44 protein-coding genes and 1 pseudogene (2 of these 45 running past the window's edge) are annotated in these 57,671 nt (G+C 39.7%); 17 read left to right on the top strand and 28 right to left on the bottom strand.

Annotated features, from left to right (window positions below):
* From dcd to ES754_RS00930, 4 genes are all read right to left on the bottom strand, one after another.
* Window positions 1-48, bottom strand: partial view of a dCTP deaminase gene (dcd, locus tag ES754_RS00945; protein ID WP_147221226.1) — the start only. Its footprint begins 528 nt before the window's first position; 48 of the gene's 576 nt are visible here — the first part of the coding sequence; its start codon is at window positions 46-48; its stop codon lies beyond the left edge, outside the window.
* 113 nt (window positions 49-161) lie between these two features.
* Window positions 162-1,379 (bottom strand): iron-sulfur cluster carrier protein ApbC, encoded by a 1,218-nt coding sequence (gene apbC, locus ES754_RS00940; protein ID WP_147221224.1) that lies wholly within the window; start codon window positions 1,377-1,379, stop codon window positions 162-164.
* Window positions 1,380-1,562: 183 nt separating this feature from the next.
* Window positions 1,563-2,900, bottom strand: a complete 1,338-nt coding sequence (gene mgtE / locus ES754_RS00935; protein WP_147221222.1) for a magnesium transporter — start codon at window positions 2,898-2,900, stop codon at window positions 1,563-1,565.
* A gap of 431 nt (window positions 2,901-3,331) precedes the next feature.
* Window positions 3,332-4,132 (bottom strand): 3-hydroxybutyrate dehydrogenase, encoded by an 801-nt coding sequence (locus ES754_RS00930; protein WP_147221220.1) that lies wholly within the window; start codon window positions 4,130-4,132, stop codon window positions 3,332-3,334.
* Between the two features lie 868 nt (window positions 4,133-5,000).
* Here ES754_RS00930 and metG point away from each other — a divergent pair.
* The 5 genes from metG to ES754_RS00905 all read left to right on the top strand — a co-directional run bounded on the left by metG (window position 5,001) and on the right by ES754_RS00905 (window position 11,786).
* The gene (metG, locus tag ES754_RS00925; protein WP_147221218.1) at window positions 5,001-7,112 is read left to right on the top strand and encodes a methionine--tRNA ligase; all 2,112 of its coding nucleotides are present in this window, start codon (window positions 5,001-5,003) and stop codon (window positions 7,110-7,112) included.
* 307 nt (window positions 7,113-7,419) lie between these two features.
* Complete coding sequence (locus ES754_RS00920; RefSeq protein WP_147221216.1) at window positions 7,420-8,469, top strand: ABC transporter substrate-binding protein; 1,050 nt, start codon at window positions 7,420-7,422, stop codon at window positions 8,467-8,469.
* 101 nt (window positions 8,470-8,570) lie between these two features.
* Window positions 8,571-9,605 carry an ABC transporter substrate-binding protein gene (locus tag ES754_RS00915; RefSeq protein WP_147221214.1) on the top strand — a complete coding sequence of 345 codons (1,035 nt, stop codon included), beginning with the start codon at window positions 8,571-8,573 and terminating at the stop codon, window positions 9,603-9,605.
* Between the two features lie 360 nt (window positions 9,606-9,965).
* Complete coding sequence (locus ES754_RS00910) at window positions 9,966-10,865, top strand: ABC transporter permease (protein WP_147221212.1); 900 nt, start codon at window positions 9,966-9,968, stop codon at window positions 10,863-10,865.
* A gap of 126 nt (window positions 10,866-10,991) precedes the next feature.
* Window positions 10,992-11,786 (top strand): ABC transporter ATP-binding protein, encoded by a 795-nt coding sequence (locus ES754_RS00905; RefSeq protein ID WP_147221210.1) that lies wholly within the window; start codon window positions 10,992-10,994, stop codon window positions 11,784-11,786.
* Between the two features lie 139 nt (window positions 11,787-11,925).
* On the opposite strand, the gene ES754_RS00900 is transcribed toward ES754_RS00905, so the two are convergent.
* Both ES754_RS00900 and ES754_RS00895 read right to left on the bottom strand, forming a co-directional pair.
* Window positions 11,926-12,594, bottom strand: a complete 669-nt coding sequence (locus ES754_RS00900; RefSeq protein WP_147221208.1) for a response regulator transcription factor — start codon at window positions 12,592-12,594, stop codon at window positions 11,926-11,928.
* 59 nt (window positions 12,595-12,653) lie between these two features.
* Window positions 12,654-14,852, bottom strand: a complete 2,199-nt coding sequence (locus ES754_RS00895) for a sensor histidine kinase (protein ID WP_147221205.1) — start codon at window positions 14,850-14,852, stop codon at window positions 12,654-12,656.
* Window positions 14,853-15,026: 174 nt separating this feature from the next.
* Here ES754_RS00895 and ES754_RS00890 point away from each other — a divergent pair, with 174 nt between their 5' ends.
* The 4 genes from ES754_RS00890 (at window position 15,027) to fdhD (ending at window position 21,065) form a co-directional block, all read left to right on the top strand.
* Entirely contained in the window at window positions 15,027-16,403 is a 1,377-nt protein-coding gene (locus tag ES754_RS00890) for a cytochrome c (protein WP_147221203.1), read from the top strand.
* Complete coding sequence (locus ES754_RS00885) at window positions 16,403-17,359, top strand: c-type cytochrome (protein WP_147221202.1); 957 nt, start codon at window positions 16,403-16,405, stop codon at window positions 17,357-17,359. Before ES754_RS00890 ends, ES754_RS00885 begins: the two co-directional genes overlap by 1 nt.
* Before the next feature lie 221 nt (window positions 17,360-17,580).
* On the top strand, window positions 17,581-19,968 hold the full coding sequence (locus tag ES754_RS00880) for an FdhF/YdeP family oxidoreductase (RefSeq protein ID WP_147221200.1): 2,388 nt from the start codon (window positions 17,581-17,583) through the stop codon (window positions 19,966-19,968).
* Window positions 19,969-20,054: 86 nt separating this feature from the next.
* Complete coding sequence (gene fdhD, locus ES754_RS00875) at window positions 20,055-21,065, top strand: formate dehydrogenase accessory sulfurtransferase FdhD (RefSeq protein WP_147221198.1); 1,011 nt, start codon at window positions 20,055-20,057, stop codon at window positions 21,063-21,065.
* A 704-nt stretch (window positions 21,066-21,769) separates the two neighbouring features.
* Here the strand turns inward: fdhD and ES754_RS00870 are convergent.
* A complete protein-coding gene (locus tag ES754_RS00870) occupies window positions 21,770-22,264 on the bottom strand; it encodes a hemerythrin domain-containing protein (RefSeq protein WP_147221196.1) in 495 nt (164 codons plus the stop codon).
* Window positions 22,265-23,475: 1,211 nt separating this feature from the next.
* Window positions 23,476-24,837: a serpin family protein gene (locus tag ES754_RS00865; protein ID WP_147221194.1), complete on the bottom strand. Its 1,362-nt coding sequence runs from the start codon at window positions 24,835-24,837 to the stop codon at window positions 23,476-23,478.
* Between the two features lie 245 nt (window positions 24,838-25,082).
* Here ES754_RS00865 and ES754_RS00860 point away from each other — a divergent pair, with 245 nt between their 5' ends.
* A complete protein-coding gene (locus ES754_RS00860) occupies window positions 25,083-25,532 on the top strand; it encodes a hypothetical protein (RefSeq protein ID WP_147221192.1) in 450 nt (149 codons plus the stop codon).
* A gap of 100 nt (window positions 25,533-25,632) precedes the next feature.
* Window positions 25,633-26,709 (top strand): WD40/YVTN/BNR-like repeat-containing protein, encoded by a 1,077-nt coding sequence (locus tag ES754_RS00855; RefSeq protein WP_147221190.1) that lies wholly within the window; start codon window positions 25,633-25,635, stop codon window positions 26,707-26,709.
* A gap of 193 nt (window positions 26,710-26,902) precedes the next feature.
* Here ES754_RS00855 and ES754_RS00850 read toward each other — a convergent pair whose 3' ends face one another.
* The 8 genes from ES754_RS00850 to ES754_RS00815 form a co-directional block, all read right to left on the bottom strand.
* Window positions 26,903-27,460 carry a hypothetical protein gene (locus ES754_RS00850; protein ID WP_147221189.1) on the bottom strand — a complete coding sequence of 186 codons (558 nt, stop codon included), beginning with the start codon at window positions 27,458-27,460 and terminating at the stop codon, window positions 26,903-26,905.
* 250 nt (window positions 27,461-27,710) lie between these two features.
* Window positions 27,711-28,178 carry a hypothetical protein gene (locus ES754_RS00845; protein ID WP_147221187.1) on the bottom strand — a complete coding sequence of 156 codons (468 nt, stop codon included), beginning with the start codon at window positions 28,176-28,178 and terminating at the stop codon, window positions 27,711-27,713.
* Window positions 28,179-28,285: 107 nt separating this feature from the next.
* Window positions 28,286-29,677, bottom strand: a complete 1,392-nt coding sequence (locus ES754_RS00840; protein WP_147221185.1) for a serpin family protein — start codon at window positions 29,675-29,677, stop codon at window positions 28,286-28,288.
* Window positions 29,678-29,795: 118 nt separating this feature from the next.
* The gene (locus tag ES754_RS00835) at window positions 29,796-30,269 is read right to left on the bottom strand and encodes a hypothetical protein (RefSeq protein ID WP_147221183.1); all 474 of its coding nucleotides are present in this window, start codon (window positions 30,267-30,269) and stop codon (window positions 29,796-29,798) included.
* A gap of 73 nt (window positions 30,270-30,342) precedes the next feature.
* Window positions 30,343-30,879, bottom strand: a complete 537-nt coding sequence (locus ES754_RS00830) for a hypothetical protein (RefSeq protein ID WP_147221181.1) — start codon at window positions 30,877-30,879, stop codon at window positions 30,343-30,345.
* Window positions 30,880-30,956: 77 nt separating this feature from the next.
* On the bottom strand, window positions 30,957-31,499 hold the full coding sequence (locus tag ES754_RS00825; protein WP_147221179.1) for a hypothetical protein: 543 nt from the start codon (window positions 31,497-31,499) through the stop codon (window positions 30,957-30,959).
* Window positions 31,500-31,634: 135 nt separating this feature from the next.
* Window positions 31,635-32,156 (bottom strand): hypothetical protein, encoded by a 522-nt coding sequence (locus ES754_RS00820; RefSeq protein WP_147221177.1) that lies wholly within the window; start codon window positions 32,154-32,156, stop codon window positions 31,635-31,637.
* A 16-nt stretch (window positions 32,157-32,172) separates the two neighbouring features.
* Window positions 32,173-33,528, bottom strand: coding sequence for a serpin family protein (locus ES754_RS00815; protein WP_147221175.1), 1,356 nt, complete (start codon window positions 33,526-33,528; stop codon window positions 32,173-32,175).
* A 281-nt stretch (window positions 33,529-33,809) separates the two neighbouring features.
* Between ES754_RS00815 and ES754_RS00810 the strand changes: the two genes are divergently transcribed.
* Both ES754_RS00810 and ES754_RS00805 read left to right on the top strand, forming a co-directional pair.
* The gene (locus ES754_RS00810) at window positions 33,810-34,358 is read left to right on the top strand and encodes a manganese efflux pump MntP (RefSeq protein ID WP_147221173.1); all 549 of its coding nucleotides are present in this window, start codon (window positions 33,810-33,812) and stop codon (window positions 34,356-34,358) included.
* 287 nt (window positions 34,359-34,645) lie between these two features.
* Window positions 34,646-35,617, top strand: a complete 972-nt coding sequence (locus ES754_RS00805; protein ID WP_147221171.1) for a tetratricopeptide repeat protein — start codon at window positions 34,646-34,648, stop codon at window positions 35,615-35,617.
* A 212-nt stretch (window positions 35,618-35,829) separates the two neighbouring features.
* Here the strand turns inward: ES754_RS00805 and ES754_RS12140 are convergent.
* The 6 genes and pseudogenes from ES754_RS12140 to ES754_RS00780 form a co-directional block, all read right to left on the bottom strand.
* Window positions 35,830-36,099: pseudogene (locus tag ES754_RS12140) on the bottom strand (IS3-like element ISPar1 family transposase); the annotation flags it as partial.
* A 174-nt stretch (window positions 36,100-36,273) separates the two neighbouring features.
* Window positions 36,274-36,900 (bottom strand): hypothetical protein, encoded by a 627-nt coding sequence (locus ES754_RS00800; protein ID WP_147221169.1) that lies wholly within the window; start codon window positions 36,898-36,900, stop codon window positions 36,274-36,276.
* On the bottom strand, window positions 36,897-39,986 hold the full coding sequence (locus ES754_RS00795) for a tyrosine-type recombinase/integrase (RefSeq protein ID WP_147221167.1): 3,090 nt from the start codon (window positions 39,984-39,986) through the stop codon (window positions 36,897-36,899). Before ES754_RS00795 ends, ES754_RS00800 begins: the two co-directional genes overlap by 4 nt.
* Before the next feature lie 2 nt (window positions 39,987-39,988).
* Complete coding sequence (locus ES754_RS00790) at window positions 39,989-42,538, bottom strand: hypothetical protein (protein ID WP_147221165.1); 2,550 nt, start codon at window positions 42,536-42,538, stop codon at window positions 39,989-39,991.
* A gap of 118 nt (window positions 42,539-42,656) precedes the next feature.
* Window positions 42,657-43,832: an Arm DNA-binding domain-containing protein gene (locus ES754_RS00785; protein WP_147221163.1), complete on the bottom strand. Its 1,176-nt coding sequence runs from the start codon at window positions 43,830-43,832 to the stop codon at window positions 42,657-42,659.
* A 2-nt stretch (window positions 43,833-43,834) separates the two neighbouring features.
* Window positions 43,835-44,050, bottom strand: coding sequence for a hypothetical protein (locus ES754_RS00780; RefSeq protein WP_147221161.1), 216 nt, complete (start codon window positions 44,048-44,050; stop codon window positions 43,835-43,837).
* Window positions 44,051-44,186: 136 nt separating this feature from the next.
* Here ES754_RS00780 and ES754_RS00775 point away from each other — a divergent pair, with 136 nt between their 5' ends.
* From ES754_RS00775 to ES754_RS00765, 3 genes are all read left to right on the top strand, one after another.
* Entirely contained in the window at window positions 44,187-44,396 is a 210-nt protein-coding gene (locus ES754_RS00775; RefSeq protein WP_045445187.1) for a helix-turn-helix domain-containing protein, read from the top strand.
* 227 nt (window positions 44,397-44,623) lie between these two features.
* The gene (locus tag ES754_RS00770) at window positions 44,624-44,902 is read left to right on the top strand and encodes a hypothetical protein (protein ID WP_147221159.1); all 279 of its coding nucleotides are present in this window, start codon (window positions 44,624-44,626) and stop codon (window positions 44,900-44,902) included.
* A 31-nt stretch (window positions 44,903-44,933) separates the two neighbouring features.
* Window positions 44,934-45,254, top strand: coding sequence for a hypothetical protein (locus ES754_RS00765; RefSeq protein ID WP_147221158.1), 321 nt, complete (start codon window positions 44,934-44,936; stop codon window positions 45,252-45,254).
* A gap of 132 nt (window positions 45,255-45,386) precedes the next feature.
* Here the strand turns inward: ES754_RS00765 and ES754_RS00760 are convergent, their stop codons facing one another.
* From ES754_RS00760 to ES754_RS00735, 6 genes are all read right to left on the bottom strand, one after another.
* A complete protein-coding gene (locus ES754_RS00760; RefSeq protein WP_147221156.1) occupies window positions 45,387-45,935 on the bottom strand; it encodes a condensin complex protein MksE in 549 nt (182 codons plus the stop codon).
* A complete protein-coding gene (locus ES754_RS00755; RefSeq protein WP_147221154.1) occupies window positions 45,928-47,331 on the bottom strand; it encodes a hypothetical protein in 1,404 nt (467 codons plus the stop codon). The genes ES754_RS00760 and ES754_RS00755 overlap by 8 nt, the downstream gene beginning before the upstream one ends.
* Window positions 47,328-50,252 carry a coiled-coil domain-containing protein gene (locus tag ES754_RS00750; RefSeq protein ID WP_147221152.1) on the bottom strand — a complete coding sequence of 975 codons (2,925 nt, stop codon included), beginning with the start codon at window positions 50,250-50,252 and terminating at the stop codon, window positions 47,328-47,330. Before ES754_RS00750 ends, ES754_RS00755 begins: the two co-directional genes overlap by 4 nt.
* On the bottom strand, window positions 50,245-51,129 hold the full coding sequence (locus ES754_RS00745) for a Wadjet anti-phage system protein JetD domain-containing protein (RefSeq protein WP_147221150.1): 885 nt from the start codon (window positions 51,127-51,129) through the stop codon (window positions 50,245-50,247). The genes ES754_RS00750 and ES754_RS00745 overlap by 8 nt, the downstream gene beginning before the upstream one ends.
* Before the next feature lie 119 nt (window positions 51,130-51,248).
* Window positions 51,249-53,930, bottom strand: a complete 2,682-nt coding sequence (locus ES754_RS00740; protein ID WP_147221148.1) for a DEAD/DEAH box helicase — start codon at window positions 53,928-53,930, stop codon at window positions 51,249-51,251.
* A gap of 3 nt (window positions 53,931-53,933) precedes the next feature.
* On the bottom strand, window positions 53,934-55,475 hold the full coding sequence (locus ES754_RS00735; RefSeq protein ID WP_147221146.1) for a site-specific DNA-methyltransferase: 1,542 nt from the start codon (window positions 55,473-55,475) through the stop codon (window positions 53,934-53,936).
* Between the two features lie 343 nt (window positions 55,476-55,818).
* On the opposite strand from ES754_RS00735, the gene ES754_RS00730 reads away from it, so the two are divergent.
* Window positions 55,819-57,671, top strand: partial view of a DEAD/DEAH box helicase gene (locus ES754_RS00730; protein ID WP_147221144.1) — the 5' portion only. Its footprint extends 1,393 nt past the window's final position; only the first 1,853 of its 3,246 coding nucleotides appear in the window; the start codon lies at window positions 55,819-55,821; its stop codon lies off the right edge, out of view.

Raw genomic sequence — 57,671 nt, 5'->3', positions numbered from 1 at the left:
GTGCTCTTCAGCCATTTTTCGAATCCAGCGGTCAGACTTGATAGACATTGTTATTCCTTAAAAACATTCAATAGCGGGGATTATACGTAACTGTAGACTCAATTTATAGCACCTTAGCGTTTAAAATCCCCTCGCCAACATAGTAAACTTGCTTAATTTCTCTAAAAAATACGCTTATCATCAACAGGCTTTGCAAATTTATCGATATTGGCTTCGATATTTTTGGCAATACTTATATAGTACGGCGCAAATTCATCATCAGCCAAGACGCTCGGTACGCCTTTATCCACTTGCGCACGGATGCCAACGGCTAACGGCAGCCGACCTAATAGCGGAACCTGATACTGTTCTGCGATACGGTCACCGCCGCCAACCCCAAAAATGGCTTCGGTATGACCGCAATTGCTACAAGTATGTAGCGCCATATTCTCGACCACACCCAGCACAGGAATATTAGTTTTATTAAACATCTCAATGCCTTTTTGGGCATCAAGTAGGGCAATATGCTGCGGGGTGGTGACAATAACCGCGCCAGTTACTGGAATGCGCTGCGCCAAGGTTAACTGAATGTCACCGGTACCAGGGGGCATATCAATGACTAAATAATCAAGCTGTGGCCAATTGGTTTGGTTATATAATTGCATTAATGCGCCTGTCGCTTTTGGCCCGCGCCAAGCAACAGGCGTATTGTCATCATCAAGCAAGCTGCCAATAGACAACATTGCCATACCATGAGCATTAATAGGTATAAATTGTTCGTTCTCTAACTCAGGCTTTATATTAGCTACCCCTAGCATGGTTGGCATACTAGGCCCATAAATATCCGCATCGAGTACACCAACGCGGTTACCAAGCTTTTGTAATGCCAAGGCAATATTAACGGTAGTGGTTGATTTACCGACACCGCCTTTACCAGAGGCTACAACAATAATATGGCGAATATGAGGATGAGGAGACAGTGATGCTTGGGTTGGCGCCGCCTTGGTAATAGGTGGTTCTGCATTCGGGCTTGGCTTCGAGGTTGCTTTGCTATTATTACCCATGGCATCGGTGGTTTTAGGCATTTGCTTGGGCAAGGTTTTAGCCTCCCCTTTAGCTGGTGCTGGCAGACGTACATTCATATGAATCGCTTTAATACCGTGCGGATGCAACAAGTTTCCAAGCTCTTGTTGAATCATTTCAGGGTCGCAATCTTGCGGCAAGCGCAACTCTAAAGTGAGCTGGTCACCATCACGATCTAGACCAGTTACCATTTGTGAAATACTTACATTACCTACGTTATAATCCAGTAGCACCTTGTCAACGGCGCTATCACGTACTGCTTGTTGCTGCGGGGTCTCAGATTTTGACGCGGTTATTTTTTTTATAAAGTTAAACATAGCTACCTTCTCTGTCGTTATGAATATATGAATGTCATTATTATTCTAACCATTAATAATAAATTGACTTAGCAGGTATGAATAACCAGTAAGTCCATTAAACCTTTTAATCACAACAGTGTAGCTGAATTAGGTACATAAAAAAACCATAACACTAATAGCTCATAGCTTCAGCCGAGGTATTTATACCGTTAAAAACTTTGAGGCAATAAATAGATAAATAAGCACACCCGAGGCGTCACATACCGACGTTATCAATGGCGCACTGGCAGTAGCAGGGTCAAAGCCAAGTTTATTAAGTACGAAAGGCAAACTCATACCAATCACACAGCCAATCATTACGACGCACATCATGCTAAGCGCTAACACTAAAGACACCACTGCATCACCACGGATATAACCGATGATAGAAATAGCGACTGCCATGGTAGCGCCCAGTAATAACGCCACCATTGCTTCTCGGCCTAATAGTGAGAACCAGTCGCGCATCACCACATCACCAGTCGCGAGAGCTCGTACCATTAAGGTGGCAGACTGAGAACCGGCGTTACCGCCACTATCGACTAACAAGGGTAAGAAAAATACCAATACTAAGTTAGCGGCAATTACATCTTCAAAGTGTGAAATACCCAACCCAGAAAACAGATTACCAAATACTAAAAATACCAGCCAAAATACGCGCTTGCGATACAAAATACTAATGCTGACATCTTTTAATCGGCCAACCATGGTAGAAACACCACCTGACTTATGAAAGTCATCGGTAGCCTCATCGCTCGCGACATCCATCGCATCATCATGAGTTACGATACCTACTAACGCACCACTATCATCAATGATTGGTAAAGCAATCAAGTCATAACGGGCAACGGTTTTAGCAACGTCTTCTTGATCTTCGTTAACATTGGAAGACACAACAGAGCTAACCATGATATCGCCAATTAACTGCTCCGGAGACGCTAAAATTAAGGTGCGTAGCGATACGACCCCTAATAATTTACGCTGTTCGTCAATCACGTAGGCGTGATAAATAGTTTCTGCATCAGGGGCTTCTAGTCGCAAAGCAGCCAGTGCCTCAGAAACATTCATCTCTGCTCCTAAAGTGGCGTAATCAGAGCTCATTAAAGCCCCAGCCGTACCTTCTTCATAGGCTGCTAGCCTGCGAATATCTTCGCGCATCGCTTGTGCCAGTGCCGGTAATAGAGCATCACGTTGGTCTTGATCCAGATAGTTATATAAATCAGCACGTTCATCAGAAGGCATTTCACCGACCAATCTTGCCATACTGTCCCGAGGAAACTCTTGTGCTAAAGCCACCTGAACATTATCTTCTAGGTAAGAAAAAATCGTGGAGCGATTCGGCAGACGCTCTAATAGCTGCCAACCAAGCGATGGTTTAACTAGCGCTAATATATCAGCTGTATCAATGGGACGTAAAGCTTGAACCTGATTAATCGCTTCATCAAAACGTTGTTGTTCGATCGCATTGCTTAACGTCAACGCAAGGGTTTCATAGTTCATTATTTTTTTACTCCGTACGACCCTAAAACGGTGCAACAAGCGCCCTTCAATAGAATCAATAAAAAGAGCCAATATCATTGGCTCAAGTTAATAGAAAACGAGATGCTAAGATGTTTATTATTAATATCATAATTTTTAAATTAATTAGACGCACATCATACCGCTTTACTGAACATAACACCAAATACAGCTCACTGAGCCTAGTAAATACTGAGCCTAATAAAAAAGGTACTGACCTTCAACAGTTTTCAACTGTTCAGTTTATTATAGGTTTGAGATTCAAGATATCAGCACGCAAGATTCCTAAGGTAATTGTGAGCACACAATACCTATAAAAAAACCACAACGCCAGTAAAACTCGCGTTGTGGTAATTCAAAACTTATTTTTTTATCTTATAGTTCTTTAATTTATAAAAAATGAACTTAAAAAATTATCTCATGCACCAACCATGACTGGCGTTGATAGACTGACCGGTAAAGACATTGGTTGGGAATGCGGCTAAGAATAGTGCCGTTTGTGATACATCCTCAATGGTGGTAAATTCTTTATTAAGCGTATTGACCAACATTATGTCATTGACCACTTCGTCTTCTGTGATGCCTTTTTGAGCAGCTTGTAACGGAATTTGGTCATTAACCATGGCCGTTCTCACAAAGCCTGGAGATATCATATGCGAGCGCACATTGTGCGGTGCGCCTTCTTTGGCAACGGCACGGCATAGGCCCAGTAAGCCGTGCTTAGCAGTAATATAAGGCGCTTTAAATAGGGACGCATCATGAGCATGAATGGAGCCGATATAGATGATTGTGCCACCTTTATTATCTTTATACATATATTCTACGGCAGCTTTAGTAGTCAAAAACCCACCATCTAAATGCGTGGCTAGCAAATTTTTCCAATTCTCAAAACTCATTTTATTAATAGGATCAATGAGCTGAATCCCTGCGTTAGAAACCAAAATATCAATGCCACCAAAAGTATCGACCAGCTGTTTGACGCCATTGTTGACAGCATCTTCGGATCTGACGTCCATATTGATTGCCAGCGCTTTGCCGCCCGCTTTAGTAATAATATCAACGGTTTCTTGCGCGCCTTCAGTATCGATATCAGCGATGCCGACGACAGCACCCGCTTTGGCATAAGTCTCTGCGATGTCACGTCCGATACCAGCTGCTGCACCGGTGATTAAGGCTACCTTGCCTGTCAAGTCTTGTTGTATTTGAGTCGCCATATATTGTCCTTATTATGGGTAAGTGTGGTTGTAGCAGCAATATGCAAGCGTTATGGCAGGCAGTTGACTTGTGCCACTATTATTGCGTATTAAAGCCATACCAAGGGTTAACACGCAATAGATATCCTTCTTATTGCGCAGTTTTGAATAAGTAACAGCCCGTCAAATGCTGCTACTTAGAGAATGTTCAATGCATGTTTAGATGTGCCAAAGGCATATTTTGATTAACAGACTTTAGATAAAATAATGCTTATAGATAATAATAGGATAGCGAACAAACCATTTTATTTTAATAGACACGAGGAGTTGAGCAGTAATATAAATAGGTTGATTTTTATGGATTTAGATTGAATCGTATTGGACGGGCAATATCTTTATGGACATTATAGGTAGCATCTAATTTAAGAATAGGGCTAAAAACAATGTGTAGCGCACGCTGATATCCATCCGTTGGATTTAGTGCTCACTTAATATAAACTATTTATCGAACTATTGCAGGTTAATTTATGATTATTATTGAATGAACAAAGTTAGGGTTAACCAAATAAAAAGTTATATCAAACTTAAATAATTTCAAAAGCAAAAAGCTGAGTAATTTATATCCATTTGACTGTATCAATACTAACTAACCAATAATAAAAATCACATATAGACAGTATAGAATTAACTGCTTATTTTAATAATAAACTAAGGTCACAAATTTACTCAAATTACGGTATCATAAACACAATTTTTCGTTTTTATAACGTCAGGTCTTCAGCTCACTATTTATAATTAGCGTATCTCGCTATTTTCGACCATAATTTGATCACAGCTAAAGGCTGACGTCTACTAATTAACCCCTTTATACTGAAACATAGGTGATTTTGTGCGTGAAATTCTAGTAACCAGTGCCTTGCCCTACGCCAACGGTGATATTCATTTAGGCCATCTTGTCGAATATATTCAAACTGACATTTGGGCACGGGCGATGAAAGCGCAAGGTCATCAAGTTACCTACGTCTGCGCCGATGATGCACACGGTACGGCGATTATGCTCAAAGCCGAAGATAATGGCGTGACCCCAGAAGAGCAAATTGCTAACGTTAAAGCCTCTCATGAAGCTGATTTTGCCAAATTTTTGATTAATTTTGATAATTATTACACGACCCATTCAGAAGAAAACAAGCATTTCTCTGAGCTCATTTACCGTAGACTTAATAGCGCTGGACACATATCTACTAAAGATGTCGAGCAGCTATTTGATCCTGAGAAACAGCTGTTTTTAGCGGATCGTTTTGTTAAAGGCACTTGTCCTGAATGCGCAGCTGCCGATCAATACGGCGATAACTGCGAAGTATGCGGCACGACTTATGACGCTACAGAATTAAAAGATCCACGCTCAACGTTATCAGATGCCACACCCGTACTTAAAACATCAAAGCACTATTTCTTTGACTTGCCAGAGTTTAGTCAGTTTTTGCAAGATTGGACACGCACTGACAATCGTTTGCAACCTTCTATTATCAATAAGCTACAAGAGTGGTTTGACGCTGGTCTCACCAGCTGGGATATTTCCCGCGATGCGCCGTATTTTGGTTTTCAAATTCCAGATACCCCAAGCGATGAGCCGGACAAATATTTCTATGTGTGGTTGGATGCCCCAGTTGGTTATATGGCAAGCTTTAAGAACCTGTGCGAGAAACGTGTTGGGTCGGATAATGCCCTCGACTTTGATCGCTATTGGCTGCCAGAAAACGAGAACAAAACTGAGGTTTATCATTTCATTGGCAAAGACATCGTTTATTTCCATGCACTGTTTTGGCCAGCGATGCTGGCTGGCAGTGAATTCCGTACGCCAACTGGGGTCTTTGCACACGGCTTTTTGATGGTCAATGGCGAGAAGATGAGTAAATCGCGCGGTACTTTCATCAAAGCTGAAACTTACGCTGAGCATTTGCACCCTGAATATTTGCGTTATTACTTTGCCAGTAAGCTGTCTGATAAGGTTGAGGATATCAATCTTGATTTAGAAGACTTTATGCAAAAAGTCAATTCTGACATGGTCGGTAAAGTGGTCAACATTGCCAGTCGTAGTGCAGGATTCTTGGTTAAGAAATATGATGGCATGCTAACAGAGATTTGTGCAGAACCACGTCTATTAGAAGACATTACTAAAACTGGTGATGAGATTGCCGCAGCTTATGAAAACCGCGAATTCTCACGAGCTATGCGCTTGATTATGCAGTGCGCGGATAAAGCGAATGAATATATCGATGAGAAAAAACCGTGGGCGCTCGCCAAGGTTGAAGGCTCAGAGCAAGAAGTCCAAGACGTCTGCTCGGTTGCGATTAACATCTTTCGTCAATTGATGGTTTATCTTGCGCCAGTTCTACCAGAGCTTACTAACAACGCCAAAGAGTTCCTCAATATCGATAACTTGAGCTTTGCTAGCCGCAATGAGTGGCTACTTGGACATCAAATTAATAAGTTCAAACCACTCATGCAGCGTATTGAAGAGAAAGATGTGGCAGCGATGGTTGAAGCGTCGAAAGCGTCATTGGGTGCAACTGCTACGTCAGACACAAGATCAGCTACTACAAGCATGCCTGCTGCCAAAAACACTCAATCAACTAAAGCTAAGTCAACTGCAGACAGTGCGAAACTAACTGATTATATCGGTATTGACGATTTCAGTAAGGTTGAGATGAAAGTTGCCCATGTCTTAGAATGTAATTATGTGGAAGGCGCCGATAAGTTGCTGCAGTTTACTCTAGATGTTGGTGAAGATAAGCCACGCAATGTGTTTAGTGGTATCCGTAAATTTTATGAGCCTGAGCAATTGGTCAATAAAAAGGTAATTTGTGTGACTAATCTTGCGCCGCGTACAATGAAATTTGGCATATCAGAAGGTATGGTATTGTCCGCTGGTGACCCAAAAACAGCCCTAGTGGTTATTACTTTACCAGACGAGGCAATCGTTGGTGATGTGCTGGCTTAACGTCACAGAAGCACTGGTTTAAACCTTTATGTTAATATGGAAAAGATGTCATTATGGCATCTTTTTTTATGATAAAAACGCCAAAATTATAGAATAAAATCGTTGTTTTTTATTCTATTTACTGCCATGACGAACCCGCTTTAAGTTTTTATTGCGATAAGTGTTATTGCTGTCATAATATAGCTATTCTGGTCGATAGATTAAAGAATTAAATCATTGATAAACTAACGAATCGATTACTTTAGTGTTCGCCTCTTCGCATTGACTTGCCTAACCTGCATTTTCCAACCTATGAGTTAAAATAATAATGACCATTGCTTCTACTCTACGCTTAAGCCTGTGCGGAGCTGCTATTAGTGCCATTAGTATGCTTGGCCTAATGGGCTGCTCAAACTCTTCTACTGAAACTGCGCCAACGGCGGATAATGCTGCGACTGCAAATAAACCAGCTAAAACACTGGCTATCACGCAGATTGTCGAGCATCCGTCATTAGATGATATGCGCCGCGGTATCATCGATGAGCTAGCAGACAATGGTTATATTGAAGGTCAAAACCTGACAGTTAACTTCCAAAGCGCCCAAGGCAATACTGCCACTGCTGGCCAGATTGCCAAACAGTTTGTGGGTGACAATCCCGATGCAATTGTAGCAATCTCTACGCCCTCTGCGCAGTCTATCGTTTCGGCAACTTCCAGCATTCCTATTGTCTATACTGCGGTATCCGACCCAATGGGCGCTAAATTACTTACTGCAGATGGCAAGCCGTTTCAGGACAATCTAACGGGTCTATCCAGCCAACTACCATTAAACCCGCAGCTAGACTTATTACAGCAAATCAAGCCTGATTTAAAAACCATCGGTTATGTCTATAGCCCAGGTGAGGCCAACTCAGTATCGCTGCGTAATGAGCTGAAAAAAGTACTACCGGCACGCAATTTATTCTTGTTAGACATTCCAGCCAATAGGCCTACAGATATTGGCATGGCAACCCGCAGTTTGCAGGGCCGTGCGGATATTATTTACACCTCATTTGACAATAACGTAGCATCTGCTTTTGAAGCGATGACTTTAGCCGCTAATGAGATACGAATTCCAATTATTGCCTCTGACGAATTTAGTGTACAGCGCGGCGCAACCGCAGCGCTTGGGGTCAATGATTATGACTTTGGCCGCGTGACTGGCAAGATGGTTTACCGCATATTAAATGGTGAAGCGGTCAATACCATTAAACCTGAAGTGATGAATGAGCTGACCTTATATGTCAGTCCCAAGCATGCCAAAGCGCAGGGCGTTAGCTTGCCAGCGGTTATGCTCAAAAATGCCATTAATGTAGACACTAAATTTACTGAGAAATAGATAGTAGCAATAAATACCGACAAGTAGCCCTTATTGAAATATCAGCTTATCTCTTTTTTATATATTGTACGGTCACATAGTCACCTTTAGGAGTATGACCCATGTTGTATCAAAAACGTTTTAGTGGTTTTAGCAAGGCCTTACTATGGGGCGGTGTCTGTACCGCTATTCTGACCGGATGCAACCAATCAGCACAAAACACCACTACTGCTGATGGCACTAATAACGGTGATGCTGCAACCGCAATGAAGCATGTTGCCATCACTGCTATCGTTGAGCATCCAGCGCTTGATGAAGTGCGTAAAGGCGTTATTGATGAGCTCAATGAGGCCGGCTTCAAAGATGGTGAGAATTTAACTGTCAACTTCCAAAGTGCCCAAGGCAATACTGCCACTGCCGGTCAGATTGCTAAACAATTTGTTGCTGATAACTCAGACGTTATTGTAGCTATTGGTACACCGTCAGCACAGTCAGTAGCAGCGGCAACCAGTAGTATTCCTTTAGTATTCTCAGCGGTTACCGATCCGGTTGAAGCCAAGCTAGTACCTAAACTTGATGGCTCAGGTACCAACGTGACTGGTGGCTCTGATGCGCTCCCTTATGAGCCCCAAATTGAATTAATGCGCCAAATTATCCCAAGTTTAAAAAACGTCGGTTATGTTTATAGCCCAGGTGAAATTAACTCAACGATTATTCTGAGAAATTTGAAAGCGAAGCTGACGCCACTTGGTATCACCGTACACGAAGCACCCGCCGCCCGTAGTAATGATATTGCTATGGCAGCACGCAGCTTAGTTGGTAAAGTTGATATGATTTATACGTCGACTGATAACAACGTGGTTTCAGCTTATGAGTCCCTGTTTCAAGTTGCCAAAGAAAGTAAAATCCCATTGATTGCCTCTGACACCAGCTCTGTTCCACGCGGTGCCGTTGCTGCCTTAGGGGTTAACTACTACGAGCTTGGCCGTGAGACGGGTAAAATCGTTGTCCGCATTTTGAATGGCGAAAAAGCAGGTGATATTCCAGTTTATACCTCACAAGCGCTTGATTTATACGTCAGTCCAAAAAATGCTACAGCAGAAGGCATTACCTTGCCACAAGCGGTTATCGATAAAGCAAAAGAAGTGGTAGAATAGCGCTGGATTTTTGTGAGCGCCAATAAGACAGACGTCTAATACAGTTAAAAGGACTTGCTTACCCAGCAATAAATAGTCGTCTGTCTTTAAATCTATAAAACTAACTTGTTACTATAAAAACCCAGCGATAACTAATCAGCTGGGCTTATTTTTAAAGTGCTTAAAACACAAAAGTGCTATGCCTAATTTTTGAACCAAGGTAGTTTATGATAATCCCTCATTGTGATATGTTTTGGTTTACCCTAACCGCAGATTGCTTAATCTGTTAAATTCACCGCTCAGCCGTTCAAATGATAGAAGAGACTGGTAAACGCCAGTTACTTATACATTGAACGCTTGGTTATGACTTACTGATTCCTTATGTCTTTAATTGCTTTTTTTGGTGCGCTTGAAAGTGGTCTAATCTATGGTCTCGTAGCTCTTGGCGTACTTATCTCATTTCGTACTCTCGACTTCCCTGACTTAACGGCTGACGGTAGCTTTCCGTTAGGTGGCGCGGTCGCTGGTATCTCTATTGTCGCTGGTGTCAATCCTTGGCTAGCTTGTGCCTTTGGGATGCTTGCAGGTGCGGTTGCTGGCATCGTCACCGCATGGCTGCATGTCAAACTTGGCATCTTACAGCTACTGGCCAGTATTTTGGTGATGGTAGCGCTCTATTCGGTCAACCTACGTATTATGGGGGCACCCAACTTACCGTTATTGGGCGAAACCACTGTTTTTAGCTCACTGGTTAACGATGGCAATGGCTATTGGATGCGTTGTGTCATCATTGGCGTGGTAGTGATAGTAGCCAAATTGTTCTTAGACTGGTTTTATAATACTGAAACGGGCTTGTCTATGCGCGCAACAGGTTCCAATCTACGCATGGCACAGGCACAAGGTATTAATACCTCTTGGATGACTATTATAGGTATGGCAGTTTCTAACAGTCTGATTGCTTTGGCGGGCGCGCTGTTTGTGCAGACTCAGGGTGGCGCAGATATCTCTATCGGGATTGGTACTATTGTTATTGGTCTTGCGGCCGTTATTATTGGTGAAACTATTATCCCTGCCAAGCGTATTTGGCTCATTACCCTAGCTGTTATCATCGGTGCCATACTGTATAAGCTCTTTATTCAAGTGGCCTTGTCGAGTGATACCTTGCGTAGTATTGGCTTTGGCCCGCAAGATTTAAACTTAATTACCGCGCTGTTAGTGGTCCTTGCTTTGGTATTGCCAAAAGCTAAGAATAAATTCTTAAGCCGTAAACTCCGCGCTTAAGGTCAACTGCTAAGCGTTAATTACTAACTTTTAGTTAATAAACGCTGATTACTACAAGCCGCATCTATTATAAATGATGTCGCGAACTTAGCTCAAAGCAAGAATAAAGAATAGGATAAAACGATTATGATGCAAGCCAAAGATTTGCGTTTGACCTTTAACCCAGGCACGCCTATTGAGAATCCTGCCCTACGTGGTATTAATCTTAATATCGCTGATGGTGAGTTTGTGACCGTTATTGGCACCAATGGCGCCGGTAAATCAACGTTTTTGAATGCTGTCAGCGGTACCACTCGCGTAGATAGTGGTTCTATCTTGCTTAATGGTATTGATGTCACTAAAAAAAGCGCCCATCAGCGCGCCCATTGGGTTGCACGGGTATTTCAAGACCCAATGGCCGGAACTTGCGAAGCGTTAACCATTGAAGAAAATATGGCTCTGGCCTATAAACGTGGCGAAAAACGTGGTTTAAGCTTTGCATTAAATCCTAATAATCGTGAACTGTTCCGAGAAAAGCTAGCGGTACTAAAATTAGGCTTAGAAAACCGTTTAACGGATCGTATGGGCTTATTATCCGGTGGTCAACGTCAAGCAGTCAGTCTGCTAATGGCATCGTTACAGCCGTCCAAAATTCTGTTACTCGATGAGCATACCGCCGCCCTTGACCCAAAGACTGCCGCCTTTGTATTAAAGTTGACAGATCAGATTGTCACCGATAACAAGCTGACCACGATGATGGTCACTCACTCGATGCAGCAAGCATTGGCGCATGGCAGTAGAACGGTGATGCTCCATCAAGGTGAAGTGGTGCTTGATGTCTCCGGTGATAAACGTCAAGGTATGACCGTTCATGATTTGCTTGATATGTTTGAGCAAACGCGTGGTGAGAAGGTTGAAGATGACAGTTTGATTTTAAGTTAATTACTTGAGCTTAGTATCAGTCAAAAAAATACCTATTTAATATTATTAAATAGGTATTTTTTATTGCATTAATTGAACCAAGCTATCATAAGGCCACCTTTCATTAGCTTAAAAGCCAATCAAATTACAAGTCATAAAACTAACTATCAAGCATAACCAACTTTTGAATCAACTCGCTCACATGTTGGGATTCCATCTTTTTCATTACCTGCGAGCGATGTACTTCTACGGTACGTACAGAAACGTCCAAATGATCAGCGATGATTTTATTAATATTGCCTTGCATTAGCTCATTAGCAACTTGTTTTTCTTTATCAGTCAACTGCGCATACAGCTTACGAATATAATAAAGCTTGGCACGCTTAAGCGTTAAGGCTTGTGCCCGTGCAATCGCTTCCTGTAAACGCTGGCTGCTAATAGGTTTTTCTAAATAGTCAGCAGCGCCTTTTTTGAGCATAGCGACAGCATCGGTAATCTCACCATTACCGGTTAAGGCAATCAGTGCAAGCGGGCTGTGCTGTTTGTTTAAATGGATTTGCAGCGCTTGCCCACTCATATCTGGCAACATTAAGTCACTAATGACTACTGCCGGATAATAAATATCAGCAGTTTGCAAAAACGTCACTGCGCTTGACCATAGTTGAGTAGGTAAGCCTAAACTACTAATCAAAAATTCACATGATACTCGCACGCTTTCTTCATCATCAATGATATGAATTATCAGCTGCTCGGGAACGATATCATCAGCTAAGCTGTCCACTAATGCGGATGGATCTTGTCTTACACTTGGCATCTCAAAAGAGCTCATACGCTACCCTACTCTTTATATTTTTGGCAAAATGTGCCGTTCAATATGTCTCATACATCTTATTTATTATCCACTAAATGTAGCGGCAAATATAAAGTTACTTGTGCACCCGTTGTCTTCATCAGTGGATAGCTGCTGTCTGTTTGAATCAGCTGTACCGTGCTATTGAGTGAGCGCTTGATACGCTGCTGATAGCTACTGTCTAGTGATTTTACGGCATCCAACTCATCTCTCACATTCACATTGCTTAGTTGCATCATACCGCCAAGCGACTTGCAGAGGCGCTGACAAATCATCAGTCCTAAACCTAAGCCTTCTGCCTTTGTTGAATGCATAGCTTGTTGCTCATGTAACTGTTGATTCCTTGATTGATTAGCAGCCTGATGGTCTGTCAAGCGCGCCTCATCAAACCCACCAGCATCATCCGTAATATATAGCGCAAGCCAAGACGCACCAACATAGTCTACTTTCTGACAGCGCAGCATAATAGTTGTGGCACCTTGCTGCTGCGCATTAAGTACGCTATTAATAAGCAGTTGATCGAGCACTAGGCTTGGCAGCTGTAATTGCTGATAGTCACTGACGAACCAAAAGCTAATACCTGTCGCCTTCTCGCCAAGTAACATGATGCACTGCTGATAAGTAGCTGCAATATCAACGCTAACTTCATCCGCTTGCGAGCGCCCTGCCCAGCGCCGAATATTGCTTATCACTGCCGCTACACGCTCAGTCTGATTAACAATTTGCTGTAAAGCATTCTCTACCTTTTCCTTTTCTATAAGCTCTTTGTCTACCGCTTCTTTACGTAGAATCTCGTTCTCGCTAGTTTCCTGCTCTAAGTTACCGTTATTAGTAGCCTTGTTTGTATTGACCGCACTATTTTGGCTGCGAATAAGTAAGCCTTGCGCATAGTTCTGAATGGTAGCCAGCGGTTGGTTGATTTCATGAGCAATCGCGCCACTCATCTCCCCAATCACTGCAAAACGCTCTGACTGTCGAAGCTGCTGATCATAATCTCGCAGCATTTGGTTCTGCACAATTATTTGCTGCCGGCGCCGCCATGCCAGCCAGCTCATCCAACCATAATTAATAGTAGATATCATAATAATAAAAAATATAAGGCTTACCCAGATTCGATGCGACTGTATCCAATCGATGACATAAGCGCCCAACTGTCTTTGGGCAGGATGGCGGTTCATTTCATACAAGATACGTTCAGCATCACTGTTTGATTCAGGTGCTAGCCAGCGTAGCTCTGTATTATCAATAGCAGCATTAGCGCCGCTATTGCTCCTTTGCGAACCGCTAGTAAATAAATACTGATTAATCTGCTCGGTTAATGCCATTGGTGCTTGATTGGTTGCCGCCAATGTCCAATTGGGATAAATCTTGGTTGAAGACTGGCAATTAGAATCCGTTGCCACTGGGTTAATAAGCCGATACTGCGATTGATCAATCTTACCTTGTCCTGCCATCTCCTCCATCAAACATAGAGGCGCTATTGCCGCATCTACCGCGCCGCTGGCCAAGGTACTTAAAGTCAGCTCAATCGGATAGCCGACAAACTGGGTTTCATAATCATTAGGCGTCACGCCATTTTGTTGTAATAAATGGGCTGCGAGTAAGTAACCTGCAAAGGCATCAGGATCAACCGCCACTACTTTTCGATGTTGTAAATCACGCAATTGCTGAATATCACTATCAGCTTTTACCCACAACGCACTGGCAATCTGCTCCATCGCAATAGACCGATTGATTACTTTGTCCGCTTTATTTTGCTTAGCTAGCGCTAGCTCGTTTTCTAATTGCTTATATAACTTATATTGCTCATCAGTTTTAAAGTCAGACTGCTTAACATCAGATATTTTAAATTCGTTTGATTTTACGGTTTGAGTATTGGCCTGCAAAGTTGCCAGCCAGCGCCAGCCCTTAGTATCCATTCTAATAAACTGTACTTGTGGCCCTAATACAAAGGCAAACTTCTGCGCCTCTATTTGTTGTTGCCAATTATCAAGCGCCAATGGCACCAGTACGACTGTATCCCCTTTCAGCTTTTTATTAAGCTCGCTTAACCAAGGCTGCCAACGTTGCTGGGCGGCAAGCTCTCCTTGCGGTGCCAGCACCCCTAGATAATAAGTTTGTGCGTTTGCCTTATCAATTATTGACAGTGCCAGCCCAGCAATAACTATGGAAAAAATAAGCGCGTCTAATAAAGCACGAACTATTCTTACTTGCTGTTTGTATTGCCAAAGTTGCATGAATAACCATTACCTTAAAAACAATGTGGTTTTCCACAATATCACTATGTTGCTGCCTACCCTATACTATATAGCAAGATTGTATCTTGTCATTAGCTACGCTTAAGTAAATAGCCTTTTATATCAAGCGTTAATAATAAGAACAGCAAACATCTCATTACGGAGGGCGGGCTTGTGAAAAAGTGGCCATTAATTATTCTTATTGCAGCAGTTATCGGGCTGATACTTGCCTTTATTATTGGGCAACTACTGCCGAATATGCGCACCACTAATAGCGACATCGAAGTCAATATTACTGACCCTGCTTTAATCAAACAAGGCCAATACGTCGCACGTACCGCTGACTGTGTCGCTTGTCATACCGTGCTTGGCGGCGAAGATTATGCTGGTGGCTTGCCTATGCTGACCCCGCTTGGTGCCATTTATTCAACCAATATCACTCCAGATAAAGCAACCGGTATTGGTAACTACACCTTTAATGAATTCAAAAATGCCGTCAAGCACGGTGTTCGTAGTGACAATAGCGCATTATACCCTGCTATGCCGTACCCTTCTTATCAAATCATGCCGGACGATGACATGGCGGCGATGTACGCCTATTTTATGTCAGACGTCAAAGCGGTGAATGCGCCTAATATAAAAAGTGAGCTACCACCGATTGCAAACTGGCGCTGGCCGCTCGCTTATTGGCAAGTACTGTTTGACCGTAAGCGCGATTTCGTTCCAGAAACTGATGATGCCGTGTTGGCTCGTGGTCAATATCTAGTCGAAGGCCCAGGTCATTGCGGCTCTTGTCACACTGAGCGCGGTATTGGCTTCCAAGAAATCGCCTTAACCAACGCGGATTCTGAAGAATACCTAAGCGGTGCCGTCATTGATGGCTGGCGCGCAAAAAGTATTCGCGGTGAGCATCGTGGTTTAGGTACTTGGAATGTCTCTGAGCTTAACGACTTCTTTAAAACGGGTCGTACCGATACCACTGCTGCTTTTGGCGCAATGGCTGAAGTCGTCGAGCACAGCACCCAATATATGACTGATAATGATTTGAATGCCATGTCGTCCTATCTAAAAACGCTAACGCCTGCTCCTAATAAAGAAGTGACGCTGCCCGTGAAAAAAGACGTCACCACGCAAAAACTATTAGATGGTAATTATGATTCACGTGGCGCGTTGTTATATGTAGAATATTGCACCGTTTGTCACCGCGCTGATGGTAAAGGGGTGCCACGCATCTTCCCAGCATTAGATGGCAATAGCGCGGTATATGCTCGTAACGCTGACTCTGTGTTGCAAATCACCTTAGGTGGTGGCCGTATGCCTGAGACACCGCACGACCGCATGGCCTTTACCATGCCAGAGTTTACCAATCTAGCCGATGCTGATATCGCAGAAGTGGTCAACTATGTGCGTAATAGTTGGACCAATCAAGCGCCTGAAATTTCGGTTAACGATGTGGTAAAAATGCGTGCCTTCCTCGCCAAAAAACCAAAAACAGGCACCGACGTTGCCCCAGACCTAAGCATAACTGCTGCAGCAAAAGGAGCAAAATAATGAATAACGACTCACGTAACTTACTTAGCTTAGCCGATGTTGCAGGTGCTGCCTCTCGCAGGTTTTCTATAGCGGTGCTAACTGCCGCTATATTTACTATCAGTATCAGTGGTTGCTCGCAACCTGAACCTACCGAGCGCAACCCAGTTGAATATAGGCTCGTAACTGCTGACGATGCTAATGAGGATATCGGCTCTTATGTATTACCACAAGATACCTCAATTGCTGATGAGCCCAACGCTGAACAAATCATCTATGGTAAGCGCTTATTAAACGAAACTAAGCGCTTATTACCAGAGCATGTTGGCGCTGAGATGAACTGTAACAGCTGTCATATCGCACAAGGCAAAATCCCACTTGGCGATCCGTACATTAATAGTGCCAACTTTTATCCGCGCGTGATGCCACGTGCCGGTGTAGAGATTGATTTAACCAAACGCATTAACGGCTGTTTCCAGCGCTCTATGAACGGTAAACCCTTAAAGCCTGAGTCCCCTGAGATGCTCGCGATTTTGGCTTATATGGAATGGCTCGCGCAAAAGACGCCGAAAGCCCAAAAGGTTAATATTGATAACGCCGGTAAAGTTGACGAATCATTAATACCTGATCCCGTACACGGCGAAAAGATTTATCATGCACAGTGCGCCACTTGTCATGGTGATAACGGCGAAGGTATTAAAGACAGCCGTGGCGATATCGTCTTCCCACCACTCTGGGGTGATGAATCCTTTAACATCGGTGCTGGTATGGCACGGACTTATAAGGCGGCGGCCTTTGTCAAATATAACATGCCAATGGGTATCCAAACCCAAGGTTTATGGGGCCATGGTAATGTCTTAAGTGACCAAGATGCTGTTGATGTGGCTGAGTTCTTTACGCATCAGCCACGTCCTGACTTTGCCAAAAAAGATGGCGATTGGCCAACCACTAAAAGACCAAAAGATGCGCGTTATTGATGCGTAGAGCTTCATAAACTTATACTCTCATAAAATAATCTAATAATGCCATTTTCAAAAAAACCTCAAGTCCTTAATAGACTTGAGGTTTTTGTCATTTATCTGTGAGTATAAAAGTAACCATACTGTAAAGTTGCATTTTTTTACTGGTTATTCTGCAAATATCATTTAATATTATTAAATATAATTCATTTATTATCATTTCTATATTAAGGTCTATCATGCGCAAAATTCCTATTTATAAGCACCCTGCTGCTGGTTGGTCTGCACTGATTTCTTCTGCTCGTAAGCTTATGGATTACCAAGCATTTTTGCGGGGTAGTTTGAGTGTATTAAGTAGCAACCAACCCAAAGGTGGTTTTGATTGTCCAGGTTGCGCGTGGCCAGATCATAAGTCGCATAAAGCACTGGATGTCTGTGAGACTGGTATCAAAGTGTTGGCTAGTGAAGCCATGTCGATACGTACAGATGCTAAGTTTTTTGCCAGACATACCGTCACAGAGTTGCAAGGGTGGACTGGCTACGAACTGGAACACAGCGGTCGCTTATCGGAACCTATGCACTACGATGCGGCACAAGATCGCTATGTGCCTATCTCTTGGGAAAATGCTTATGTCCGTATTGCTGAGCAATTGAAAAAGCTTGATTCACCCGATGAAGCCATGTTCTATACCTCAGGACGTGTGACTAATGAGCCGGCGTTTATGTATCAGTTGCTGGTGCGCTGTTTTGGTACTAATAATTTACCTGATTGCTCTAATATGTGTCATGAGCCTACCTCAGTGATGCTAGGAAAGCAGTTAGGCTTAGGCAAAGCAACCGTTATCTTAGAAGATTTTGAGCAGGCCAAGCTCATTATTATGTTTGGACAAAACCCAGCAACCAATCACCCGCGCATGTTAGAGATGCTTGCTCATGCGCACAAGCAAGGTTGCCGTATCCTGTCCGTTAATCCTATGCGCGAACAAGGTCTGAAAGCCTTTAGAAATCCGCAAAAGCCTACCCATCTGTTAGGTAATAGTGATGACATGGTTGATGACGTGATTCAAATCCAAATCGGTGGTGACGCGGCACTCTTGACTGGTATGGCAAAATGGCTCACCAAAAACGGTAAAGTTAATAGTGACTTTATAAACACCCATACCTCAGGCTATGAAGCTTTGGACACTTGGTTGCGTCAGCAATCTTGGGAAGATGTCGTACGTGGCTGCGGTATTAGTAAAGAAGAGATCATTAGCATTGCGCGTCTTGTCGCTGAGAGTCCGGGCACAATTTGTACTTGGGGTATGGGTATTACCCAACATGTCCAAGGCGATGATAATGTTGCGATGATTACCAATCTATTGTTGCTAATGGGCATGATAGGTATTGATGGTGGCGGCGCTTCGCCGGTGCGTGGGCATTCTAACGTCCAAGGGGATCGGACTATGGGCATTCATGAGCGCCCATCTCAAAGCCTGCTTGATAGCATGGAAAAAACCTTCAACCATCCAATGCCTCAAGAAGATGGCTTTGATGTCATCAATGGCGCAAAAGCTCTCATTGAAGGTAAGATTAAAGCCTTTATGAGTATGGGCGGTAACTATGCGGTTGCAGCACCTGATACTAGTGCTATTCAGCAAGCATTAACGAGCAATCAACTTAATGTCTTTGTGGCTACTAAACTTAATGAAACCATGTTGTATCCAGGGGTAGACAATTTAATTCTGCCTTGCGTCAGTCGTACAGAGCGCCTAATCACGACTAAAGGTGAACAGTTCGCGACGATTGAGGATTCCATGTGTAAGATTGTGGCCACCCAAGGTCGCCTAAATCCTATTAGCAAAACCCTAAAATCTGAGGCGCAGATTGTGGCCGATATTGCCACCCATTTATTTGGATCTGAGTCCAAAATTCCTTGGCAAGCGATGGGTGCAGATTTTGATGTAACTCGTGACTATATCGCTCAAGCGATTGAGGGTTTTGAAGATTTTAACCAGCGTATTCGTGCCGAAGATCGTGGCTTTTATCTATATCATCCTGCCCGTCATCGTGAATGGCATACCGAAAGCGGCAAAGCCCAGTTCGAAGTACCAAAATATCCGATTACCTATGTCGCAACCCAAATGGCAGAGAGAACATCGAAGCTTGTAGCAGATTCTAAACATGCAAACTCCCTTAATAGTGATGTTAACGATGCTCAAAGTATTTCTATAGATGACTCTCAGAATCAGGCTCAATCTAGTGAACAAGCGATTTGGCAATTAACCAGTGTTCGTAGCCATGACCAATTCAACACGATGATATTTGGCTTCCAAGATCGCTACCGCCAAACGGATCGTCGTGATGTTTTGTTTATGCATCCGGATGAGATGAGGCGTCTAGGTTGGCAAAAAGGTGATACCGTTAGAGTATTACGTCAAGACAGCAAGGGTCAGCAGCGTACGCTGGGACCGCTAATATTGACTGAGATGGATATTGCTGCCAATGCAGTTGCCACTTATTATCCTGAGTGTAATGATTTAATCGACTTAGACACTCATGCCCCAGACTCCAGAATACCGTCATATAAGTCGTTAACGGTCGTTTTAGAACGCGTGAGTGCTGATGAGCTTGTGGCTTCTGCGTAGTCAGCATTGCTAAACGCTGCTTGAATAACATCCAAAAGGGCAACTAACACGACTATGCCGATGCCAAAACTAGATAGCGAGCACTTATGATAGCTGAATATAACTCCCAATATAGCGCTCCATATAGTCATGAACTCCTAACGGATGACGTGCTTGTGCCAGTAGAGTCATTGGCAACACCGCTGGCACGTAACCACGTGGCACAAAAGCATTACTATCTATCAAATAAGCACAGTCAAAATGTTATAGATACAGATAGCGTTGATGATATTCATATTGATAGTAAGTCGGCAAGCCTAGCGGTAGAAGCGGCTATATCTATTATTATCAATGGTATTCACTATGCGGTACTGATGGCCAGTCCCAGCCAGCTTGACTATCTGGCTATTGGGTTTTTATTTAGTGAAGGCTTGATTCAGCACAGTTATGAGTTGTTAGATTGGGAGGTTACGCAGCTGACCGATAGAGCCAGTTTTAAAAAGTTCACTGAAGACTCAATTGATGAGGCCAATGCCTCTATAGCCTTTGATCAGTTGCTAGATTATGATGTTTATATCGTAGAATTAGTATTGAGTCAGCGCTGCCATCAACGTATTCAAGCACAAAAACGTCAGCTGGCAGGGCGTACAGGCTGCGGAATGTGCGGTATCACAGGGTTAACTCAAGCACTGCCAGATTTGAGCAGTTATTTAGAGCACAAGCCACCTATGATGACAACTAAGCCCGGCCTTGATAGCTTACTAAAAATGCGAGCAAAAGTTGATGCTAGCCAACATACCCATCAATTAACCGGTGCTGTGCATGCCGCAGCAACCATGCATGATGAGCATCTGTATCTGTTTGAGGACGTAGGACGGCACAATGCGCTCGATAAACTTATCGGTTGGAAACTACGCCATAAGGTAGATGTTGAGTACGTCATCATGACCTCACGCTTATCGATTGAGCTGGTACAAAAATCTATTCGTATCCAGATACCTTGGTTGGTTGGTATGTCCGCACCTACCAGTACAGCAGTGCGTGTTGCGCAGCGCTACGGTTTAGGGTTGGCTGGTTTTTTACGTGATGACAGAGTCACCTATTATTCGGGAGTCTAGTTTATATAGTAGTCTAGTTATCAAGAGATTTAATATTAAGCTACATTATTAAATATTGCTTATTGTTGATTAGTACTAAATTTTTTAGCTGTATGATATTTCTAATATTATTCGAAAAAACCTCAGGTGTTTGAAGCGTTTGAGGTTTTTTTATGGGTTAATATTGTTACTATATTGAACTGTAAGAAAAATCAAGCTTGATAATAACTTTATCACTATTCATTTTTCTTGTCATAACCAAAATACTTTACTAGAATAAATTCATTAAAATCCTAAAATTTTAGATACGTTTAGTGAAACCAACTAAAAGCTAGAACGTTAACAAACGGCACTGGCATCAGCTATAAGCTCTGTGTCTTACAAATTCTACCAAAGCCCTATCCTATCGTCGCTAAACACTAACTTGAGGCTATTAAGCAAGTCCTTAGTGAAGCATGGCTTGTTACTCTACCAAAGCCTACAAATATATATGTGTGTAGCTCAGCTCAATGCCGCTTTTAGAAAGCATTATCGATGGGTCGAACACATTAAGGCATTATGTTGATAGCATTCATTATGAACCATTCAGCTCTAAAATGCGTCTGCAACTATCTTGAACCTATCATTACAACAGGTTCGAACAGGCTTAAATTTAAAATAGAATATTTCTTAAATATTATTAATTAAGAATGCTCTATACTTTATATTACTCTTCAATCACTAACTTATCGCTGCTCATCTAAATGCTTAATCTTATCTGGGCTCGCCTTGTAAATCGCATCTAACTCATCTTTAGTTAGGTATTTTTCTACGATAGGAAATAGCTCACGTTCTTCAAAACGAACATGATCGTATAATATATTGGCAAGTTGTCTGACTTGGGTTACGGTAACCTCTATCACAGAGTTATGGTTAGTGCCGATTTCTTTAGGCATTTGAACGTTACCAGTCGCCTCGTTCAGCAGCTTATGCTGCTTTTCAAGGGTATCCAGTACGGATGCAACCTCAGGCTGGGTAGATTGATAAGGCAGTAAAGCCTTGACAATTAAATTATCTTCAACTCGAAAGTGATATTGCATATCATGAAGGTAAGACGACAGAATCTGCCAATGCTTAGTTATTTCTTTAGGGTCATCAATACACGCTTTAGCATGGTGAGAGAGGTTAAGACCAAGATGATGTTGACGTGATAATGGTTGTAACTGATTGGCGCGCTTCATAAAGTACTCACTTTTTTAAACTTTTGTCTTTACATACAACTATATACTAACCAAACATTTACTGGGCACTGCTAACTAAAATATTTTGGGTAAGTTGCAGTAATGAAAATAGCGGCATGAAACTTCAACGGTTTAGGCTACCATTGATATTGAAGACCGGCTAACTTTATAACACATCTAAAACAATCAATATGTAATTTACTCTAACAGTATAAAAACAAAAAAACCCCAAGTAACTTAATACTTGAGGCGAAACTTGCTTAAACTTTACAGTTTAAATTCGTTTTAAATGTGGCGCAGCGGACGGGACTCGAACCCGCGACCCCCGGCGTGACAGGCTAGAACCACTAAATTACTTAAAGAGATCTTAAAGTATATTAACCTGTGATACTATATATAGCAAGGGATATAATTAATAAGCAGCTATGACATTTAGCGTAATTCAAGACATTTTATACAAGCTATATTCCACATTTTGGTCAATAAAAATGTGGAATAATTCAACATTTATATTTAATAGATGTTGAATAATTACACATAGGTTTTCGTGTTTATTATTTAGATTACCGTTTTTAAATAACTTATCTATTAAAGCTATCTGGAAAATCAGCTTCTAAAGTTTAAGTAATGGTCTATCCAGCTCAGCCACCAAGCCACCCTTTATCTAAACCACAATCTATCCAGTTTACTTTTATTTTATCGGTAATATTCGCGTTAGGATAAAAAAATACAGTACCGCCAAGATAAAGCTCATCTCCAATTTTATAAGGCTTTTCTTCAAAGGTAAGAGTCTCTGTATCCGCATCCTAAGAAAAAGAAGTGTCCGCTAGCACCAGTAAATAAGTATTATTTTTGGTCGTCACCTCATTATCTCTAGATATAGCAAGACAGTTATTAACAACTGTCAAATATCCAGAACCCATAGCTGTAAATTGACCGTTATATTTATTGGGAGACCAAGTGGCAATTTGTAACAGCTGCTTAACTTCTATAATCACTGGTAATCTGCAGGAAAAACTCTAGGATTCTCTAAGCTCTGATTGGCGCAACCTGAAAATGATAGGAGTGCTAAAAGTGCAGTGAGTAAAACGAGATGATTTAGCAATGCTGCTCCTGAGCTTTTGAGATTCTTTGCACGTGTAAACAAGATGTCGGATTGAAAGCTTCATTGGTGCATGAATCTACCCGTATCCTAATTGGATTACCTGAAATTAAGGCTTATTCACCTGACCCAAAAACAATATCGCATCGGTTTTATTGTCTTTAATCATAAACATAAACGGGTGATCGGCTTCAAACTCTACTGGTGGAACCATAGAACCAGATATATCTACTGCAACGACACCTGTCGCTGCTGCTGCCTCTGTTCCTATTTCATTAACGTCGATAACTGCTTGATGATGAATATCGTCAATGGCGATGGGTGAACTGTCTTTAAACACGTTAAACTTAGCTTGACTCCCAAAGACGCTTGGCATTCCCATATCTGTCAGTAGTGTCCTCATTGGATAGCCTTCATCTATTTTAAACATTGGTAGTTTTAGATTGACCTCTTTAGTTTTTAAAGCACCAGTCCATTGCTTGATTTGCTCACTAGTTAGCTCTTTTACCAGTTTTTGCATAGCTGACCTAGTTTTAGATTTAGGTAAAATGACTAACATCGATAATTCATTGCCTTTATAAGGCAGCTCTACGACTTGCAGTTGATCATTTTCGCTATAGCCAAACGATGAGCTTTGGTACATCATCGTGACCATTTTTTTATCCTCATAATGATAAAAAGGCTTAATAACACTACCCCAGAAACGACTTCTCCAATCAGCTTTAAAATAAACCGCATTGGTCAATACTGCCGAAGTATTTGTTTTAATACTGTCTTTTGATAGCAGTTCAGGAATCATCTGGTTGGTATGTTTGGCTATCTTGTCATTAATAACTTGACGAGATGCTTCGGTATTATTTTTAAAATCAAGCGTGTTGATCTGTCCACCATAGTAGCGTTTTACCGTATCGACATAGGCTTGGTTGGGAATACGACCCTTTTGCAGCCATAAGTCATTAATGGTGTTCAATTTATAGTTTGGGCTGGGTTTGTTAAATTGATTATAGAGGGCGGCACTGTTTGGGTTCAGAATGGGTAAAGACGGATAGTAAAAGGTTTTTTGAATTTGCGCTTTGGTGTCGCCCTCCGCTGCGGCATACAACATGGCTACAGCACTGGTTAGGCTATAAGGTGAGAAAAATACGTTAGCGTCCACTTGCTTTGATTGACCATTTAGCTGTTGATACATGGCCACTGCGAATTGGTTATTAGCATTGACTACGGTGTTTATACCTTCAGGCGTTGAAGTAGAGTCGTCTGCAGTATTAGGGACATCTTTGCTATCGACTTTAGAGTCCGATTGGTCTTTATTCTTGTCTGGCAAAGAGGGTATGTTAGTGACTGGTTGGGTGGCTTTGTTATTCACAAGGCTATTATTACAGCCAGTAATGGCCAACAATAAGCCACTAAGGGCAAGACTACCGACGATATGCTTGTTCGTTATGGATTTGATTGGTTTGTGGTTATTCATAATATTTTATACTTTTGATATTTGAATGATGCTTTGATTATATACAGGGATGTAAAATTATTTAGTAAACAAATGCTAATAAATTTATAGGACTTGTTTAAACGAATAGAGTAAATTGGCGTCATAGGTCAACAATTCTGGAAAAACAGGCAGTATTTATATGGTCAATCATATGTATGATGGCCATACTCGGAGATCAAGCTCAAAGTTGAATAAATACTTTTATATCTAAGGAAAGCAAACCGATGAAAAAAATAATAGTGATAACGCTGATATCTTATTGTTTAACGGGCTGCGCTTTAGCAACCAACCTAAAAGACGATGCCAGTAGCTTTGATTATGATCAAGAAGGGTTGGATTTACCGAGTGGAATGTTTACTTACTATAAAGAATCCAAATACCCTCAGCCAGCAATAGCGTATTTTGCGATAGGCAAGTTTGTTCTGAATAATAGATGCCTATTATTTCAATTGGATAATAAGCTGTATACACCTATATTTCCGGCAAAATATACTAAGTATAAAGAAGGTGATACTCAGATAATTTTAGAGGGTAAAAAAATAATTATAGGCGAAACGTTAGAGATTTCAGCTGTCCCTATAGAAAGAAAGTATGTTGGTACGTTTATAACTAAAGGACAACCTCAATGCTTAACTGAAAATTTGATAAGCATTGAACGTTGGAATTCGAATTAACATTTATTAAGATATTCTACTTAATCCATAAGACTTAGCCCTATGCCGCCAACCTCCCAGTATTTATCGACGATACATTGTTTTTATATAGGATATGATCATGCTTAAAGTACGCGCTCTTATGCATATAAATGCTTTTATAATTCTTCTTATAATAAGTCTTAATGCGGCAATCGTTGGCTGCGCGAGCAACCCAAAACCGCTATCAGGATTTGAAAGCAATGGCGTTAGCGCTATTAGTAAAAACACCTTAAGTGATGCAGGGGAACCAATTAATATTGATACTCGTCCAACAGGAGTAGTATGGCAGCTTATGCCCGAAGCTCCTGGAGGTCTAATAGCACAGGGAAATGGCTTATTTGTATCTCTCGTAAAGCCTGTGACTTCACCCAAAGTGATCGCTGAGGTTGGGTATCAACCCTATATCTCAACTAATGGACGCGACTGGGCACCAACTCCTTCACGTATACCTACGTCAGGAAGAAGCTTAATCTTTGCTAATGGTTGGTTTTATAATGCAGGTGAAGGCGTACCACCACATAACTTTCTTGGTGTGATTGTGCGTAGTAAGGATGGCGTGAATTGGGAGAAGGTTTACTCGCGAGGTAGTAACCCTTTTACCAATATCCGTTATCTAAACGGAGGGTTTGTTGTCACGGGTCAATATGGTGTAGTGGCCACTAGTCGTGATGGTAAGCACTGGCAACAGCAACAAATAAAAACCGTACCTGCTTTTTATGATGCTGACTATTTTGAAGGTGAGTATTTATTAACGGGCGACGCTATGGCTCTTTATGCTTCTAATGACTTGGCTAATTGGCGAAGCCTATCAACTGAAAATTTATTAAGTGCTGGTCCACGTAATCTACAACATAATTCAGACACCCTATTATTACAAGCTGCAGATTATCTTTATATTTACCGTGATAAAAAATGGTTGCTTAAAAAGCTGCCAAAGGATGACAATGAATTCGATTATTACATCAGTAAGCTATCGCCCTTATCGGAGGATTTCATGGTTACCAATAAAAACAAGCAGGTACTCAAATCAAGGGATGGGATAAACTGGAAGGTAGTAAGCCAGCTGCGGCCCGCTGATCTTAATAATACCTGTGAGTCTCGTTGTATTGTCTACGATTATCAAATTGTGAAATTGCCAGAGGACGCGACAGAATAGTCTTGTTAGAGATAAGACATCTCAATTAAAGATGCGCCTATTGTCATATGGTATACAGCCTTCTTATGCTATTACAACCACTACCGAGACTGTATCTATATGTTTTAAAAAAGCCATGAATTTAAATGTGTTAAATAAAGCTTTATTAATTCTAAGAACTGTCCATTGAGCAAGTATTTTTTGGACATTAGAATTAATCCATAATTCTCAACCCTGTGCCCCCAACCTCCCAGTATTCATCTGCAACGCAATGATCTGGTATAGGGATATAGTCCATATCAAGCGGATAAGATGTCCAGAACGCTCTAACGGTTCCTCGTCCACTCATCCAAACATAATCACCATCTCGATAAATTTTGTCATTCACTTCTATTGCTTGTCCATTTTCAATAAATTTTGATCCTCCAGGAAATATAGGCATACTAGAAAAATCATCTGCCGCTGTAGATGTAGGATAACGGTCTTTAGGATATGTTAAGGTAACACAGCCGTTTCTAATAGTGAGCCTGCCTTCATTACGCGCTTCATATTCCATAACAATGTCACTTCTAGTATTACCGTTTTCATCTATCATATAAACTTCCCCATAGTTCGGTAATGGAAAATCTGGTTGTATGCTGGATGAATTATTTCCGTCTACTTTCAAATTGCTAATTGAAGTTTGCTCGTCGTTGTTAATTTCCTTAGTCTGATTTTGGCATCCTACTGTTGATAAAGAAATTAAAATAAATACTGGGATAGCATATTTCATTTTTTAGTATCCAGAATAAAGGGTTAAGTCCATGTCATTTATACGAGCAATAGGTGTATAAACAGCACTTAGACAAAATTTACGACCAACTATAGTTTTACGCACGAAAACATCACTATATGTACCTAGAAATGTACACTGTAGCTATTTTAATAACTAAAACCTTTGACACTAATAACTCAAAGCTAGATGTTCAGGTCCTAACTAGGGAACCGAATAGATCTAACCAGCTTGATAAATAAATTCATCGCTACCCACCCAGCCATCCTTTATCCAAGCCACATTCTATCCAGTTTACTTTTATCTGATCTGTAATGTTAGCGTTAGGGTAAGTAAATACAGTACCACCAAGATAAAGCTCATCTCCAACCTTATAAGGCTTTCCTTCAAAGGTTAGAATCTCTTTATCTGCATTCCATGAAAAGGAAGTATCCGCCAGTACCAGTAAATAAGTATTATCTTTCGTCGTTACTTCTTTACTATCTCTAGCCATAGCAAGACAGTTATTAACAACAGTTAAATATCCAAAACCCATAGCTGTAAATCGACCGTTATATTTAGTTGGAGACCAAGTAGCAATTTGCAACGGCTGCTTAACCACAACAGCCACTGGTTCGACTGCTTGAACGATTGGAAGTTTTTCTAACATCTGATGAGTGCACCCTGAAACTGATATCAGAGCTAAGACTGCGGTTAGTAAAATGGGACGATTTGACAATACTCACTCCTAAATTGTTGAGATTCTATGCTGATATAAGAGGAAGAATGTTTTGTAATTTTATTTTGTTTACTAATCCACCCATATCCTAATTGGATTGCCTCCAACTAAGGCTTATTCACTTGCCCTAAGAACAATATCGCATCGGTTTTATTGTCTTGAATCATAAAAATAAACGGATGATCGGCTTTAAACACAGGGGGTGGAGCAGACGCCGCAGTTGAATCGGCAACAATGCCGGTCGCTGCTGCCGCCTCCGTTCCTTTTTCATCCACGATAACCACTGCTTTGTGGTAAACGTCGTCAATCTTTATAGGCGGGCTGTTATCGAATAAGTTAAACCCAGCTCCGTTTTGAAAGGCTCTTGGCATACCCATATCCGTCAGCAGATTTTTCATCTGGTAGGCTTCTTCAAGCTTAAACTTTGGTAGATGAACGTTCACCCCTTGTCCTACTAAGTCTTTACTCCATTGCTTAATCTTATCAGCGCTCAAATCACGCATCAGCTGCTGCATGGCTGCTTTGTCTTTTGATTTTGGTAATACCACCAGCATAGACAAGTCGTCGCCCTTATAAGGCAGTTGCACGACCTGCACCTGCTTGTCCTCGTTATATCTAAAATACGACTGTAGTTGCATCATTCTGACATTAGCACTTGTGCCCGTATGGTTATAAAAAGGCTGCTCACTGGTGCTTTTAACCTCAAAAGGTATTTTCCAATCGCCCTTGAAATAAACGGCGTTAGTTAATACTGAGACCGTAATGGGTTTGATACTGCCCTTCGGTAGTAATTCAGGAATCAACTGATTGGTATGCTGAGCAATTTTTTTATTAATGATTAGGCGTGAAGGATCAGGACTGCCTTCAAAATCAAGGTTGGTCACTTGACCGCCGTAATAACGTTGTATGGTGTCTACATATGCCTTATTGGGCGTTAGCCCTTGTTGCATCCATAAATCATTAACCGTGGCGAGCTTATAGTCGGGATTGGGTTTGTTAAATTGATTATAGAGCGCGGCACTATTAGGGTTAAGAATATCCATTGAGGGATAGTAAAAGGTCTTTTGAATTTGCTGTTTAGTCTTTCCCTCGGCTGCGGCATACAGCATGGCCATGGCAGTAGACAAACTATAGGGCGAGAAAAATACGTTCTTATCTGCTTGGTCAGGTTGATCATTTATCTGCTGGTACATATCAATGGCAAACTGATTGTTGGCAGTGATGACTTGGGTGACGCCATTTGGTGTTGAATCGTCATCATCAGCAGCAATAAAGCCATCTTTGCTAACAGCCTTATAATCAGACTTATTTTTAGTCTTATCTGGTAAGGATGACTGGTCTGAGTTTGGTGCGGTATTGGTTACTGTGTCAGTAGGTTTAGACTCTTTGATGGTGCTATCACAGCCACTGACAATCAATAACAGGCTGCTGACCGCCAATGCACCCATGACACGATTACCGTATGCTTTTTTAGGACAACAACACTGGTTATTCTTCATATCTGCTTCACTAATAATGTAGGGTTAAGATGATGCCATTCTAATATCATCTCTATACAATCGTTTAGTATAATTTGGTAAGCGTGCCTATCTATACTCAATTTAATTTATTCGCTCTTTAATCGAAAAAAGTACCTATCTTTGCAACAGATGGTGTTAAGCATTTTTTATCGCCTTGTTTTTCATAATCTGCACCACCCACTGTGTTAGGGGTATAGCGTTTGTATGAACCATTTGTGCTTATATAATCACCCATTTTAAAAACATGACCCTCAAGGTCTAATGTTTTAGTCGCTTCATCCCACTTAAAGATACCTTTTGGAAGTGAAGGAAACAGAGCAGTCCTATATTCGCCGTCATCTATTATATAAATACACCCATTTTCCCAGACAAACACCCCTCTGACTGCTGCGACAGGTTGAGCATAGGTAGTTGGGCTAACATCGTAAGTGAAGATACTGGTTGTTTTCTCAGGTTCTACAACTTCTGGAACAGGCTTTATCATTGCCACTGATTCAGATGGAGTAGCTACAGGAGCTGTCGTACAACCGACGACTATTAGGCTTGTTAAAATCAAAAATGCATTTCTCATCTGTGCGCTCCGTTTTGACAGAAAACTCGTATTTTGAATGTAAGCAGTGGGAAACAGCTTCTTCACCTATTTTTTAGTAGGTATCCAATTTCCTTTTAATCTCTTCAGAGACTTCCATTATATCGGCATCGATAGCCATGCCTATTTCGGTCAGACAAGCGGCATCTCCTTGAGTCGCAAACTCAAGATTTGTCGTTGGTGTTGTTACGCCCCCAGTAAATATTTTCTCACCTAATTTAATTTTGACACCTTTCTTCAGTACGATAGTTTTTTCCTCTTCTAAATAAGCGACATTATCCGGAGGAAATAAGGGCGTCATATATTTATCTTTGGCGACTTGCAACATAAGACAATTATCTTTAATAACAAATTTGCCACTTACGATACCTGGCATTTGACCGCCCGTAGATAGATAAATAAATATGTCGGACAGGGATTTATTAGAGTCTCGTTGTGGAGAATCTGAGGGACTTTCATTGATAATGGCAGTTCTTTCTGCTATTGGTGTTACTTGATAGGGCTTCAAGGTAGTACAGCCAAATAAAATGGGCAGTATAAAAATTCCGAAAGTGGTTGATAATAAGCCATTTTTTAATTTTACATTATTCATTAATTTGTCTCGTTGCTTGGTTTTATCAGGACTTTAGTAGGCGACTCTATTGGTATAGAGCACTGAATCATATAAATCTAAAGAAACGGCGTTGGATCTATAACGCCTGGCGGTAGTGAAAATAAATACGTAATCTGACCTGTATCGCATTCGCTACGAGGAGTCGTCACAAACCCTGTTCTGCTATTAAACTGTCCTTGCTTGTTTTTAAATTCATGCTTTTGAGAGGGCGTTAAAATATAGCCTGGTGATTCAATGTTATAGCCGATGTGATAATCGCTGCCAAAGTAGTTCAATACCTTTTTCTCATCGTTCCATATAGCATGACCATAGGGTAATAGAGGCGTTGTGCGCTGATGACCATCATTAAAATACAAACAGCCGTCCTCATACTCTATAAAAACGACAACGCTCGGATCTCTAAAAGCGAGTTCTGTCTTGTCTAAATCACTGTAGGCAAAAGGATAAGAGTAGAACCAGCCATCACTATATTTAGTCACATCTGGTTGATCTGAGGCCAGTTCTGCACCCTCAATGACATCTGTGGTTTGACAACCCGATAAACTCAATAAAACGAAAATTGGGACTATAAAAAGGCTTCGAATATTGCGGGTTATCATTATTTACTCCTAGTATCTATTAATAAAAATATTGCCTAAACACCTTTAAATACGATTGCAATTAAACGCCAAGTTTAGTTACTTACTCTAAGAGTAAATAAGTACATCTGACATTCTAGCGCCATAAATACCGAACTACGACAAGCTTTTTCTAGCCGCCTGACCACGGGGTAAACGGGATAACATCATCATCTCTTTGACATCACAGCGACTTGAGGCTTGATTAGCAAAGCCTTCTTTGGCATATCGTTCTCGATCCGATGGCCTAAGTTTATAGCCACCGCTTTCTATGATATCGCCCACCTCATAAACGACATTAAAATATTTGAGCGTTTTATTCTTGTCATCCCAGCTTGCTTGGCCCTGTGGTAAAAAAGGAATCGTTTTATACGGCCCATAATAGAGATAAACACAGCCTTCTTCATAGGCGAGTCGTACGTTTACCTCATCCATAACATCACTTTTATCAAGATCAGAGAACTCAAATGGATAGGTATAAAATAAACTCTCAATACCTGATGTACGGTAATGTATTAGCGGCTCTGAGTGTTGCTCTACCTTAATGGTTTGACTCAAATCAGGCTGTGACAATGAAGTGCTTTGACAAGCAGTCAGTAGCATTGCTAAGGGTATCAGCATCATTTTTATGGTCATCATTTCTTGCATCCTTAAGCTATAGTTTATTCATTTGCCCTAAGAACAATATGGCATCGGTTTTATTGTCTTTAATCATAAATATAAACGGATGGTCTGCTGTAAGTTCAGCTTCATAAGTAGCCATAACAGGAACCATGCCAAAACCCGTTGCTGCTGCCGCAACCGTTCCTTTTTCATCAACCTCAACCACGGCTTTGTGAGTGATAGAGTCTACTGCCAGTGACTGCTTGTCATTAAACAAACCAAAGTCAGCGCGACTACCAAAAGCTATCGGCATTCCCATCTTGGACAATATCGCCTCCATCTGATAGCTTTCTTCTAATTTAAACTTGGGCATAACAAGAAAAATCTCTTTATTCTCCAACTTCTCAGTCCATTTATTCATTTGAGTGGGACTCAAATTAGCTACCAGCTTTTGCATAGCGGCGGCTTCTTTTAATTTTGGTAAGACAATCAGCATTGATAGGTCGTCGCCTTTATAAGGCAGTTCTACCATTTGTATGTGCTCATCTTCCATGTAATCAAAATTAGCTATTTCATACATCATCGCTTCTGAGGACGTTGACCCATCAGCATTATAAAAAGGCTGAGAGCTACCTTGCAGACCCAAAGGCTGTGCCCATTCGCTTTTAAAATAAACCGCATTGGTTAATACAGCAGCGGTAGAAGGCTTGATACTGTTTTTTGCTAGCAGCTCAGGAATCATCTGCTTGGTATGCTTAGCAATGGTTTTATTGATAATCTGACGTGATGGCTCGGGACTGTTCTTAAAATCAAGATTGGTGACTTGACCACCATAATAGCGCTGTACCGTATCCAAATAACTTTGATTGGGACTTAAGCCTTGACGCATCCATAAGTCATTAACCGTACTTAAATCATAGTTTGGATTAGGCTTGTTAAATTGATTGTAGAGCGCGGCACTATTGGGATTAAGGATAGCTGGCGTCGGATAATGAAAGGTATTTTGGATTTGCTGCTTTGTTTCTTTCTCTGCTGCGGCATAGAGCATGGCCATGGCAGTAGACAAGCTATAGGGTGAGAAAAATACGTTATTCTCTGCTTGTGCAGGTTGCTTATTTATCTGTTTATACAAATCAATAGCGAATTGGTTGTTGGCGTCGACGACTTTTTTTACACCTTCAGGCGTTGAAGCAGAGTCGTCAGCAGCGATATAATCCTTATTAGTCTTTGGGGTCGAAGTGTTCTCAGTCTTGCTGACTATGGGTTTGTTATCTGTCACTTTTATCAGTTGATTATCAACTAGGCTATTATTACAACCCGCAATTGCTAGTAAACTGCCTAAAGCAAGCGTACTCACGCTGAGCTTCATTATGGGCTTTTTATAAGTGTATTGGTTACGGTTTTTCACGGCGTTGTACCCTTTTATAATTCGAATGATGTTCTGATTATATACAAGGGTTTAGCGTGATTTAGTAAACATATGCTAACAAAATTAATGGTTCAGGTTTGATTAAACCCACACATAGCATCAGTTAAATAAACGTATTAAGCTATCAATAATAGGCATTAAAACATTTGAAAACTCACTTAGAGGTTGCTTGAATTTATTATGCCGCTAAACTATGACCCATCCCAATCACATCAAAGCAGTCCGAACAATAATCCCTATAAAAAGAGCACTACTTTATTATGTTAGAGATATTATTGTTGGCGCTAGCACTGGCTGCAGATGCGTTTGCCGCTTCAATCGGTCTTGGCTCCACTCACAGGGTTGACTCTAAGCCACAGTTTATAAAAATGGCCTTACTCATTGGGTTGTATTTTGGTGTTGCTCAAGGGGTGATGCCACTGATTGGTTATGCGCTTGGCTCTACCATGCTAGGCTGGTTTTCTGAAGGTGCTTCTTGGGTTGCTTTTGTCATACTGGTAGTACTTGGAATTAAGATGCTCTATGAGTCGCGCTCCGTTAATGACGATGAGACTCGGATCAATTTAAGTCATAAAACATTGCTGTCGTTGGCTATAGCAACGAGTCTTGATGCGATGGCGGCAGGCTTTACGTTAAACCTGTTAGCTGTTAATGCTTATTTGGCATGTTTAATTATTGCACTAACAACGGCTATTTTAAGTGTTTTAGGCGCTTATATGGGGCGCAAGTCAGGAACTTGGCTGGGCAGTTGGGCAGAAGCGCTAGGCGGTTTGGTGTTGATAGCTATTGGCGTGAATATGGTGGTTTAAATGCAGTTTTATATTTAATAGTTACAGCGACTCATTAAAAAAGATAGATATACCACCATTTCATGTGCACAGTTACACTGCTATAAATAAATCAGCCTAATGATGTCAAAAGCCTACAGCTTAATATTGAAGTCCTCACTAAGGGAATCAAACCAGTGAAGACACTTGATTGGTTCGACATAGGTATACCTAATAAGACCATCTAATGATGTATTTAGAAACATCATGATAAGCATGTAAATGATAAATTGTAATGTTATCTTGATTAAATAACAGGACTAACAGCTATGAAAAAAAAGCTAGCAACATTTTTACTGACTGGCTTGATGCTCACAGGATGTCATAAAGTCATTGATACTCAGACTACTAGTCTTCCTAGCGATGTCTTGCCCGTAAAATCAGATGTTGAAAAAGAATTTGAAGACCTTACAGTACAAGCCAATCAAGGTGATGCTGAGGCTCAATATAGCCTTGCAGTAATGTACGACGATGGCGAAGGTACACGCGAGGATAACGCTAAGGCCATTGGATGGTATACAAAATCAGCTAACCAAGGATATGATCTTGCCCAATACAACCTTGCAATAATGTATGACGATGGCGAAGGGGTAGATCAGGATCGCTCTAAAGCTATTGAATGGTTCACAAAAGCCGCAAATCAAGGCTACGCTAAGGCTCAACTTGAACTTAGTAGAACTTACTACAATTACGATGGCAAAGGTACAGACGAGGATTACGATAAACATATCGATTGGCGTACAAAAGCTGTTAACCAAGGGATTGGTCCCATGAAATTCATCAATGGCGTACCACATCGAAAGAGCGAGCGTGTGCGTCAAAATGATGCCAAAGTCGTTGAGGAGTGGCAGAAATTAGCTAACCAAGGCAATACTGAGGCTCAATTCAACATTGGTAACGCTTACTACAAGGGTAAAGGTGTACGTCAGGATTATCCTAAAGCTATCGAGTGGTATACAAAATCCGCTGACCAAGGATATATTCCTGCCCAATACCACCTTGGAACAATCTATAGCTATGGCGAAGGTGCGCCTCAGGATTATGCTAAAGCCGGTAAGTGGTATCTAAAAGCCGCCAATCAAGGAGATGCTAGATCTCAATATAACCTTGGTATGATGTACCTTAATGGCATAGGCGTACGTCGAAATACAGTTATAGCGAAAAAGTACTTTTCCAAGGCTTGTGACAATGGATACCAATTAGGTTGTAACAACTTGGGTATAAGGACAGAGGATGAATAAAGACTAGGTTATTAGGGAATATCCTAGTCAAAGAATCACAAAGCTAATCTTATCAAGTACACTCAGATGTACACTAATTAAACCCAATAGCCTATAACTATTGAAATCGCTTTGACCCCTTCTATCAAATCCGTAGGCTCAAACTTGGGAGATTTTAATTACGCAGCTTGACGATAATAATCAAACCACACCTGCCTTGGCGATCGACAGCCTTAACCCTTTTGAATTCTAGTTTGGTTATAATCTAGTTCAATATATTTAGTGATATCGCTAATGGCTTCGAATCTTGTTTTATAGTCTTGGTAATACACCGGCTCATTCTTCCTTGCGGAGCAGTGCTCCTCACGCGAGAAGTTTTTTATTAAAGTATTGTCAAAGCAATTACTACGCCTGGACATTGAGCCTTTCAACTTATGCTGCTCAACGATCTGATAATAATTATTGCTACAGTACTGACTTCCTATATCAAAATGAACAATAAGCCTCCGATAAAGTCGGGGCGGTTCAGTGTTGCTTTAGATAGTTAGTTTAAAAAAGTAAAAGATATTTCCATATCAAAAGCAAAGCCATCATGCCTTAAACGTGATTTAGTACTTCTCGGCACTAAATTTGACTAGCAAGGTGTTTACCTAGCTAAATTAATCAGATTAACGCTTTTAATCGTTTTTGACTTTATTATGATTGTTAACAGTGAATCGAGTCTTGCCGATAAGCATTGAAAAGTCTTTTTGACTGAAATAATTTATTGGCGACTCATCTTCATTGCCAAATATTTCGTTCCAAACAGCACTACTATATTTGCTTTTAGCCTGTGATAACTCTCTAATTTCTGAATACATGACACCTGGTTTTGAAAGTGAAAGAATAGAAATCGCCCTAATATAATCCATATATATAAAGTCTATTACGTCTTGGTCAAACTTATCTTGAATTCTTTTTTTTACTCTCTTTACCTGTTCATCAGTTTTATTCTTTGTATCATGGCCTTGAGATGTTGTATAACTTAGAATCACAGTATTTTCATTAGAAATGTCATTTAGATCAAATATAGGAGAAAAACAGCCCCCGATGATTTCGTATGAACCGTCTTTAAATATGACAGAAATATTATGAATAGGTATCTCAACTCTGTTGCCGAAATAGTTAGATACGTTTTTCAGGTAAGTACTCTTATCACTACTAATATAGGCTTCCATCAGTACTTGATAAAGCCTTCTGGCTAAAGGATGGAGTTTTACGGTTGAGTTGCTATTCAAACTAATCGTTTTGGCAGATAGTTTCATAATATTAATCCTTGAGTTAGTTTTACCCTCTCGCCTATCATAATAAATACATAGTGACTAAATATTTGTATTGTTCTCACATTCCACTGCCTTATAGGTATAACAGAGTTTACTCTATTTTTAATTCTTGTAACTTCAGTTTGACTAGCGAGTGATAGCTCTACTCGGATTTGCCTTTGATTTTGACAAAAATTCTCTTCTAGCTCATTATCCATATTTCTTCTCTGTGAAATAGGTATATCTTTTAAAGCGTCGTTCCAAGCATTCTGATCTTTTTCGGCAGCTTGTGCATAGTTGTAGTAGCTCAGTCGAATATCTTTTTTATAGACTAGTTTACGAATAACTTGAAGGTAGTTATAGAGGTCTACTGCGCAGTTGAATATAATAAAATTTTTATTATATTGAGAATGAGTAAGTGTATGATATATAAATTGATGGATAGGTTTTTTGTCATCACTCTCTAAGTAAAGGCTACGAAATTTTTCCGTCATTCGCATCATGATTTTTCTATCATCATCATACCTGTCCTTAATAGGTAATAAGCCTCCTTTATTATTGATATCAAATAACCTAGGGTTACCTTTCCTAGTTTGAAACTCTGAAGCGTCTCTTAGTCGCTTTGCATTATGATGCCATGTTTCAAAAGTTTCTTGACTGACATCATAGATATGCATGAGGTTCTCATAATCACCTTTCTGAGTATAAGCTTCAAGAACTTGATGCACTTCATCGAAAGAATATTTCTTAACTTTTACAATTTTTTCATCAAACTCATTATTAAGTATTTTACTGTGCATAGGTTGCGGAAAATAAGACAGTTTAAGCTTATCAATGAGATATTCATTTATTTTTAAATGCATATTTTCAGTTTCAAATTTTTGTCTTCTCGGTATTTTTAGTATCTGATTGTGCTTCATAGCTAGCTTAAAATTGGTCTGCCATAATAATAATCCCACCTGAATGTCCGTAAAATGTACATATGATGAAAATGTTGTACTAGGAGTAGCGTGCCCTGCTATTCCTGCCAAAGCATATATTTTCTTGTATGCAAGATTCGTTTCGAAATGATTGATGATGCTAGCAGCTTGAGCTGATTCGTAGGGTAGCAAGCTTTTTAAAAACGTTGCACTTGGATGGCTATTAAATTGATAGTCTTTATCATATAAAAATGACATTAACTGAAAATTAGTTAGACAACTATGGCGTAGATGGTGTGTAGTAAGATAGCTTAAGCCAGTAACCTCTTTTATAAGATGAGTAAGCATTTTTGATATTGTTTGAGCGTTGTAAGACATACCATCTTGGCTGGCTATAAGCGTTTGACCTTTATCGCCTGAACGTTTGATGTAAACACGCTTAATTAATTTAATATCAGATTCTGTTAATAGTTGTGCAAGTAATACACGACGTAAAGCAGAGAGGCTCTTATTGTTTCCAAATTTATTATTTCTAATCTCTAGATAATTCTGAGTTTCGGCTACATCACGCAATCTTATTTTAACTATTTCACCAATTCTCAGCCCGCACCGATGTCCTAATATTAACGCTAAGCTCAAAGCCTGTTTTTCATCTACATTTGTAGTAAGGCTATCAATCTTATCAAGTATAGCTTGGAACATCTGCTCTGATATATAACCAACTTTATGATGGGGTTTATCGCTTGTAATCAATGGAGCTATAGGTTTTGTATGGTAGTTTTTAACCATGTATTGGTGTATTTCATTAATTAATGTAGCGACTGAATTCTTTGCTTTCGTGGTCTTACTGAGTTCAATCATCTCACTGTATAGCGTTATAAAGTCTTCTTCCTGATAACTTTCTAGATTTGTGTCTTGAGTAAGTGCTAGCCAGCGACTAGTGATCGTATTACTATATGTTTGAACACTGCTTACTTTACAGGTACGTGCTTTTGATAATAGCCAGCCAACTATTGCCTTTTCTTGTAAAGAGCTTTGACCACTTTTTAATCGATTATAAATTTCATCTAGCTCTTTAATCAATTTCTTTTCAGATAATTTGGCATTATTATCTTTAATGTCTTTCCTAAGTAACTTCGCTATCTCTACTACTAAGCGAGGAATGCTTTCTACATGGCCATTACTGTCCATGTTAGTTAAATTGCTATTAAATTCTTCTTGTTTCTGATTCTCATTATGTTGAATGTTATAAATCAGAGATTGCCAGTTGGATGTTGCCAGGCTATAGGTATTCTCTTTACCCGTTATAATGTACCAAGTATGTTCAGGGAGATCGAAGAAAAAATTATTTTCTAGCACATAGACCGCACCCATCAAAAAACGTTTCAAACCAAGTTCTATTTCATTACCCTGATTTGCTTGTATCAGTTGTATGCTTTGATACCGTTTGTATATTGTGAGATTTTTATCACGATCGGTAACGATATTTTTCTGCTCTTTGTTATAAGACTGAATAATATGAGCTGATAGTGGAGAAATAAAAGCCTGTACTTGATGTACTGCTTCTGACGCTTTATAAGTATTTGTGTGATAAGCCTCATCCTTGACGATCACAGTGATGGTTGGCAACCCTGAAATTTGTTCAATTTTTAGACGTTTCCCAATTATTTGATCCAATATCTCCTGTAGTATAGGAGCCTTTAGGATTGCACTGTGAAAGATTAGAGTGAATAAGATATCACTTACAGTTATATCAACAGTTTTTTTAGTTTCTAAATCTTTAACCCAGTTTAAATAAAAATCTAGCACGCGCTTGCCGTCATTGAACCATTCTTGTGTACGAAAAGATTTGGCACGAGATGATTGAATGATAAGTTTAGGAAAACCTATATCAATATTTTCATCTTCTATTCGACTTTGACAGTATTTTACGGCGTGATTATATGAGCTAGAATATTTTTTAACATCTTTAAAATATTTATTAGTGGATAAATTAGTATCAAACTTTAGCCACATCAAGTCAAACGATCGCTGTTTATCTTCAGATGCGGCAATTTTTGTCAGGTCGATGTGTTTGTCTATTAGTTCGCAAGCTAACGAAAAGCGCTTTTCTTCTAGTTTATCTCGTTTTTCTTCTCGTATCTTAATACCAGATTTTTGACCTACCATCTTTAGCGCTCCAATTGGATGACTGTAAAGCCAATACCTTTGATAAGCTCATCTAGTGTATTTGCAAACTCTCTAAGTTCAGATCGTTTCAAACCGCTAAAAGGGTCGTAAAAGCTGAATCCCAGTTCATCAGAATGTCCCATCCAAGCACTAATAACGTCATATCCAATTGGTCTTTCATTGAAGTCTGAGTTGTATGAATATTTGCCGATGTGTATATTTTTTAGCGAGCGTATAAAATGTCGATGCCAATTAAGAGGTAGCGATATATATTGTGACATACGCTCTTTTATGAATACTTTGTTTAACTTCAACTGAATAACAGTATTGGTTATCTCATCTAATTTTAGATAACTTATCAGTCCAATATGACTATCCAAAATTCCCATGTATATTTGACCAATATTACTTCCTAATTTATTAAAGAGAATGCCATTACTTTTAATAAATTTTTCATACTCATTTATTTGCTGACATACGGTGTGTGGTAGATAGATTAATCTTCCAATAGTGTCATCTTGCATTTCCTTATCGCTAATAAAATAGACTCCAGTTCTGGTATCTATATCTGACAACCTGCCAAATGGCTCAGTAACAGGTCGATAACCACTTGCAACAGACATCAAAACGTATAGATAGTCCATAAAGCTGTTATGAAGACAAACCAATGAGTCCAAGTTGTTTAACTTTAAATATACAGTAGCGGCTTCCACTTTTTGTCTTAGTTTAAACACAATCTCTTCTAGTCTAAACTCATTAACAGCTAATGCACTCCCTATAGTCTTATCCCAATAATCTGTTAATGTTTCATCGGGTAGTTCAAAAAGCATATATAGTTTAGTTTGATTTGGCTCATACTTATTTTCAAGTAGCCCTATCAAGTGATCCATATAGTCCCGTTGGCATCGAAATAAATCATATTGACTTACATTATAATAAGGTAGTGCTGAGAGGTGATGAACAGGACAGTTGGTCAATACTTCTATAAGCGCTTTATCTATATTGGTTTGAGCTAAATAGTGAGGCAAATAGTTTTTAACCTTATTTATGCTCAGTCTTATTCCAAACTCTTTATTGAGTTTACGGAGATCCTCTTTCGCTTCTTCATGAATAGAATCTCTTACTTTATCATCAGTACTTTCAATCATTTCAATATGCATCGCACCTAACGGGTACGGCATGAAAACATATAGCCTGTCTGGCTTATTAAGTTTATTTGATTTATAGGCACATAACGATTTATCCCAGTCATCATCGACATGGCTACGTGCTGGACAAAATGTGAGTTGGTAGCGATAACCGTTAGATCCAAGCTTTAACTGTTCGGAAGTATATATGTCATGAATACCTGTCAGTAAAAGCATATATAGATATAATGCGGATTGATCAGATATATCGAATTTAAACTTTCCCTCTTCATATTCATGCTCATATTCGTACTCTTTACCAATAGATAAAAAATCAAGTCTGCTTAGTTTGCTAGCTATATATTCGACCAATCTTTTTATTTCATCTTCATGTGCCGTATTAACATCAGTCACCTGATTCATAGCATTTTTTCGACGACTGTTTGATTGGCCCCCTGCTTTTACCAGATCTAAATAATAGTTACTTGGATTATCTATAGTTACTTGCTCAAAGGATTCCTGCTCATTATCTTGGCGTTCACTAGCTTCAAAAGCATCTGTATTGCTTGTAGATTCAAAGATATTTACTAGGTCACTAAACGTATTTCCTGTCGTATCGTCATAATACGAGGGGCCGTTGACAACTTGATAAGTAGTGCTAGTTATTCGAGTAATACCAGAAACATTTTTGAAGAAGTTTTCAATCGGTAGAATATACTCGTAAAGATATTGGGATATACGCTCATTAATATCATTTCTAGCATCGCTAGAAGGAAATAATGTATTTTTATCCAGTAACTTGCTTCCATACCTTTTTATTTCCGACTCAAAGGTATCAGGGGAGTTATTAAGCCATCTGGTGTAATTGTCGTTATTTTGAGCTTGGATAAGATTATCCTGAACATCCTCCAAGCTATCCATTTCCGTTAAATCAGGTAAGAAAGGGATCAAAAACTCACGGGTTTTATTAGTTAAAAATCGGCATTCATCAAGTGTGGTTTCAATCCTACTCTCATAGTCAGTCAGCTGAACCATTTTAAGACAGAGAAAAAAGTAGAGAGAACGAATGCTATTTATCTTTGCTGAGTCTGAACGACTGACTAAAAAAGTAATGAGGTAGAGATTTTTGAGATACTTGTGACGTGTTTTTAAGTTTTTGAGGAAGTCTTTCTGGTCAATACCGTTTTCGTAGATATGGAGTTTCTCTGACCCAGTTAAAGTAGAATCTATCTTCTTTGTTTTTATCCATTCAGATAAAGCATGATATTCACTTTCCATCACTAGTCTAAACTGCTCAGACAAGGTATGTTGTAGAAGTTCTAGCTCAATGAGTAATTTCGGAATTTCCTGTACATTACACCAAACAATAATATTTTCTTGTAACCACTCTTCGATTTTACAAGCTGCTTTAATCCCTGTATCCATTGCTACGCATCCTTTACAAGCCATTTCAATCACTGTAGCTGCATTTATACAAAGCATCCAGCTATAAAATAAAAAAAAGACACCTGTTTGGATGTCTTTTTGTTAAATATAGGCTTTTTCATACGTTTTGTAGTATTCCTCGTGCTATCAGTAGCTTATCTAAAGCACTTCCGTCTTGACGAGTTAGGTTGGGCACATATCGAGAATACACTGTGAATAGCATTTTTGTGTTGCTATGACCCATTTGCGCAGCAATCCACTCAGGCGACTCACCAGCAGCAAGCCAAAGCGTCGCGGCCGTATGTCTACTTTGGTAAGGATTTCGCTTATCAAGCTCTAAATATCGTAGTAATGGATACCAAACTCGCTTTGTCACATTACGATGATTTAAAGGGGTACCCGCTTTTGTACAGAACACGAACTCACTTTGATGTTTAGTTAGTTTCTTCTGACCAATTAACGCATCATAAACCAGTTGGTTCATCTGAATGATACGATTCGAACCTGAGGTTTTAGTTTCGCCTATGACACCATTAACGACTGCCTGATCAACGATGATTTGTCGGCGCTCAAAATCTATATTTCTCCAAGGCAAGCCATCAATCTCACCTGTACGCATACCTGTAAAAAATCGTACGATATAGTAAGGCTTATAGTCTGCTCTCACGTTATTGATAATCAGCATGACCTCATCTAGAGTAAAAGGACTGACATTACTTTTAGGTTCACTGAGTGGTTTTATATTCTTCCAAGGGCTGTCAAAATCAAAACGCTCAGAGGCTTCGGTCAGCACCATACGTAATGGCGTCATGATATGATTAATGCGAGACGCTGATAAGGTTCGTCCGTTATTACCATCTTTGACTAACTTACCTCGAAAAATCATGATTTTGGCTTTGCTAATGGTATTTAGCGGTAAATTGCTAAAATGAGGAATTAGGTAAATTCTAAATATATCCTCCACATTACTTATTTGAGAGTCCCGCCATTCTGGCTTTTTCTCCTCTAACCAAACTTTGCTAAAACTATCAAAGCCTGAACTTGAATCCTTATGACTATTCGTTGACCTCATAAGCTCTAAGCTTTGAAACTGCTCAAGCTTTTTACTTTTCGGAAAGTAGTTTTCATAGCGAAAACTACCTAATTGAATATCAGCTTCCATTTTGCTAACGAAATTTTCTAGACGCTTTCGATTAGGCTTAGTGTCTGCCAGTAAGGTTTGCTCTCTACAACGTTGACCTATGTATCGGAAATCTACATACAGGTTGCCATTACGGCTATTGATACTCGCCATGATTACGCTCCCGCTACAAATGGAATGGTATCGTCGTAGCCTGTCAGCATGAGTTCTTCTATTTTTTGCCAAATAAAAAGAATCTTGCGGCCACCAAATGGTTTGATGTAATGAACGCCCTCAATGAATACTGCATCCTTAAGTTGATTGCGTATAGTCTTGCTGTCATATTTAATGCGTTGTGACAGCTCTTCGGTTGTTAAATAGGTATAACTCATAGTAAAATCCTTACTAAAGATTAAAGTGTTATTATCTAATAGCTTTATGACCTGCTATAGAACATAATTTACACTAAAAATAATCTTTTGCAAGACATTTTTATCTACAGTAGGTTATTTTATTATGGAGGAGGTTATGGTGAAGTGTAATTTATCTAGAATTATGGGTGAGAAAAGATTAAAGATTGCTGATGTATCTAGAGATACTGATGTTAACAGAGGCACAATCACACGCATGTATAACGAAGAAGCCACAAGAGTGGATCTAGAAGTTGTCGAGAAGCTATGTTTATATTTGGATATTGAAGTTGGCGACCTTTATGAGATAGTTAAGGAAGAAGAATAAACCTCTCTTCTTTTAGAACCCAAGATAACGCTGCACTTGTCAGTTATTACACCAAATAATATCCAGCAAACTATAGTTTCTCAAATAGGCTGAATGTTCTATTAAGTAATAAAAAGCTCTATAGAAGGTTATTTTAAGTTGCAATAGCTCAAAATGTATGTATAATTTAATCTGTAGAAAGTCATTACGACTAACAGGAATAAATATTAATCTACAGGAGATTATACATGAACACATTTATTAAACCGCCGCATGCTTCAATTTGGCTAAGTGCTGTAGCGATATCGCTATCTACCAAGCTTATGGTAAACCTGCAAATACAACAGGGTTCACAGTTAGCAAAGATGCTAGGCGTCAATCCGATATTTTATAATGATGAGGCAGTCAGGATATGGGTGCAACGAGAGCTAAATGAAGGATTAGCGCTGAATCGTTATACCTTAACGAATCTTGAGACCAAATTTTTGGCCATTATGAATCATTACGAGATTTATTATTCGTTGTGATTAACGTTAATTATTTGGTTTGGAGATAGCCATGAGCTTAAAACTTATTTTTAGCCCTAATGCAGATCAGTCTGACATAAAACTATGCGAAGATTATTGGGCATATGAGCATGATGGAAGGTATGTAGAGCATGTAGAAATACTCTGCAGACAATACTATATCGATTATCATATTCTGTTTGGCGTATTAGCAGAGTGTCAGGCTTACTTAGATGATGTGCATTGTGAGTACTGTGGACGACCCTATAAACTCGATGTACCAGCAGATATGCCTTATGTCAGAAAACAGTCATCTTGGTTTTGCGAACCATGTATCAGTTTTTCTGGCGGGCAGCTTACAGTTGGTAGGTGATAATTTAACTATACTCAAAAGCCAGATAGTTCAACTATCTGGCTTTTTGTGATTTAACACTTAACTATAAGCTGAATCTTAGGTTAATTTAGCTGCAACGTATCTAGCTGATACAACCATCAATCCTACTTCTCAGCCGACGATAAAGTCCGCTGTGAGCTCTTCATAAAATGCCATACCTGAATCAGACAAAACAAAATTCTGAGTAATAGGGTTTTCAAACATAATTTGGCGCTCAATTAGAGTCGATTTAATACTTTTGAACATATCCTCATTCATACCAGCTCGTTGTAATATTTCTGCAGTATCTTGTAGTAATCCAATCTTATCAATATCAGAAAGCGTTAATCCACCTGAAGCGGAATTGAGTTTATCAACCTTATAATTATGTGAGGTGACGTATTTACCTATAATTAATAGCAAACAATATGCTTTCATTGCAATTTCAGTTTTGCCTAGTTCATAGGCGTTACCTTTAATTATATAAATGAACTCTGTGTTGGCGAGCAAACTAAAGCCGCACATATCATACTGGTTCTTATATACATCCAAGTTTTTGATAACTTCTTCAAACATAGGGTTTGGCTCAAAACTGCCATGTGAACCCAGACGTCTTTTGTTTACGATACGGCCGTTCATCAAATGGTCATATATCTCCACACTACTATGCAAATCAATCATTTACTTGTTCCTTAATCTTGAGATCAGTCATATTCGAATTAGTTTGATTATTTATGCGAGTCAGTACTCGATACTCCCAATAATAACTCCCGTCTTCTACGCGTCGACGTTCACTTAGTTGTCTGATTTTTGTCTTTGGAATAAGTGACAAGTAAAACTCAAGTCCATAGAGCACATCGACAAGCGTATACTCATTGATAGACGCTTTAAGATAATTATCTAAGTATTGATGGATATCTTCGATGAATTGTTCTTTTGGTAGAGAAGCGATATGTTTTAAAATATCATTTTTACGATTCTGTAGCGTTTTATCAGGTAGTTTTGGGGCATGAGCAATATCAACTTTTTGTTTAATTGGTCGTAGCTGAATCTCTTCAAAGTAGTGCTTAAACTGTTGAATGCTTTTTTCAGGGTGCCGGTCAAATTTAGCAGAAAAACTTAACTTGTGAGATGAGAGTCCATCAAAACAGCGCATATCACTGATATCTTCAAGACCCGCTGTAAGGTACAGATTCTTTTGTCCTCCATGACGATAAAGCTTATCAAAGGTTTGCATCAATGCATTGTATCTTTGTTCAATAGCCATAAAGTAGCGACGCTGTTCAGCCAAACTATACAAGTAAGTCAAAAGTCTATTAGAAAGCGATTCAATATCTTTATAATATGAAGTAACTGCTGTTAATTTATAACGTATAGCGATAGCAATTGATTCATGACCACTTTGCCGGTAGTAATCCATCAAAGTATCAATAGACTCTACAAAGTTTTTACGATTAACTAGTTGTATGTCAGGATTGATAAACTCTAAACAGGGTTTTATATGACGATCGTGTAGCTGTTGAGCAGTCTCGTACAACTCATTGATAGAATGTTTTTGCTTACCAGCCTCAAACTGACCATATTGGTTGGCAACATCATCTACCTTATGATGCAAAACCCGAATATTTTCTTTAACTGTGGTTAAAATCTCACTTATTAAATCCCAAAATAGATTAAGTTGATCGCGGTAATCTTGAGAGCCGGTTTCACACTGCATGATGTTAATAGTAGCTTGCTCAGTTTGTTGTCTTAATGATTCAAACTTGGCGTGGCTAAGCTCTTTATTTCGAGACACATCTAAAAATACCAGTAAATCGTATACTACCTTTGACATAACTAGCATGCCACTCACTTTATCATGATGAGTAAAAATGCCTCCAGCAAGCAGATGATCTAGACTCAAAATGTTTTTTAAAGATTCGTTATCCTGCGATAAAACTTTCTTATTATAAAATTGAACATAGGCGGTAAAAGGAAACTCCATAGCGCCGTCATGTGAGTTGATATAGTCAATAAATTGAAAAAAATCATATTTAAACTCTAGTACCTTTTCAATCAGGACATCACGGTTAATCATGCTAAAGCCCCAGTTAGTCGTGCTTGGTCGTCATTGATCTGGCCCCAAACCTCAACTGATTCAGGCAAAATATTAAGTACACAGCTTGCTACTTTAGGTGGGTGCTGAAAAACGTTGTAATCCACACGTATCCAGCGTTTGACAGACTGACATACTGATGCTCGCTGAGTTGGCGTAGCACAAAATGCTGAAAAACCGTGTCTATCAATACAGTCGATAATTGTGCTGGTGTTATCATCATCTAAATCACCGATTTCATCAATGACGATAGGCATCTTAAAAGAAGCCCCTTGCATAAAGATTTGTCCAAGTAAAATAGCAATGATTGAGGCGGTAATGGTACTGGTAGTACCGCCAGACTGTGATTTATCAGTCAAAACGCCATTCACATCGATATATTCAAAATTAATTTTACTAATGATGTCGCGCATTTTAATTAGCTTGGTTCGCTTGTTCGCATGTTTTTCCATAAACGCCATTAAAGTGCGATAAAACTCATCACTCATAAGCTTGGTTTGGGTAATATCATGATTTTTCTGTAGTTTGCGAACGTGTTCAAAGTCTGCGTGGCAGTGTAGCTTAATGCGAACTTGCTTAAGATTGGATATTTGATGTGTGTTTAGCTCAGCATTAATTGCGGCTACATAGTCCGTCAGCATTTGGCTAGCATCACTAATTTCACGAAGTTGGCTGCTGATGATCTGGTTATGTCTACTGATATTGTTGGCTTGCGTTTGGATCTGATAATTAAGCGAACTAAAACTATTGTTATAAGTAGCAATGATATCGCTTAATTGGGTCAGTGTTTGAATATTAGTAAACTGATCAACATTGTCATTAGGTACCTTTTGTATGAAAGTCTCAATTACATTTTTAAGTTCACTGTAATCACTAGTATGAGCGTTAGCTTGCTGAGTTAAGTCATTAATAGTGCGCATATCTAAGTGGAGCGACTTATCGTGCCTTTGGGTATAGGCTTCTATAATCTCTGAAATCTCAGTTTCGCTATAATGTGTTGCACCTATGCTTGTAGTCACCTGACTTAAGCTACCAGTATAATGATCAAAATTACTCCGCTGACTTTCAAGTTTATCTCGTTGAGTAAGCATAGTCTGCAAGGCTTGATATGCCTGATCTTTTTCATTCCCAAGCATTATAAGTTGTTCAGATAGCTCTGACTTTAAGTCTACTTTTTCTTTGAGCTGTTGCTTGTTAATTTCAATATCTTCGAGGCTGATTTTATAGCGCTCCAGAGCAACAATTTGATTGCTAAGAGTAGCTATTTCTTCTGTAAGTTCATCTAAACTTTGCTGGCGTGAAGCGCCGCTCGTATCATTAGTTGCATTGAGGAGCGTTGTTCTATTACTGTCATCTTCTTTAATTCGCTGTTCAAGATTAGCAATAGAGTGTACTAAAGACTGTCTTTGCTCTTCTACTTGGAACCTTTGAGTTGTCGTATTTGGCATTTGGACTTGGTTAAAAAGGAGCTGCTTACCTGCTGTATCGAACCAATTCGTAAATGATTTTATAGAATCAATCTGATCTGATGTCAATTCTAATGCGAGCGCACCAAAGTTATTGTTTAGACTAAATAACACGTCAGCTGTTTCAGCTGTTAGCTGCGTCAACATAAGATTATCGATATTCTCTAAAGTATCTTTCTTATGCTTAAGCTTTTCTGTGTTTTGATTGATGCTCTTGGTCAATTCTTCTAATTTTTTAGTACTACGCATAGTATCAAGGAGTGCTGATTGTTGAGTTCCAAGTGCCTCTTTACGTTCACTAAGTATAGATGCCAGTTCAATGGCATTAGTATAATCATGTTGGGATAGTACTTGCTCAGCTAGATATATATTATCTTGATATTTTTGTATTGTCTTATCCAACTCATTAGTAGCACCCTCTAGCTTGCTAGTTTCTTTTTCAACTTTTTCAAATCTAGAATCTAAATCTGAATGTGACTTTTGCGCTTCAGTGAGTTTTTTAGATAAGTTAGCAAAGCTACTAGCATAGCTTGCTTTGCTATTCGACAAAGTTTTTGACAGTATAATATGCTGCTCAGTCAGTATTTTACGCTTTGCTTTTAAGTCTTCAAATTTAGATTTTAAGTTTTCATAATTCTCTTTATTGTTTTTTAGGCACTGTAACTCTTCATTCTTTTGTAATAGCTTTTGGTAGTCTTCTTCAAGGCTCACTAAGTCAGCATTCATGCGCTCTTGTGGTCGTCCGCGCTTCATTTCAATCAATGTGGCAATGGCATCTGCTAAAGCTTCAGTGCCACCTGTACCTGCATCAAACGCCATTTGGTAGATACTGCGAAACGCATGTACTGCCTTATTGGTGTTTTCAGATAGCGGTACAATACTGTAACGACTATGAGCACCTGTAAAGTTGCTATACATCAGCTCAGTTAGTTGCCTATCATCGCTCACATGTAAACCACCATGTTTCTTTTGAAATGCCAAAATAGTAGTCACACTTAAATCATTAGCAAAGTTTTTGCTGTGATCATCCCAAAATAAGTGTCTGATTTCGTCATAAGATAAGGGTAAGAAAATACGGTAGTAGCGAAAACCTTTATCACGATATAGCACCATACAGGCTACACCAGCATCATTCTTGGTCTCCATTATCAAAAAAGACTGAGGTGAAGGAAAGTAGAACTCGTAGGAATCTTCTTTTGAGTAAACGCCAGTCTTACCTTTAAACTGAAATTTCTTATGACAATTACTAAAATCTGTTTCAGGATAAAGCATTAATTTGGTCGCGGCGAGGCTTGCTGTTTTGCCTGCATTATTAGCACCAAACAAGGCCAGATGATTGTCTAGGCGAATCTCTGAATAAGCATGATTTGCAGAGTTAACGAATACGATGCGCTTCAGGGTATAATTTAAAGTTTCACTTGCGAGCATATCAGTCATATAAGTAACTCTCTTGTTCTAAGGTTTTATGTGTCTTGGTAATTACATTGCTTATAGCATCCAATTCAACATGATGCGAGCAAATATGACGAATGTCAGATACGGTTTTAGACTTAGTAAAGCCAGCCACCTGGTTCAATCGGTATTCAATGTCATCGGGCATTACAAACTCAATCGTCTTGTTAGGTAATAATTTAATAAGATTACTAGCAATAGTCACGCCACCTAAGTCGATATCGCCACATACATAAAGTTTCCGATAATCTGACAGAAAATCTCGATGTAGGGAGTTGCTGATATCATTACCCGCTCCGAAAATGACATCATAGCTTGAGCTGCTGAATTGGCAACGCATCTGTAAGAATGCTTGAGTTTGAGTCCAATTTAAAAAAAGCTGTCTGTTCTCAATAATAACTGCGTCTTTTTCTTTCCTTTGTTTCATATTTCCGATAGCTTGGATATTTGAAGACAATTCATCAGAAAAAGATGGTGGATAGCTGGGCTTTCCCTTAGCATCTATTGTTATAACGATAGGATGAGACATATTAGAAAACTGTAGTGAGTCTGAAAGGTGAGCATCATGAATCACTAGCAAATAAGACCCCATTACTTTGTGACTATGACTTAAGTTCTGACGAGCACTGCTTATGCGGTCATCACCAATCTGATTAACGTAGTGCTTAAGTACTTGATCTAGTTCTATTGGCAAACTGATAACACGATAATTATTTCCTGAAGACTTAGTGGCTTTGATATCGCTTAGCTCAAAGCACACTCCTAAGTTCAATGAGTCTATTAGTTTCTTAAATCGCAATAAATTTATCGATTTGCCACCCTCAATACTTGAAAGCATGTTTTTAAGGCTGTTCGCACTCATCGTTTCTCCAGAACTTCAAACCAATTGATACAAATTTTTCTTTTAACCTACTATGGTCTATATATTAAGAGCTATAAATCCAAGTAACGAGTGACTTCAATAAAGCAATACAAGCTACTTTATCCAATAATGTTAAGTATCTGCTGCCGCACGTCTTGACCTTTATCATCTTTTTTAACCGCCATTAAAAACAAGCATTGACCCTGGCTATGACTTGCCCAGAGTTCGCCTACCATACGTTTCTCTGCTGAATCGTCATTGGTTTCGTAAGGCTTGCCTTTATACTCCACCACCAATATACGACCATCTTGCAGTTCAACTATAAAGTCAGGATAAAAGTTATTATGTGCTAAGGGCAAACTAAATGATGCTTCTCCACGCCGAACTAGATTTCTTACCCAATGCTTAACTTGAGTCAATGACTCAATGATCTGAGCACAATCAAACTCTTCACCTGAAGGTTTCATATCCTCAATTTGCGGATAATAATGTTTATCAAAATCATATCTGCCAGAATAGTAAGGTGGTCGCGCAGGATAGTTATCTGCTTTAAACTCGTAACTAAAATCGTAAGTCGTAAGCACGTCAGCATCGCTTGCGAATAAAGTTTGCTGATACCCTTTAGTCATGGCCTGCTGTCTATACGCAGATACTAGCTCCTGTATAGAACGAGCAAGGGGGTACTTACTACGTATGAGCGTGGTCAATGTAAGCGCGGGTATTTGCAATAACTGATTGACTATTTTAGTTAAGAAACTCGTCATTTCACGCTGAGTGACATCACTTTGACGGCATTCATGGTCTAGCCAGCCTATAAGCTCATCTTGGGTTACTTCGGTATGAGCCAGGTTTAGATTTAAAGTTTGTGACTCATGAGCAAGGTTATATTTAACTTTTTTGCCTTCTACATCGACTAGGAAGCTTGTCGTTTCCTCGTGAGGCTGGTAGTCGAGCTTAGCTGGATAATCTAATAGATTCCAACCTGATACATCCAAGAATACTTCTTTCTCAACCAGTTCAAGCTCACCCTGAACCATGACACACAATCTAGGTAGCGGGGCAAATTTCACTCCGTTCTCTGCTGGTGACAAAGCTGCATGTACACTGAGGTTATGCCTATCAACTGAAGTCTCAATCTCTTTTTTATCTTCAACAGCTACTTTGGTAATAGCTTTTTTCAACGGCTCTGAGACTTTACCCGTAACCGTGACCACTTGGCGACCATTTACCTCAGAGATTTTAATGCTACTGCGTTCTTCTTCTGATAACTCGGTAGTATCTATCGTATCTTCCACCTCAACCATCAAGGAAGGTGGCATAAATTTAGGTTTCGAGTTTACAGCGTCATCTTTATCTACCTGACCAAATAAATCGCCTTGATTGGCATCTTGCTGTCGAAGGAACGTGGCTACCTCCATCTCTTCAAAACCCATCGAGATGAGTTTATCTGTCAGCTCTTTTGCCGCCTGTGCCAAACTTGTGGTTGCCAAATGTGCATAAGCTCTATTTAGATCTTCTATCACGCGGCGCTTTGCATAAGGCATTCGCAATACACGCCCCAATAGCTGCTCAGCATCTTTGCTAGAAGAGACTTGTTTGACTGAACAGAACACGTAGGCAAATGAACAATCCCAACCTTCTTTCAAAGCTTCTATAGTAATGATGTACTCGATAGGACAGTTAGGGTCAAAAAGATCAATGCCATCTAGCTCTCGCTGTGCCCCTGTAACTACTGCAATTTTATCCTCAGTAATATTATGATCTTCAATCAGACACTTTTTGAGTACTTCAACCGTTACCTTGCCGTTCTTATTCTCTGCCTGTAGTAGGACGATAGGACGTATATAGTCGATATCCTTTTGTGCTTTAAGCGCTAATCTATCGCGTGTTAATACCGCATCACGTACCGCTTCTTCCCAGCCATTAATATGCTCGGTCAAAATGATAGGTAACTTGATCATCTCTTCAGCTTTTAGTTGCGCCGCTGAGACATGATATAAAATATTACTACCATTGGTCGTTGAGGTATTAGGAGTAGCGGTAAATTCGATAATGGCCGCAGGATGCACGCGCTTTAGGGTATCAAAGGTTAATGAGGTTCTAGCATTATGAGCTTCATCGACGATTACTAAAGGGTTGTAAAGCGCTAATAGGTTGGCAAAAGAGTATTTTATCTTGCCTATATCATTTACAGTCAAACCGTTTTCGGAAACGTCATCTTCACTGACAGTCTCTAGCTTGTCATAAAAAGGATGTTGACGACTCAGTTTGGCAAAATGCGGTTCAAAATCTTCATGATACTGATATACCTTGCGATCAGACGTCTTAGCTACTCGCAAATTGGCAATAGTAGAGACGACTATGATCGTTTTGTTGCCAATATCCTGTGCACGGATTTGATTGACATCAGCGATATCGTAGACACTGACTTGATTGGCAAAGGCGCGGTTTAAATGATCAGTATAGTCTGGGTTGCTCTTGAGAGCCGAGACGGTCTGCTGCTGAATGGTAGTAGTAGGTACTAGCCATAATACAATGGGGAAATCTTGCGACAGATAATGAGTCGCAGCTGTAGAGACCGCATAAGCGCCTAGTACAGTCTTGCCGCCACCTGTCGGAATGCGAATACAGACATAAGGCGTATCATCGAAAGAGTAAGTACGATAAGGGGTTTCTACAAAATTATTATCCTGTAGTGTCTGCTGAAATGCTGTGTCGATGTCACCATCCATACGGCAACGCTGAAAAAAACTCGTAAGGGTGTCAAGTGCACCTTGCTGATAGCTCTTTAGTTCAAACATCGCTTATCTTCCTTTCACATCGTATGGTATTTGCTTAAATATAATACTTTCACTCTTGAGACGGGCTTCTCCCATTCGGCTCGTCTCACCATAGATGACTTTTTTACCATTTTCGGGGTCTTCAGGATGTGGTGGTAATATTGACAGCACTTTCGATGTGAGTACGTTACCACCGTCAGGACGTTTATCACCTAAAATACCGTTATAAAGTAGGTAGTAAGCTACGCCATTGTGCACGCCAAGTAGTGGTGATTTAGCAGACTGCTGTAGTGCTTGCCTAGTATCGCCATACCAAATGTGGGAAGCCAGCGCATCAAAGCTGATACCCTCTCTTAAGGAGCCGTTTTCATTAAAAATGACTTCACCTAAGCGGTAGAATTTGAAGCCACTGCCGCCTATCCAGTTGACGTCTTCTGAAATACCACCTTGCTCACCATCAGCTACTTCTTTTAGGCGTGGTTGGGCGTGTGTAACTGCATGTTCGCCAAGCTCGATACCAATGAACCTACGATTCATTTTCATAGCAACAGCGGAGGTAGTAGCAGACCCAAGAAATGAATCAAGCACTAAGTCACCTTCGTTTGAAGCGATATGAATTATTCGTTGAATAAGCTTTTCAGGCTTAGGGGTAGAAAAAGGCGAATCTGGATTTAACTTCATTACTTCTCTTTTGGCATCTTGATTATGACCTACCTCTTGCCAGAGCCAAACAGACTGAGGTGTCGTTGTATCATCAACTGTACTAAGAAATCTTTTAAAAGCTGGGGTACTATTCGTACCGTCTTTCCCCCACCAAATTGAATTTTCTTTCACATGGCGCTGATGAGTTTCATAGTTGTAACGCCAAACAGCAGTCTTAGAGGGCCAGATCTCTTTACCTGTTTCGGGTTGTATGATCGCGTAATATAAATTCGGTCTTTCTTTTGAGCTTTTATTACATTTGTAGTTATCTGCTCTCCATAAGCCTCTAGAGTCATTATCAGGATTTTTATAAGCTTTATTAGACTCAATATTTCTTTTTAATTTATTAGGAGTCCAGTTTGTTTTTGACTTAGCATAAATAATCACATGATCATGATCCTCACTTAAAGACTTTGCATCATTGGATGCGGCATACTTTTTTTGCCAAATTGAATTTGAAATAAAATTACTTCTTCCAAAAATCTCATCGCACATTACTTTTAAATAGTGCGCCTCGTTATCATTTAAAGTTATCCAAATAGACCCATCTTCAGATAGTAGCTGATGTAGCAACTCTAAACGTGGATACATCATCGACAGCCATTTACTGTGCTCTAAATTATCATCATAGTGTTCAAAGGCACTTTTGGTGTTATAAGGCGGGTCAATAAAGATGCACTTTACCCTTCCTGCATGCGTAGGAATAAGTGCCTTCAATGCATCGAGGTTATCGCCTTGGATTAGCATATTGTCAGTATCTGACTCGCCATACGATAATTCTGGCACTAGCTCCACCAAACGATACGGACAGTCACGTGCTGTAGTCAACGCTTGCTCTTTATTCAACCAATTCAATATAGGCATATCGCCTCACTTCCTTCTTTATTTTCAGCCGTAAATGGCTGGCATGTTTAGTGCTTAATATTCTGAGTGGTAATTTATCATATAACCCGCTTGCTCTCACCAGATATCGACCTGTAATACGATATCTTAGGCTTTTGCTTTGGCAGAGCTACTTTAAGCTATTGTTGGATTTTTTTCAGGGTTGAATTGAGTCTTTGCGACATTACTTGTCGTATATAGATATATTGTATCTATCAATTTTTGTGGGGTGTTGGTATATTTGAGTTGAAATGCATATATCAAAAAACATAGATCATTTAAGAAGATAGATCAACGTCAACTCTATCCAAGCGGAATTATACTGATGGAACTAACCTTACCAGAACTAAGTCTATCCACAAAACAAGTCGGAAGTAAGAATAGTTACCACTTGTCCATTGAGCCGAGAAAAATTATAAATTTTGACGAGATTATTGAGGACAAAGGTTATAGCCTTATACATGATGGTGAAGTTCAATATTGTTTCGTTAGAGATAACAACAGAGTTCCTGAAGGCTTTGAATACGTTATCCATTGTGATAAACAGTTGACGGTTAACTCTTTCGATAGTGTTAAATTAAAAGAGTGGCTAAAGCACCCCAATAAAATCCATCACACGCCAGCGGAAGTAAGAGGGTCTTGGCGAAATAAATTCCACTTTAAAGAAGAAGATACGTCAAATGAAGTTTTGGGCCTAAGAATACCGCAAATATCAGCCTTATATGCCATTTTAAGTCATATAAAAGTATCAAGCCAGATGGCTACCGTTGTTATGCCAACGGGTACAGGCAAAACAGAAACCATGCTGTCTGTATTGGCTGTCGAAAGATGTGAAAAGTTACTGGTTATCGTGCCATCGGACGCACTGCGCAACCAATTAGCAGAGAAGTTTATAACGTTCGGATTGCTGAAAGCATTTGGCATTCTTGATAAGGATACATTAAATCCTATAGTAGGCATTCTCAAGCAAGGCGTATCAGCCCTTAATGACTTATTTGATATTATTGATAACTCTAACGTGATTGTCACTACCATGAGTATCATGGATGGCTATAATTCAAATGATTTATTACAAATTGCTGAGCGTTTTACACATGTATTCGTGGATGAAGCACATCATGCCAAAGCAAACTCGTGGGAGCGAGTGTTAAGTAAATTTGATAAGGCCAAAGTTGTGCAATTTACGGCGACCCCTTTTCGGCAGGATGGCAAAGCACTTAATGGCAAAGTCATCTTTAATTTCAGCCTAAAAATGGCTCAAGACCAAGGTTATTTTAAGCCTATCGACTTTTTACCTATTCGAGAATACGATCTTAAAAAAGCTGATAGAGTTATTGCACAGACGGCTGTGGCAAGATTACGTCAAGATATAGCCAATGGTCATAATCATATTTTAATGGCAAGGTGTGCGACTAAAAGCAAAGCTGAAGAGGTGTTTAGAATCTATGCTGAATTCACTGATTTAAACCCCATTTTAGTTCATTCATCAATACGAGATAAAAAAGCTATTTTAAACGCTATCATCAATCTTGAACATAAGGTAATAGTTGCTGTCAATATGCTAGGAGAAGGGTTTGACTTACCTCACCTTAAAATAGCAGCGTTTCATGATATTAGAAAAAGCTTACCTATTACATTACAGTTTGCGGGCAGGTTTACAAGAAGTTCTTTAGATAATCAGCTAGGAACCGCTAGCTTTGTAGCGAATATCGCTGATGTGACTGTTGAAGAGGAATTAAGCGATTTGTATGCTAGAGATGCAAATTGGAACAGTCTGCTTGCTGCTTATAGTACAGATGCTACATCAGAGGAGATGGAGTTTTACGAATTTATACATGAGTTTAGAGATTTAGCCAACAGTCAAATACCATTCCAAAATATCCGCTTTGCTATGAGCGCTATGGTATATCGGAATATAAGTGAAAATAGCATAGCTTATTTTGATAGGTTTGAACAAGGTTTACAAAGATTCAAAGAATGCGAATATCACTTTAGCGACTACAATGAAGCAAATCAAACTTTAGTAATCATCACTGCTGATAAAGTTAATATTGACTGGGTGAACTACAAAGAAATCTATGGTTTAAATTGGCGTTTAATGGTATTGCACTACAACGTAGAAGAAAAGCTTTTGTTTATACATGATTCAAATAGAGACGACAACTTTGATAAATTGGC

This window comes from Psychrobacter frigidicola, from assembly GCF_007997305.1.
Classification (GTDB): domain Bacteria; phylum Pseudomonadota; class Gammaproteobacteria; order Pseudomonadales; family Moraxellaceae; genus Psychrobacter; species Psychrobacter frigidicola.
The sequence above is the reverse complement of the archived record's forward strand: the minus strand, read 5'-3'. Positions and strand labels throughout refer to the sequence as shown.

Coding starts and splice junctions, on each gene's coding strand:
- ES754_RS00770 (WP_147221159.1), top strand. CDS start 44,624: ATGAACACATTTATTAAACCGCCGCATGCTTCAATTTGGCTAAGTGCT.
- ES754_RS00760 (WP_147221156.1), bottom strand. CDS start 45,935: ATGATTGATTTGCATAGTAGTGTGGAGATATATGACCATTTGATGAAC.
- apbC (WP_147221224.1), bottom strand. CDS start 1,379: ATGTTTAACTTTATAAAAAAAATAACCGCGTCAAAATCTGAGACCCCG.
- ES754_RS00750 (WP_147221152.1), bottom strand. CDS start 50,252: ATGACTGATATGCTCGCAAGTGAAACTTTAAATTATACCCTGAAGCGC.
- ES754_RS00830 (WP_147221181.1), bottom strand. CDS start 30,879: ATGAATAATGTAAAATTAAAAAATGGCTTATTATCAACCACTTTCGGA.
- ES754_RS00930 (WP_147221220.1), bottom strand. CDS start 4,132: ATGGCGACTCAAATACAACAAGACTTGACAGGCAAGGTAGCCTTAATC.
- ES754_RS00860 (WP_147221192.1), top strand. CDS start 25,083: ATGAAAAAAATAATAGTGATAACGCTGATATCTTATTGTTTAACGGGC.
- ES754_RS00790 (WP_147221165.1), bottom strand. CDS start 42,538: ATGGATACAGGGATTAAAGCAGCTTGTAAAATCGAAGAGTGGTTACAA.
- ES754_RS00920 (WP_147221216.1), top strand. CDS start 7,420: ATGACCATTGCTTCTACTCTACGCTTAAGCCTGTGCGGAGCTGCTATT.
- ES754_RS00865 (WP_147221194.1), bottom strand. CDS start 24,837: ATGAATAACCACAAACCAATCAAATCCATAACGAACAAGCATATCGTC.
- ES754_RS00850 (WP_147221189.1), bottom strand. CDS start 27,460: ATGAAATATGCTATCCCAGTATTTATTTTAATTTCTTTATCAACAGTA.
- ES754_RS00835 (WP_147221183.1), bottom strand. CDS start 30,269: ATGAGAAATGCATTTTTGATTTTAACAAGCCTAATAGTCGTCGGTTGT.
- ES754_RS00825 (WP_147221179.1), bottom strand. CDS start 31,499: ATGATAACCCGCAATATTCGAAGCCTTTTTATAGTCCCAATTTTCGTT.
- ES754_RS00900 (WP_147221208.1), bottom strand. CDS start 12,594: ATGAGCTCTTTTGAGATGCCAAGTGTAAGACAAGATCCATCCGCATTA.
- ES754_RS00910 (WP_147221212.1), top strand. CDS start 9,966: ATGTCTTTAATTGCTTTTTTTGGTGCGCTTGAAAGTGGTCTAATCTAT.
- mgtE (WP_147221222.1), bottom strand. CDS start 2,900: ATGAACTATGAAACCCTTGCGTTGACGTTAAGCAATGCGATCGAACAA.
- ES754_RS00855 (WP_147221190.1), top strand. CDS start 25,633: ATGCTTAAAGTACGCGCTCTTATGCATATAAATGCTTTTATAATTCTT.
- ES754_RS00820 (WP_147221177.1), bottom strand. CDS start 32,156: ATGATGACCATAAAAATGATGCTGATACCCTTAGCAATGCTACTGACT.
- ES754_RS00785 (WP_147221163.1), bottom strand. CDS start 43,832: ATGGCGAGTATCAATAGCCGTAATGGCAACCTGTATGTAGATTTCCGA.
- ES754_RS00885 (WP_147221202.1), top strand. CDS start 16,403: ATGAATAACGACTCACGTAACTTACTTAGCTTAGCCGATGTTGCAGGT.
- ES754_RS00870 (WP_147221196.1), bottom strand. CDS start 22,264: ATGAAGCGCGCCAATCAGTTACAACCATTATCACGTCAACATCATCTT.
- ES754_RS00775 (WP_045445187.1), top strand. CDS start 44,187: ATGGTGAAGTGTAATTTATCTAGAATTATGGGTGAGAAAAGATTAAAG.
- ES754_RS00745 (WP_147221150.1), bottom strand. CDS start 51,129: ATGAGTGCGAACAGCCTTAAAAACATGCTTTCAAGTATTGAGGGTGGC.
- ES754_RS00895 (WP_147221205.1), bottom strand. CDS start 14,852: ATGCAACTTTGGCAATACAAACAGCAAGTAAGAATAGTTCGTGCTTTA.
- ES754_RS00915 (WP_147221214.1), top strand. CDS start 8,571: ATGTTGTATCAAAAACGTTTTAGTGGTTTTAGCAAGGCCTTACTATGG.
- ES754_RS00755 (WP_147221154.1), bottom strand. CDS start 47,331: ATGATTAACCGTGATGTCCTGATTGAAAAGGTACTAGAGTTTAAATAT.
- ES754_RS00740 (WP_147221148.1), bottom strand. CDS start 53,930: ATGTTTGAACTAAAGAGCTATCAGCAAGGTGCACTTGACACCCTTACG.
- fdhD (WP_147221198.1), top strand. CDS start 20,055: ATGATAGCTGAATATAACTCCCAATATAGCGCTCCATATAGTCATGAA.
- ES754_RS00905 (WP_147221210.1), top strand. CDS start 10,992: ATGATGCAAGCCAAAGATTTGCGTTTGACCTTTAACCCAGGCACGCCT.
- ES754_RS00735 (WP_147221146.1), bottom strand. CDS start 55,475: ATGCCTATATTGAATTGGTTGAATAAAGAGCAAGCGTTGACTACAGCA.
- ES754_RS00765 (WP_147221158.1), top strand. CDS start 44,934: ATGAGCTTAAAACTTATTTTTAGCCCTAATGCAGATCAGTCTGACATA.
- ES754_RS00780 (WP_147221161.1), bottom strand. CDS start 44,050: ATGAGTTATACCTATTTAACAACCGAAGAGCTGTCACAACGCATTAAA.
- ES754_RS00800 (WP_147221169.1), bottom strand. CDS start 36,900: ATGAAACTATCTGCCAAAACGATTAGTTTGAATAGCAACTCAACCGTA.
- ES754_RS00880 (WP_147221200.1), top strand. CDS start 17,581: ATGCGCAAAATTCCTATTTATAAGCACCCTGCTGCTGGTTGGTCTGCA.
- ES754_RS00810 (WP_147221173.1), top strand. CDS start 33,810: ATGTTAGAGATATTATTGTTGGCGCTAGCACTGGCTGCAGATGCGTTT.
- ES754_RS00795 (WP_147221167.1), bottom strand. CDS start 39,986: ATGGTAGGTCAAAAATCTGGTATTAAGATACGAGAAGAAAAACGAGAT.
- ES754_RS00840 (WP_147221185.1), bottom strand. CDS start 29,677: ATGAAGAATAACCAGTGTTGTTGTCCTAAAAAAGCATACGGTAATCGT.
- ES754_RS00805 (WP_147221171.1), top strand. CDS start 34,646: ATGAAAAAAAAGCTAGCAACATTTTTACTGACTGGCTTGATGCTCACA.